The 57,671-nt window shown below is 35.0% G+C and carries 43 protein-coding genes and 3 pseudogenes (2 of these 46 running past the window's edge); 32 read left to right on the top strand and 14 right to left on the bottom strand.

The annotated features are described in order from the left end of the window. Together NST60_RS14935 and NST60_RS14940 are read right to left on the bottom strand one after the other, a co-directional pair. Positions 1 to 408, bottom strand: partial view of a CdaR family transcriptional regulator gene (locus tag NST60_RS14935; RefSeq protein ID WP_212118441.1) — the start only. It extends 618 nt beyond the left edge of the window; the window shows 408 of its 1,026 coding nt (coding positions 1-408); it begins with the start codon at positions 406 to 408; its stop codon lies off the left edge, out of view. Positions 409 to 546: 138 nt separating this feature from the next. Beyond that, the gene (locus NST60_RS14940; protein ID WP_016202062.1) at positions 547 to 843 is read right to left on the bottom strand and encodes a hypothetical protein; all 297 of its coding nucleotides are present in this window, start codon (positions 841 to 843) and stop codon (positions 547 to 549) included. Positions 844 to 1,699: 856 nt separating this feature from the next. On the opposite strand from NST60_RS14940, the gene NST60_RS14945 reads away from it, so the two are divergent. The 5 genes and pseudogenes from NST60_RS14945 to NST60_RS14965 all read left to right on the top strand — a co-directional run. Further along, positions 1,700 to 2,086 carry a DUF4309 domain-containing protein gene (locus NST60_RS14945; RefSeq protein ID WP_341099216.1) on the top strand — a complete coding sequence of 129 codons (387 nt, stop codon included), beginning with the start codon at positions 1,700 to 1,702 and terminating at the stop codon, positions 2,084 to 2,086. Positions 2,087 to 2,204: 118 nt separating this feature from the next. Further along, positions 2,205 to 3,020: pseudogene (locus NST60_RS14950) on the top strand (glycoside hydrolase family 3 protein). 122 nt (positions 3,021 to 3,142) lie between these two features. Then, a complete protein-coding gene (locus tag NST60_RS14955) occupies positions 3,143 to 5,173 on the top strand; it encodes a YhgE/Pip domain-containing protein (RefSeq protein WP_341099217.1) in 2,031 nt (676 codons plus the stop codon). Between the two features lie 119 nt (positions 5,174 to 5,292). Next, on the top strand, positions 5,293 to 6,408 hold the full coding sequence (locus NST60_RS14960; protein ID WP_100525938.1) for an IS4 family transposase: 1,116 nt from the start codon (positions 5,293 to 5,295) through the stop codon (positions 6,406 to 6,408). Positions 6,409 to 6,556: 148 nt separating this feature from the next. Continuing rightward, positions 6,557 to 7,216, top strand: a pseudogene (locus tag NST60_RS14965) (YhgE/Pip family protein); the annotation flags it as partial. A gap of 611 nt (positions 7,217 to 7,827) precedes the next feature. On the opposite strand, the gene NST60_RS14970 reads toward NST60_RS14965, so the two are convergent. Further along, positions 7,828 to 9,033 (bottom strand): IS256 family transposase, encoded by a 1,206-nt coding sequence (locus tag NST60_RS14970; protein ID WP_171509226.1) that lies wholly within the window; start codon positions 9,031 to 9,033, stop codon positions 7,828 to 7,830. A gap of 693 nt (positions 9,034 to 9,726) precedes the next feature. Between NST60_RS14970 and treP the strand changes: the two genes are divergently transcribed. The 7 genes from treP (at position 9,727) to NST60_RS15005 (ending at position 19,941) form a co-directional block, all read left to right on the top strand. Then, positions 9,727 to 11,127, top strand: a complete 1,401-nt coding sequence (gene treP / locus NST60_RS14975) for a PTS system trehalose-specific EIIBC component (RefSeq protein WP_341099221.1) — start codon at positions 9,727 to 9,729, stop codon at positions 11,125 to 11,127. A 330-nt stretch (positions 11,128 to 11,457) separates the two neighbouring features. Continuing rightward, positions 11,458 to 13,140 (top strand): glycoside hydrolase family 13 protein, encoded by a 1,683-nt coding sequence (locus NST60_RS14980; RefSeq protein ID WP_212118456.1) that lies wholly within the window; start codon positions 11,458 to 11,460, stop codon positions 13,138 to 13,140. 491 nt (positions 13,141 to 13,631) lie between these two features. Next, complete coding sequence (locus NST60_RS14985; protein ID WP_341099222.1) at positions 13,632 to 15,287, top strand: sensor histidine kinase; 1,656 nt, start codon at positions 13,632 to 13,634, stop codon at positions 15,285 to 15,287. Next, entirely contained in the window at positions 15,280 to 16,044 is a 765-nt protein-coding gene (locus NST60_RS14990) for a response regulator transcription factor (RefSeq protein WP_212118460.1), read from the top strand. Before NST60_RS14985 ends, NST60_RS14990 begins: the two co-directional genes overlap by 8 nt. A 96-nt stretch (positions 16,045 to 16,140) precedes the next feature. After that, on the top strand, positions 16,141 to 17,169 hold the full coding sequence (locus tag NST60_RS14995; protein ID WP_341099223.1) for an ABC transporter substrate-binding protein: 1,029 nt from the start codon (positions 16,141 to 16,143) through the stop codon (positions 17,167 to 17,169). A gap of 24 nt (positions 17,170 to 17,193) precedes the next feature. Beyond that, positions 17,194 to 18,276: an ABC transporter ATP-binding protein gene (locus NST60_RS15000; protein WP_341099225.1), complete on the top strand. Its 1,083-nt coding sequence runs from the start codon at positions 17,194 to 17,196 to the stop codon at positions 18,274 to 18,276. Beyond that, positions 18,277 to 19,941: an ABC transporter permease gene (locus tag NST60_RS15005; RefSeq protein ID WP_341099870.1), complete on the top strand. Its 1,665-nt coding sequence runs from the start codon at positions 18,277 to 18,279 to the stop codon at positions 19,939 to 19,941. Between the two features lie 117 nt (positions 19,942 to 20,058). Here the strand turns inward: NST60_RS15005 and NST60_RS15010 are convergent, their stop codons facing one another. The 6 genes from NST60_RS15010 to NST60_RS15035 are packed head-to-tail and all read right to left on the bottom strand — an operon-like array spanning position 20,059 to position 26,717. After that, positions 20,059 to 21,120, bottom strand: coding sequence for a BtaManbiosPhlase (locus tag NST60_RS15010; protein ID WP_212118479.1), 1,062 nt, complete (start codon positions 21,118 to 21,120; stop codon positions 20,059 to 20,061). A gap of 22 nt (positions 21,121 to 21,142) precedes the next feature. Then, positions 21,143 to 22,093, bottom strand: coding sequence for an MTP-1 family protein (locus NST60_RS15015; protein WP_413466084.1), 951 nt, complete (start codon positions 22,091 to 22,093; stop codon positions 21,143 to 21,145). After that, positions 22,084 to 23,688, bottom strand: coding sequence for an alpha-glucosidase (locus NST60_RS15020; RefSeq protein ID WP_341099226.1), 1,605 nt, complete (start codon positions 23,686 to 23,688; stop codon positions 22,084 to 22,086). The genes NST60_RS15015 and NST60_RS15020 overlap by 10 nt, the downstream gene beginning before the upstream one ends. Before the next feature lie 11 nt (positions 23,689 to 23,699). Beyond that, positions 23,700 to 24,530 carry a carbohydrate ABC transporter permease gene (locus NST60_RS15025; RefSeq protein WP_341099228.1) on the bottom strand — a complete coding sequence of 277 codons (831 nt, stop codon included), beginning with the start codon at positions 24,528 to 24,530 and terminating at the stop codon, positions 23,700 to 23,702. Then, positions 24,517 to 25,395 (bottom strand): carbohydrate ABC transporter permease, encoded by an 879-nt coding sequence (locus tag NST60_RS15030; RefSeq protein ID WP_341099230.1) that lies wholly within the window; start codon positions 25,393 to 25,395, stop codon positions 24,517 to 24,519. Before NST60_RS15030 ends, NST60_RS15025 begins: the two co-directional genes overlap by 14 nt. Then, positions 25,395 to 26,717 (bottom strand): extracellular solute-binding protein, encoded by a 1,323-nt coding sequence (locus NST60_RS15035; protein ID WP_341099231.1) that lies wholly within the window; start codon positions 26,715 to 26,717, stop codon positions 25,395 to 25,397. The genes NST60_RS15030 and NST60_RS15035 overlap by 1 nt, the downstream gene beginning before the upstream one ends. Before the next feature lie 360 nt (positions 26,718 to 27,077). Between NST60_RS15035 and NST60_RS15040 the strand changes: the two genes are divergently transcribed. Continuing rightward, positions 27,078 to 28,097 carry a LacI family DNA-binding transcriptional regulator gene (locus tag NST60_RS15040; protein WP_212118496.1) on the top strand — a complete coding sequence of 340 codons (1,020 nt, stop codon included), beginning with the start codon at positions 27,078 to 27,080 and terminating at the stop codon, positions 28,095 to 28,097. A 60-nt stretch (positions 28,098 to 28,157) separates the two neighbouring features. Here NST60_RS15040 and NST60_RS15045 read toward each other — a convergent pair whose 3' ends face one another. Further along, entirely contained in the window at positions 28,158 to 29,546 is a 1,389-nt protein-coding gene (locus NST60_RS15045) for a PTS transporter subunit EIIC (protein WP_224427423.1), read from the bottom strand. Positions 29,547 to 29,847: 301 nt separating this feature from the next. Here NST60_RS15045 and NST60_RS15050 point away from each other — a divergent pair, with 301 nt between their 5' ends. Both NST60_RS15050 and NST60_RS15055 read left to right on the top strand, forming a co-directional pair. Next, entirely contained in the window at positions 29,848 to 31,047 is a 1,200-nt protein-coding gene (locus NST60_RS15050) for an enolase C-terminal domain-like protein (RefSeq protein WP_212118500.1), read from the top strand. 129 nt (positions 31,048 to 31,176) lie between these two features. Further along, the gene (locus tag NST60_RS15055) at positions 31,177 to 31,890 is read left to right on the top strand and encodes a GntR family transcriptional regulator (RefSeq protein ID WP_169189214.1); all 714 of its coding nucleotides are present in this window, start codon (positions 31,177 to 31,179) and stop codon (positions 31,888 to 31,890) included. A gap of 331 nt (positions 31,891 to 32,221) precedes the next feature. Here the strand turns inward: NST60_RS15055 and NST60_RS26825 are convergent. Further along, positions 32,222 to 32,686: pseudogene (locus NST60_RS26825) on the bottom strand (nitroreductase family protein); the annotation flags it as partial. Between the two features lie 292 nt (positions 32,687 to 32,978). Here NST60_RS26825 and NST60_RS15070 point away from each other — a divergent pair. After that, positions 32,979 to 33,554 carry a TetR/AcrR family transcriptional regulator gene (locus NST60_RS15070; protein ID WP_016202079.1) on the top strand — a complete coding sequence of 192 codons (576 nt, stop codon included), beginning with the start codon at positions 32,979 to 32,981 and terminating at the stop codon, positions 33,552 to 33,554. Between the two features lie 31 nt (positions 33,555 to 33,585). Further along, entirely contained in the window at positions 33,586 to 35,043 is a 1,458-nt protein-coding gene (locus NST60_RS15075; protein ID WP_016202080.1) for a DHA2 family efflux MFS transporter permease subunit, read from the top strand. A gap of 87 nt (positions 35,044 to 35,130) precedes the next feature. On the opposite strand, the gene NST60_RS15080 is transcribed toward NST60_RS15075, so the two are convergent. Continuing rightward, positions 35,131 to 35,871 (bottom strand): SDR family oxidoreductase, encoded by a 741-nt coding sequence (locus tag NST60_RS15080; RefSeq protein ID WP_341099241.1) that lies wholly within the window; start codon positions 35,869 to 35,871, stop codon positions 35,131 to 35,133. Between the two features lie 158 nt (positions 35,872 to 36,029). Between NST60_RS15080 and NST60_RS15085 the strand changes: the two genes are divergently transcribed. Both NST60_RS15085 and NST60_RS15090 read left to right on the top strand, forming a co-directional pair. After that, positions 36,030 to 36,911 (top strand): AraC family transcriptional regulator, encoded by an 882-nt coding sequence (locus tag NST60_RS15085; RefSeq protein WP_169189213.1) that lies wholly within the window; start codon positions 36,030 to 36,032, stop codon positions 36,909 to 36,911. A gap of 196 nt (positions 36,912 to 37,107) precedes the next feature. Then, positions 37,108 to 38,223 carry an IS4 family transposase gene (locus tag NST60_RS15090; RefSeq protein WP_169187985.1) on the top strand — a complete coding sequence of 372 codons (1,116 nt, stop codon included), beginning with the start codon at positions 37,108 to 37,110 and terminating at the stop codon, positions 38,221 to 38,223. Positions 38,224 to 38,509: 286 nt separating this feature from the next. Here NST60_RS15090 and NST60_RS15095 read toward each other — a convergent pair whose 3' ends face one another. Next, positions 38,510 to 40,147: a M4 family metallopeptidase gene (locus NST60_RS15095; protein WP_169189212.1), complete on the bottom strand. Its 1,638-nt coding sequence runs from the start codon at positions 40,145 to 40,147 to the stop codon at positions 38,510 to 38,512. A 303-nt stretch (positions 40,148 to 40,450) separates the two neighbouring features. Here NST60_RS15095 and NST60_RS15100 point away from each other — a divergent pair, with 303 nt between their 5' ends. Next, on the top strand, positions 40,451 to 41,680 hold the full coding sequence (locus NST60_RS15100) for a tetratricopeptide repeat protein (protein ID WP_341099244.1): 1,230 nt from the start codon (positions 40,451 to 40,453) through the stop codon (positions 41,678 to 41,680). 215 nt (positions 41,681 to 41,895) lie between these two features. Here the strand turns inward: NST60_RS15100 and NST60_RS15105 are convergent, their stop codons facing one another. After that, positions 41,896 to 42,570 carry a YesL family protein gene (locus NST60_RS15105; protein ID WP_224427428.1) on the bottom strand — a complete coding sequence of 225 codons (675 nt, stop codon included), beginning with the start codon at positions 42,568 to 42,570 and terminating at the stop codon, positions 41,896 to 41,898. 390 nt (positions 42,571 to 42,960) lie between these two features. Between NST60_RS15105 and NST60_RS15110 the strand changes: the two genes are divergently transcribed. The 12 genes from NST60_RS15110 to NST60_RS15165 all read left to right on the top strand — a co-directional run. Further along, a complete protein-coding gene (locus tag NST60_RS15110) occupies positions 42,961 to 44,298 on the top strand; it encodes a glycoside hydrolase family 30 protein (RefSeq protein WP_169189209.1) in 1,338 nt (445 codons plus the stop codon). Between the two features lie 80 nt (positions 44,299 to 44,378). Next, complete coding sequence (locus tag NST60_RS15115; RefSeq protein ID WP_318010487.1) at positions 44,379 to 45,398, top strand: LacI family DNA-binding transcriptional regulator; 1,020 nt, start codon at positions 44,379 to 44,381, stop codon at positions 45,396 to 45,398. 99 nt (positions 45,399 to 45,497) lie between these two features. After that, positions 45,498 to 46,415, top strand: coding sequence for an ABC transporter permease (locus NST60_RS15120; protein ID WP_224427429.1), 918 nt, complete (start codon positions 45,498 to 45,500; stop codon positions 46,413 to 46,415). A gap of 9 nt (positions 46,416 to 46,424) precedes the next feature. Beyond that, the gene (locus tag NST60_RS15125; protein ID WP_212118510.1) at positions 46,425 to 47,351 is read left to right on the top strand and encodes a carbohydrate ABC transporter permease; all 927 of its coding nucleotides are present in this window, start codon (positions 46,425 to 46,427) and stop codon (positions 47,349 to 47,351) included. Between the two features lie 216 nt (positions 47,352 to 47,567). Next, positions 47,568 to 49,196 (top strand): sugar ABC transporter substrate-binding protein, encoded by a 1,629-nt coding sequence (locus tag NST60_RS15130; protein ID WP_224427430.1) that lies wholly within the window; start codon positions 47,568 to 47,570, stop codon positions 49,194 to 49,196. Positions 49,197 to 49,560: 364 nt separating this feature from the next. Beyond that, positions 49,561 to 51,894, top strand: a complete 2,334-nt coding sequence (locus tag NST60_RS15135) for a glycoside hydrolase family 2 TIM barrel-domain containing protein (RefSeq protein ID WP_341099248.1) — start codon at positions 49,561 to 49,563, stop codon at positions 51,892 to 51,894. Positions 51,895 to 52,160: 266 nt separating this feature from the next. Then, positions 52,161 to 53,087 carry an ABC transporter permease gene (locus NST60_RS15140; RefSeq protein ID WP_205835666.1) on the top strand — a complete coding sequence of 309 codons (927 nt, stop codon included), beginning with the start codon at positions 52,161 to 52,163 and terminating at the stop codon, positions 53,085 to 53,087. Next, on the top strand, positions 53,065 to 54,027 hold the full coding sequence (locus NST60_RS15145; protein WP_445304400.1) for a carbohydrate ABC transporter permease: 963 nt from the start codon (positions 53,065 to 53,067) through the stop codon (positions 54,025 to 54,027). The genes NST60_RS15140 and NST60_RS15145 overlap by 23 nt, the downstream gene beginning before the upstream one ends. Before the next feature lie 25 nt (positions 54,028 to 54,052). Further along, positions 54,053 to 55,519 carry an ABC transporter substrate-binding protein gene (locus tag NST60_RS15150; protein ID WP_169189204.1) on the top strand — a complete coding sequence of 489 codons (1,467 nt, stop codon included), beginning with the start codon at positions 54,053 to 54,055 and terminating at the stop codon, positions 55,517 to 55,519. Between the two features lie 71 nt (positions 55,520 to 55,590). Then, positions 55,591 to 56,205, top strand: coding sequence for a YesL family protein (locus NST60_RS15155; protein ID WP_169189203.1), 615 nt, complete (start codon positions 55,591 to 55,593; stop codon positions 56,203 to 56,205). A 12-nt stretch (positions 56,206 to 56,217) separates the two neighbouring features. Further along, entirely contained in the window at positions 56,218 to 56,550 is a 333-nt protein-coding gene (locus NST60_RS15160; RefSeq protein ID WP_341099250.1) for a hypothetical protein, read from the top strand. Between the two features lie 187 nt (positions 56,551 to 56,737). Then, positions 56,738 to 57,671, top strand: partial view of a sensor histidine kinase gene (locus tag NST60_RS15165; protein WP_169189201.1) — the 5' portion only. 236 nt of this gene lie beyond the right edge of the window; the window shows 934 of its 1,170 coding nt (coding positions 1-934); the start codon lies at positions 56,738 to 56,740; the stop codon falls past the right edge of the window.

The raw sequence follows: 57,671 nt of genomic DNA on the forward strand, positions 1-57,671 counted from the left end.
AGGATCTATTAATAAGTTGAAAAAATCATGCTTTACATTCTTTCTCCTATTTTCTTTTTCTGATGCGATGCTTTGTTCGATTAATAACAGAACGGTTGATTTAACTAGTTTTCCGAAGGGACTAGTTTCCTTGATCTCACCGCTAATACCAACTACACCTAAAATATCATCATTCCATTCAATAGGCAGATTAATTCCTTTCTTAACGAATTCTTCATCCTTTTCGATAGGAACGATTTTTTTTTGTTTGATGGCAGCAACTGCACCGTGATGGAGCGTGCCAATCCTCTTTTTATTTCCACTTCCAATGATAATGCCTGTTTTATCCATAATATTAATATTATAAGGAATATCCTTCATCATTTTATTTACAATTTTTTGCGCCTGTTTTGGTGTTAATTCATACATATTAATTGGTTCACCTACCTTTTAAAAAAAGAATAACTATACTTGTTATTATATAGTGTAATCGAGGAAGTATAAAACACAATTAGGACGATTCTTCTGTTTCGTTTGTGGGAAGCAGAAGAATCGTATCATGCACCATTAAAAAGCATCTGAATATTCTTCTTGGAAAAACTGTAAAAGTGCTGGCAAGTTTTTCTGAAATTCTAAGCAAAGTTGTTGTCCTAAAGGAACAGCGTAAATGAGTTTATGGCAAAATGGGCAGATATCCTTTTCTTTAAAAAAATGTTTAACACCTAAAGGAAACGGGTGGGTAGAATTTCCAATAAGAAATTGATAATCATGATGGTGGACACGAAATAAAATTTCTCGTCCCTCAAAACTACTTGAGGGATAGATTTGTATCGCTTCAAAAGGTAATTCTCTAATCGTAAGCATAAAAAAACCAATCCTTTTGTTTTTATTATATAGTCTTTTTTATAAATTAAACTATATCACTGATTGGGAATGTACTCAAATAGAAGATTTATCCCACTCTTAACGGACAGTAAGATTCCCCCCTCAAGCTTAGGAGAATACGAGGAAGCTAGGTGGGAGATCAACTGTCCGTAAAGGTCCGATTGGTTCAACTAACCATCAGTGGGGAGGAAGGAACACCCCTACTGATAGAAGTTTCACTTTATCCCACTCTTAACGGACAGTAAGATTCCCCCCTCAAGCTTAGGAGAATACGAGGAAGCTAGGTGGGAGATCAACTGTCCGTAAAGGTCCGATTGGTTCAACTAACCATCAGTGGGGAGGAAGGAACACCCCTACTGATAGAAGTTTCACTTTATCCCACTCTTAACGGACAGTAAGATTCCCCCCTCAAGCTTAGGAGAATACGAGGAAGCTAGGTGGGAGATCAACTGTCCGTAAAGGTCCGATTGGTTCAACTAACCATCAGTGGGGAGGAAGGAACACCCCTACTGATAGAAGTTTCACTTTATCCCACTCTTAACGGACAGTAAGATTCCCCCCTCAAGCTTAGGAGAATACGAGGAAGCTAGGTGGGAGATCAACTGTCCGTAAAGGTCCGATTGGTTCAACTAACCATCAGAGGGGGAGGAAGGAACACCCCTACTGATAGAAGTTTCACTTTATCCCACTCTTAACGGACAGTAAGATTCCCCCTCAAGCTTAGGAGAATACGAGGAAGCTAGGTGGGAGATCAACTGTCCGTAAAGGTCCGATTGGTTCAACTAACCATCAGTGGGGAGGAAGGAACACCCCTACTGATGGAATAAATGGAAAGATGGGTATTGGGGATAATTTGCAAGAAGACACTCAATCTTCGAAACCGGCTTCTTCTGTAATGGAACCAGAAAATCCTTCTAACAAGGAGGAGATAAGTGATAGAATTGAAAGAATTTATTCCTTAGCAAAAGAAGGGAAAACGGATTATGGAACATTTGTTGTTGGCAAAACTAGTCATAGCGAAGTCACAGATATATTAGGAGAACCTTCAAGCAAAACAGATAGCAATCATTCTATTTATGAAGATTATCCTAAGCAATATATAACGATTGGATATCAAAATGATACAGTAACGGATTTTAGAACAAGGAATGAAGGGGTTAAAAAGGTTCATTATAATGTTATAATGACATTATCCAGACTCTGGGTAAAGCTGATCAGGTAAGTTATTATAAAGATGATAATTCTAATCAAATTATTCTTAGCTATGATGCAACTCCTTCTTATCGATTAAGATGGGTATTAGACAAGCCAGACGAAAGTAATAAAAATCCAAAAAAGAAATCAATAAATGGAATAAGCTTCCTCTATTTATAAGTGTCGATCAAGAGGAAGGACGGATTTCAAGGTTGCCAGAAGTAGAAAGTACCCCTTCAAGTCTGGTGATTGGGAATAAAAATGATAAAGAATATGCTTACAGGATTGGAAGGAAGATTGGAGAGAATGTAAAATCGTTTGGTTTTAATCTTGACTATGCTCCAGTACTTGATATCAATAGTAATTCAGAAAATCCCGTTATTGGTGATAGATCGTTTGGAAATAATGCTGATATAGTTCATGATACGGGGATACAAGTAATGAAAGGTATTTAAGCAGAAAAGGTCATTTCTGTTGTAAAGTATTTTCCGGGTCATGGAGATACCGTAGTGGATTCCCATATTCAACTACCAAAGGTGAACAAATCTTTAACTCAGTTGCAAAATCTAGAACTAATTCCTTTTGAATATGTGATTAATAATGGAGCCGATGTTGTGATGGTAGCGCATATTTTACTACCAAAGCTCGATAAAACCTATCCGGCATCTATGTCAAAAGCGGTAATTACAGATTTATTAAGAAATCAACTTCAGTTTGATGGAGTGGTAATAACAGACGATATGACTATGGGAGCAATTGTGGATAATTTTGAGATTGGAGAAGCTGCAGTGGATTCTATTTTAGCTGGTAGTGACATCATACTAGTAGCGCATGATAACACAAACATACACACAGTTATAAAATCAATTAAAACAGCTGTAGAAAACAATATAATAACAGAAGATAGAATTAATGAAAGTGTAGAGAGGGTTATGGAGTTAAAAAATAATTATTTAAAGTAAGTACACAGAGGGGGGGTTCTCCTGCTGGCGTTTTTGGGAAGCGGGAGAATCGTCCCTCTGAATGCTTTTCTATCTATCTCCATAAACTAACGAATGTTAAGTTTTAACAAAGGGTGATTTTTTTGAAGAATGTATTTGTTATTTACCGAAATGATTGGGTTCGAATTTTTAAGGCGCCTGTGGCTGCACTTTTAATTGTAGCCTTAATGGTGCTGCCATCTCTTTATGCATGGTTTAATTTGGCGGCTTCGTGGGATCCATATTCCAACACGAGTGGAATAAAAATTGCTGTAACAAGTGAAGATGATGGTGCAACTATTCGTGATTCCTCCGTCAATATTGGCGATGAAATTGTTGCAAGCTTAAAGGAAAATGATAAGCTTGGCTGGGAATTTGTAAGTAAAGAAAAAGCGAAGGCAGGTGTTACGAAAGGAGATTATTATGCAAGCCTGTACATACCGCATGATTTTTCTGCCAAAATTGCTACTATTTTAGAGGACAAACAAGTAAAGCCAGAGATTGACTATAGTGTGAACGAAAAGCTAAATGCAATAGCACCAAAGATGACTTCTACTGGCGCATCTACGATTGTGCAACAAGTGAAAGAAAACTTTATTCATACGGTAAGTGAATCTGTGTTGAGTGTATTTAATGACGCTGGGATTAAGCTGGAAGAAGAATTACCGACGATTAGAAATATAGAAGAGAAAATTTTCGCATTAGAAAAAGAAGTTCCTAAAATAAATGAATTAGGAGAAAAAGTAGTAACACTTGAAAGTAAATTGCCTGAAATCAATAAACAAGCGCAAAAAATCTTAACATTAGAAGAGGCTTTTCCTGACATTAATGAAGCCAGTAAAAATATCCTTTTATTAGAGGCGAAGCTTCCGGAACTGGAAAAGGTAGGTGAAGGCATTCTTCTCTTACAGGAAAAGGCGCCAGAGATTCAAAAGCTAGCGGATGGTGTTGAGGAGCTAGAAGCTCATTTTTCTGACATTAGTGAAATGGTAACAAGCGCTTTATCTAATGTAGAAAATATGCAATCATTTCTTGAAACAGCAAGTGGCTCATTAGGCAAAATAGAACAAGGAATAAATAACGGGAAGCAAATTGCAGATGTATTGCCAGGGTTTATCGATGCAAATGGGCAAGCGCTCGATGCTGTTGGTCCTGTATATAAGCAAAATTTGCTTCTATATCAAAAAACAGCTGATGCCGTTCATCAATTGGCTGCATTAGTTCAAACAGGAAATCTTACTGAAGAAGAAATAAAGACAAATACTGTGGCATTGCAAACACAAGTGCAAACAAGTATCGATAGTTTAACACGTTCGATTGCATTATTTTCTACTTTAAACAGTGCAACTCCAAATGGAGAAGAGGCTCTTTTAACTGAAATAAAAGATTTGCAGGAATTAAAAACGAATTTTCAGCAAGAAAAAGAGAGGCTTCAAACGATTCAGGCAGCGGATCAGGAAAAAGCAAACACTTTATCGGCATTGTCACAAGAAGCGATTGAACTTAGTACTACTCTAATAAATCGCTATGATAAGCAAACAAAACCAGCAATTAATCGTGCTTTAGAGGGGATAAAAGATTCTACTCAACATGCAATGAATGATTTAGAAAGTGCACAAGAAAATATACCAAAGCTAGAAGAAATAATAAAAAATACAGATGAGTCACTTACCTTTGCTCAGGAAGAATTAACAAAGCTTCACTCTGATTTACCTACAATAGAAAAAAAGATTCATGAAGCGACAAACCTTATACAGGAAAATTTAGATAAAGTTTTAGCAGGCATTAATGACGCCGCAGAATTTTATCGAACTTCTTTTCCGAGTATAAAAGAGAAGATTCATGCAGCAGCAGGCTTTGTTCGTAATGATCTTCCAGCAGCTGAACAAGATATTACTAAAGTAGCTGCATTTATTAAAAATGATTTACCTAGAGTGGAGGATGCTGTTCATAAAGCCGCAGATATGGTACAAAATGAATTACCAAAATTAGAAGAGACATTGACAAAAACAGCAGATTCTATTCGGACTTTTGAAGGCGAATATGATTTAGGCGAGATTATTTCTTTGTTGAAAAATGATATAGAGCAAGAAAGTGATTTTATATCAGATCCCACTAGTGTTGCATTAATTTAATTTCATTATTAAAAATACTCGAAATGTTCACTTTTATTATTTTATGCATAGAAAAAGTCCTTTATAATGGATAAGTCAGGTGGTAACCCGTCCAAATCCACTAAAAAAGGACCAATCTCATGGACAAGATTACACGAAAAACTTCATTTGGACAATGGTTTTCACCAATAAATCTTCAATTATTTGAAGAAAACGTGAAAACGTTGAAATTAGATTTCTATACGAAAAAACTAACGACAGAGTCATTTCTAAAATTATTACTTTTTGCGCAGCTAGAAGAAGTCGAAAGTCTGCATGCGCTGAGCGATTGTCTTTTCGATGATCAACTGCAAAAGGGCATTGATCTTGATTCTATCAGTATTTCCCAACTCTCACGCCGTTTAAATGGCATGAATCCAGACTTATTCCAAAAGCTTTTCCTTGATTTAGTTTCACAAATTCATGCCAAAACGCACAACACGAAACTTGTGATGCCATTAAAAATCATTGATTCAAGCACATTGCCTCTCAATTTGACTAATCATAAATGGGCAAAATTCCGCAAAACAAAAGCGGGTGTTAAATTGCACTTACGCCTTGTGTTTATGGAAAAAGGTATATCCTATCCCGAAAAGGCCATTATGACAACGGCCAAAGAACATGACCGCGGTCAGCTTGAAGTAATGGTTGATGACAAGGAATGTATGTATGTGTTTGACCGTGGTTACTTAGACTACGAACGCTTTGATCGGATGACAGATGACGGCTACTTTTTCCTTTCTAGGCTGCGAAAAAACGCAGTCATACGGGAGGTTTACGATTTTAAACTACCCGAGAATACATCTGTTTTGTCGGATCAAATGGTGTTGATTGGTACGACGCAAAACCGTGCCGAAAATTACTTTCGTCTTCTAAAAGTGATTGATTCAAAAGGAAATGAGCTTCATTTAATCACAAATCGTTTTGATTTAAGTGCTGAAGAAATCTCAAAGATGTATAAATCACGCTGGGCGATTGAGTTATTTTTCAAATGGATTAAACAACATCTCCATATCAAAAAGTTTTACGGCCAAAGCGAATGGGCAATTCAGAATCAAGTGTTTATCGCACTTATTGTTTTTTGCCTGCATGTTCTCGCACAAATCGAGACAAAAAGTAAACGAAAAACCCTACAAATTAGCCGATATTTACGGGCAGCTTTGTGGAAACCAGCACATATTTGGCTTCGAAAGATTGAAGGAAAAACCATTCCTTAATAAACAAATTGTCGTCGTCTCTTAAGTCTAATTGTAAAAAATTTCCAAATGGATGGATCCACCTTTAGTTGGGTATTTACTTTTTTGGCTCTTAACAGGGGACATATTTAAACTGAATATTCTAACAACATTTATGCAACACTAGTGATCAGATCCTATTGTATTAAATGAAAATTCCTTATTTCCCATTCCTAATTATGGGTCAGCAAATTCGCCTTTTTATACAACCTTAAGTTTATGGGTTGGTGCCTTACTGCTCATTTCCTTATTACGAGTGGATGTACGAGATCCAGAAGGAATCTATACACCTAACCAAATATACTTTGGCAGATGGCTTACCTTTATCACAATTGGATTATGTCAGAGTCTGATTGTTACACTAGGAGATATGTTTATCTTAAAAGCATATGTAGCAGATCCAGTTGCTTTTGTGTTATTTGGTATGTTTATCAGCTTAGTATTTATGACCATTGTTTATACATTGGTTTCTGTTTTTGGCAATCTTGGCAAGGGATTAGCGATTATTTTTCTTGTATTGCAGTTATCTGGTTCTGGTGGTACTTTTCCTATTCAAGTTGCACCACCTTTTTTTCAGTCTATTAATCCCTTCCTACCATTTACACATGCCATCAACCTGTTAAGAGAAACAGTAGGTGGGATGGTGAAGGAAACAGTAATATTTTCAATTAGTATGCTTCTTGTTTTTAGTGCGATTGCTTTCATCGTTGCCCTATTTTTAAAAAAGCCATTGGCCAATGGGACAAAAAAAATGACAGAAAAGGCAAAAGCAAGCGAGATTATTCATTAATAGTGACTACGTGGACAAGGAATCTCCCATAATGGAAAGCGAAGGACTGTTTCTCCTTGATAGAACAGTCTTTTTGCTTTTATTTTAAGAAGAATGTAGTGCCAAAAAGGGTAAAAAAAGGAAGGTATCAGCCTTATTAAGTGTTTACGTTAATTATGTAAGGCTTAGAGGGAAAACTGATTTTGGCTGATAAAAAGGAAGTTTGGCTGAAAAGTCGCCGGGTTTGGCTGATAAAACAGAAGTTTGGCTGAAAAGTCGTCGATTTTGGCTGATAAAACAGAAGTTTGGCTGAAAAGTCGTCGATTTTGGCTGATAAAAAGGAAGTTTGGCTGAAAAGTCGCCGGGTTTGCTGATAAAACAGAAGTTTGGCAGAAAAGTTGGGAATGTAAAATATTTTGTGTAAATGATTGAATTACAATAAATGGTTAATACTATAACTATAAGATTCTTACCTACTAGGGGGATAGGGCAATGCTGGGGAGCACCCCGAGCACCTAGTAGGGTTCTGTACAAAAGTGGAGAGGAGTTATCCTCTCTTTTTCTTTTGGGAGAACCAAAGCGATAAACCCTTAGGGCATAGCCCTAAAGCGTAAGAAAATAATAAAAAATGATTATTTCCCAAATCGCCCCTCAAACATTATTTCAAACTGTTGTTTACATTCTAACCATCCAGGCACAGGAATAGTCCATTTATCCGTTACACCTATAGTCGCTAGATAAACAATTTTTCTTAAAGCATTATCCGTAGGATAAGCCGTTTTCGTTTTGGTGACTTTTCTTAGTTGTCGGTGAAAGGCTTCAATAGTATTTGTTGTATAAATTAATTTTCTAATTTCCACTGGATAAGAGAAATAAGTGGTAAGTTCTAACCAATTATTTTCCCATGACTTAATAACAGATGGATGCTTCTTTTCCCATTTTGCTTTAAATTCTTCAAAGGCCATTTCCGCCTGTTCAATGGTAAAAGCCTTATAGACATTCTTTAAATCGTTCATAAATTCTTTACGATTTTTATTGGGAACAGTCTTGGAATTATTCCGTAGTTGATGAATAATACAAGATTGAACATCAGTCTTAGGAAAAGTAGCGTTAATGGCTTCAGTAAAACCAGAAAGCCCATCTTTACAGGCTATTAGGATGTCTTCGACCCCGCGACTTTTTAAATCTTGACATACATTTAACCAAAAACTAGCACTTTCTTCTTCGCCAATCCAAATACCTAAAATATCTTTTATCCCATCAGTATTAATACCAAGAACGGTATAAGCAGCTTTACTCACAATCCTATTTTCATGCTTTACCTTAAAATGAATAGCATCTAAAAATACAATGGGATAAACAGGTTCTAGTAGACGGGATTGCCATTCATAAACAAGCGGCAAAACCTTATCCGTTACCTTACTAACTAAAGTCGGAGAAACGCTAATTCCATATATGTCTCTCATATGACTTTCTATGTCTCTAGTAGACATTCCCTTGGAATAAAGGGCGATAATTTGATCCTCTAAGCCATTGATGGAGGTCTCATACTTTTTAATAATCTGAGGCTCATATTCTCCTTTACGATCCCTAGGGATATTTAATTTAGTTTCACCCAACTTAGATTTAATGGTTTTTTTACTATATCCGTTTCGACTATTTCCTGAGTTAATACCATTAACATTGTGTTTAGAGTAACCTAAGTGTTCCTCGATTTCAGCTTCAAATACTTGTTGAAGAGTTTCCTTAAAAAGTTCTTTTAACATCATGTGGATATCATCCACTGTTTCACATTGACTGGCCAACTCTCTAATTGTCATATTCCGTAGATCTTGCATAAATGATCATCTCCTTAATTGGTAAGTATAACCATTTACACAAAATTATAGACGCTCTCGAAAAGTTGGCGATTTTGGCTGATAAAACAGAAGTTTGGCAGAAAAGTTGGCGATTTTGGCTGATAAAACAGAAGTTTGGCTGAAAAGTTGGTGATTTTGGCTGATAAAAAGGAAGTTTGGCTGAAAACCCAACAGATTTGGCTGATAAAACCCGATTTTGGCTAGAATCCTCTCATCTTTGCTATAATGAAAAGCATCTTTTCATTAATTTCTCCTATAATTTACTACTCCTATGACGTAAACAGCTGATTGCTAATGGTCCATGTAAGTATCTGCTTTCTAAACTCAAACTATCAGAAACAGATTTGGATTAAATGTAATAGACAAGAATTTATATCTTCTCCTCCAGCTACGGAAGGTTGGCTGTATTTAATATTATTATTAAATACAATACTTATTCTCCTTACTTCATCTTTCTGCTTGTATTATGACTAGTAATAGGATTTATATTTCAAACGAAATGGGAAAAAATACAATTATAAACGTATTGCCTTTTTTATTGACAACTTGTATATACATCTATATCATTGGTTTTATGACATGTATATACAAGATTCAACAAATATTTGCAAACGTTTTTATTAGTTTTGGAATAGAATTCATCTTCATCCATAGAGTAGGAGGACGCAGGGAATGAGCATAGATAAACAGCAAGTTAGCGATATAATCGAAGCGATTGGCGGTAAAGAAAATATTTCTGCTGCAACACATTGTGTGACAAGATTACGATTTGCATTAGCAGATGAAGGAAAAGTAAATAAAGAGAAGCTAGAATCGATAGATTTAGTTAGAGGATCTTTTTCAACAAATGGACAGTTTCAAGTAGTAATTGGTCCAGGTACGGTAGAAAAAGTATATAAAGAATTAATCAATCAAACAGGTGCATCAGAAGGCACGAAAGATGATGTCAAAAAAGCCTCTGAACAAAATTTAAATCCATTACAGCGTGCTGTAAAAATGTTAGCTGATATTTTTATCCCGATTTTACCTGCGATTGTAACAGCTGGTTTACTAATGGGAATCAACAATGTATTAACTGGGGAAGGCATCTTTTTTGAGCAGTCGGTTGTCCAAGCGTATCCCCAATGGGCAGACTTTGCTAGTATTATCAATTTAATTGCCAATACAGCGTTTACGTTTTTACCAGGTTTAATCGGATGGTCTGCAATGAATCGCTTTGGCGGTAGCCCTTTATTAGGGATTGTTCTTGGGTTAATGCTTGTTCACCCAGATTTATTGAATGCATGGGGTTATGGAAGTGCAGAAGAGATTCCAACCTGGAATATTTTTGGTTTAGAAGTAGAGAAAGTTGGTTATCAAGGACAAGTTTTACCAGTCCTAATTGCTTCCTATGTATTAGCTAAATTAGAAATTTTCCTAAGAAAAAGAATTCCAGATTCCTTTCAAATGCTATTCGTGGCGCCAATTGCTTTACTTGTGACAGGCTTTGTATCGTTTATTGCAATCGGACCAATCACATTTTTTATTGGTAACCTGATTACAGATGGTGTTGTAGCTATTTTTGACTTTGCACCAATTTTAGGTGGATTAATTTATGGTGGTCTATATGCACCGCTTGTTATAACGGGAATGCATCATACATTCCTAGCTGTAGATTTGCAGTTAATCGGTAGCACTGGTGGAACATTCCTATGGCCGATGGTTGCTTTATCCAATATTGCTCAAGGTTCAGCAGCTCTTGCCATGTTGTTTGTATTAAAAGATGAAAAATTAAAGAGCTTGTCTATAACATCAGCGATTTCTGCATATCTTGGTGTCACAGAGCCAGCGTTATTTGGTGTTAATCTGCGTTTCCGATTTGCCTTTATTTCAGCTATTATTGGATCCGCAATTGCTGGTGCCTTTATTTCTATCCAAGCAGTTAAAGCACCTTCAATAGGAGTAGGCGGCTTGCCAGCATTTCTATCTATTTTCCCTGATAATTGGGGAGCATTCTTTATTGGAATGGCTATAGTCATCCTCGTACCTTTCCTTTTAACTTTATTAATTGGAAAAGTACGTAAGGTCCAATAAATAGGAAAGGAATTTATAACAGAAGATATCAAATGAAACAAATTGGTATCTTCTGTTTTTATTTTAGGTTGTTTTCGTAAAGTTTGTTGCGATACCCGCAGCCGGAATACACTTCGCTTTCCGTGGGGCTCGCGCTGAGCCGCGCTGAGCCTCCTCAGCTTCGCCTCCGGGGTCTCAGACTGTCTCGCTAATCCCACAGGAGTCTAGGTGTATTCCGACTGCTCCATTTTTCCAACTAATTGTTTTTTCCTATTGAAAAAACAACAATCCTTTAGAAAACAACCATATTTTAAAAACAAAGTAATCGACTGATAAAGGAGTTATTTAATCATGCAAAAAAAATGGTGGAAAGAAAGTGTTGTCTATCAAATTTATCCGCGTAGCTTTATGGACAGTAATGGAGATGGCATTGGCGACTTACAAGGAATTATTTCGAAACTTGATTATTTAAATGATCTTGGAGTAGATGTTATTTGGCTCTCTCCTGTTTATGAATCACCAAATGATGATAACGGCTATGATATCAGTGATTATCAAGCAATTATGCGTGAATTTGGAACAATGAAAGATTGGGATGAACTACTAGAAGAAATCCATCGACGTGATATGAAATTAATCATGGATTTAGTGGTTAATCATAGCTCAGATGAACATAATTGGTTTGTCGAGGCAAAAAAATCAACAGAAAATCCATATCGGGACTATTATATTTGGAGAAAAGGCAAAGAGGGAGAAGAACCGAATAACTGGTATTCTAATTTTGGTGGTTCTGCTTGGCAATATGATGAACAAACAGATGAATATTTCTTGCATCTCTTTTCTAAAAAGCAGCCTGATTTAAATTGGGAAAATTCGAAGCTGCGCAATGAAATTTATGAAATGATGCGATGGTGGCTGGACAAAGGTATCGATGGTTTTCGAATGGATGTTATTAACTTCATTTCTAAGCCAGATGAAATGCTAGATGGAGAACCAAAACTAGGAAAAAAATATGCATCTGGGAGTAAATATTACCGAAATGGACCAAGAATTCATGACTATTTACAAGAAATGAACGAAAAGGTTCTAGCGCATTATGATGTAATGACAGTAGGGGAGATGCCTGGTGTTACCCCTGAATTAGCGGAAGATTATACGAAAGAGGAAAATAAAGAACTGAACATGGTCTTCCAATTTGAGCATATGGGATTAGATAATGGGCCAAATGGAAAATGGGATTTAAAGCCCCTTGATTTGTTGGATTTAAAGAAAAATCTGACGAAATGGCAAAAAGCATTAGAGGATAAAGGCTGGAACAGTCTGTACTTCAATAACCATGATCAGCCTAGAATCGTTTCTCGTTTTGGAAATGACAGTACTTACCGAGTAGAATCAGCAAAAATGTTGGCAACCTTGCTTCATATGATGAAAGGTACTCCTTATGTTTATCAAGGCGAAGAAATAGGGATGACGAATGTCCAATTTGCTTCCATAGAGGATTATCGGGATATTGAAATTTTGCAATTTTATCAGGAACAATTAGCTGAAGGAATTCCTGTGGAAAAAATGATGGAAAGCATATATGCAAAAGGCCGAGACAATTCCCGCACTCCGATGCAATGGGATAATACAGAAAATGCAGGTTTTACAACAGGGACACCTTGGATTAAAGTAAATCCTAATTATAAAAACATAAATGTCCAAGACGCCATTTCTGATCCTGATTCTGTTTATCATTATTATCGTAAACTTATAAGCCTAAGAAAAAAACATGAGGTCATCGTTTATGGAAGGTATGATTTATTGTTAGAAAACCACTCAGAGATTTTTGCATATAAACGTTCTTTGAATGAGGAGACACTTCTTGTTTTATGTAATTTTAGCGAGAAAGAATTAGAGATTAACTTGTTGAGAGAGCTTGCTAATCATTCTAGCGAAATATTAATAAGCAACTATGAAGATGACGAAAAGGAATTAAACGGAGCAAAAATGCTGCGACCATATGAGGCGAGGGTATATTTACTAAAGCCGTAATCATATTTACGTGTAACAACATAATGGAGATATATGAAGGAACTCCATAATATAATTTGAAAGACTATATAAATCAAAGAGGAGGCTGAGATAAAAGATTCCAGCCAAGGATAAAACCAAACAATTATACGAACATGCTAGTGAATGTTCCGTATAATTGTTTGGTTATTTATTTGTTTTTAAAAGGATGTTTCCATGAAGTTTGGTGCGATTCCCCGCAGCACAGGAGTCTTCGTGTATTCCAGCTGCTCTGTTTAACCAACTAATTATATTTCCTATTGTAAAAAGTAGCAGCCGCTATATATTAGCTAAATAGAGATTGTTCGTCTTTACAGAGTATCTATTTAGTTATGTCCTAACCTCTTTTGGTATTCGTGCATTTAATAGTTTGTAAGACTGGTGTTCTCAAATTATCTTCCCATTTTTAAATTATCTTGGTAAAGTAGTCGTAATAATGAGGATGTAATAATGAAAGGTGGGTGAATAAATTTATGAAAACGTTTAAATTTAAAGATAGATTGAGAAAGGAGATTATGGTTAGCTCACTTATTACGATCTCGCTGGCTTCCTTGGTGATTTTTGGAGGGCTTATTGTTTACTATTACTATTCGATTAACCGAGAAATATCAGAAGAAAGTGAAAGGATTACTAATCAATATATAAGTATAACCAAATACTTGGATGAAAATCTAGAAATGTATAGTGAAACTATCTTCGCAAGATATGTAGATGGAAAATTAACAGATAGAGATTTATATGAAGAGTACTATCACTTTTTAAGTAGGAAGGAACGGAATATAAGAATTAGGTTGTTATTATTAGATAAAAATAAAAATTTACTATTTGATAGTGAAAAGAAAGAAGACATAAGATTAATATATTTTTTACATACAATAATAGAAAACAATTCATTAGAGAAAGGAGTAATCCGACGAACCTTCTTTACTCCGCAAAGAGAGCATACATTATTATCGTTAAAAGAAATAAAACAAGATTCTCATACTATAGGGTATGCTGCTTTTCTAATGAATGGAAATGATTTTCTTCAAAATTCTTCAGGAAATGGTACCCAATACATTATATATGACAATTATAATAATGTTTTTTCAAGTAGCTCTTTACAGTTCTTAAAAGGAACTTTAGAAAAAATAAGTTCAGAAGTAACTAAAAGGAATTTTAAAGATGAAGAAGGAAATTATTACTCAAAACAGAGTATATTAGAATCTAATATGAATTTGATTGTTTATAAAAAACTAGAGTCACTAAACATCCTATGGCGTTTTTCGTTTTTTATTATCGCGATTTTGGTCTTCTTTTTACTTCTCTTTTCACGTTATTCATCTAAAAAGATAGCTCACAATAATTCGCAATATGTAGAATTTATATCTAACGAAATGAAAAAGGTCATAAATAATAAAAACTATCGCTTTAAAGTAGAATCAAATGATGAATTTCAATTTTTAAGCGAAAACATTAATCAAATGCTCGATGAATTAGAGGAATTAAATCAAAATAATCTTTCTTTGATTAAGGAAAATGTAATTTCTGAGAGGAAGATGTTGGAGGCACAGTTTAATCCCCATTTTCTATACAATACATTGGAAACAATTCGAGTAGCATCTTATTATGATACGGAATTAGCTAATAAGTTAATCTTAAATCTAAATACAATTTTGAGATATAGTATATCAAAATTGAATGAAGTAGCAACTATAAAAACAGATATGATATATATTGAAAATTATTTAGAAATTTGTAAAGAACGTTTTGAAAGATTCGCCTATGAAATTATAGTAGATGAACAAACAGAGGAATTCTTAATTCCAAAACTATTAATTTTACCAATCGTAGAAAATAGTATGAAATATGGATTTAGAGAAAGAAAAGATTTACAGTTGCTTATTAAAGTCGTAAGAGATGAGGAAAGTGTAATTATAAAGGTAATAGATAATGGGGGAGGTATAGATGATAGTACATTAGTAAAAGTAAATTCAAATGCATTCAAGAAAAATGGGAATCATCATGGCTTATATAACGCAAAGAGAAGGCTCTTGTTAATGTATCCTAATTCTTACTTTGTAGTAGAAAGTGCTGGTAAGCATACGACTGTCATGATGAAAATAAGGGAGTGTGAGAAAAGTGTATAGGGTTCTTATAATTGAAGATGAAAAATTAATTCGGAAGTGGTTACGTTTTGGCTTTGATTATGAATCTATAAATTGTGTAGTAATTGGAGAAGCGAGTGATGGCGAAGAAGGGATTGAACTGATAAATTCGTTAAAGCCAGATATTGTTATTACAGATATAAATATGCCTAGAAAAGATGCCTTTCAAATGCTCGAAGAAACAAAATATCATATTTTTTCAAAAATCATTGTCTCCGGGTATAATGATTTTCCTAATGCTAAAAAAGCAATTTCTTATGATGCTGTTGAATTTATTGTAAAACCAATAAATGAATCAGAATTAAAAGATGCGATCCTAAAGGCAAGGACAATGGTAGATATTTTGAAACTTGAGCAAAAGGAAAAACAAAAAATAAACGAAATGATTAAGGGGTTAGCTAATATATCCTTTGAAGTTCACTATGATCATTTAGTTAAGCAAATGATTCAATATATCGAGAAAAATTATGCTAAAAAGTTTACCTTCAATGAAGTTTCTAATGAACTTGGATATAGTTCATCGCTTCTTTATAAAAAATTTAAAGAAGAAACTAAACAGACCTTTAATGAATACTTAAACCAATATCGAATTAAAAAATCAATCGAAGAGGTTCAACGGGGAGAATATAAAATTTATCAAATTGCAGAAAAGGTCGGATTTACTGATTATAAGTATTTTAATCAAGTATTTAAGAAATACACGGGGTATACTTGTACTGAATTTTTGGAGAGAAAGTAGTGTAGAATTTTCTCTGAATTTATAGAATAATACCATTTGAAAGCGTTTGCTTATGTATTATCCTAAACGTATCCATTGATAAGGAGAGGATAATAAATGAAAAGATATTGGAAAATGTTCATTTTAGTAGTTGTTGGCTTATTAGCTCTTACAGCTTGTTCATCTGGAAATAAAGAAGGAGACGAAGCTTCTGATAAATTAGTTATCTATACACCAAATTCAGAAGGATTGATTAATGCTACTATCCCTGCATTTGAAGAGAAATATGGAATTAAAGTTGAATTAATTCAAGCTGGTACAGGGGAGTTATTTAAAAAGTTGGAAAGTGAAAAGGATTCTCCAGTGGCTGATGTAATGTTTGGCGGAACATATACTACATATGCTCTTCATGGAGACTTGTTTGAGGAATATGTTTCTTCTGAAAATGAGAATGTGATAGAAGCTTATCGTAATACAAATGGTTACTCGACTCCATTTACATTAGATGGAAGTGTACTTGTGATTAATAAAGACTTAACAAAAGGGATGGATATAAAGGGATATGCTGATTTGATAAATCCTGAGTTAAAAGGAAGAATCTCAACTGCTGATCCAGTTAATTCATCAAGTGCCTTTTCTCAATTAACTAATATTTTACTTGCTAAGGGAGGATATGATTCCGAAGAAGCTTGGAATTATGTTGAAGAGTTATTTACAAATATAGATGGAAAAATCAGTTCTAGTTCTAGTAATGTATATAAAACAGTTGCTGATGGAGAAATGGCAGTAGGTTTATCTTACGAGGATCCAACAGTCAAGTTATTAAATGATGGGGCAAATGTTGAAATTATCTATCCAGAAGAGGGGACAGTTTTCTTACCTGCAAACTCTGCTGTAGTGAAACATGCAAAAAATATGGATAATGCGAAAAAATTCATTGATTTTATTATTTCTAAAGACGTTCAAGAGGTTCTTGCAAAATCAACTACTAATAGACCTGTAAGAGATGATGTAGAAATTGGAGAAAATATGAAGCCGCTTGCTGAAATAAAAACATTAACAGAAGACTATGAATATGTTATTCAGCACAAGGATGAAATTGTCCAACATTACAATGAAATATTTGTTGAGATTCAATCAAAGTAACTGGAAGCTAGGAGGTGAAAGGAAATGAGTTTTATTAAAATTGAGCATGCAAAAAAGGAGTACGGTGGAGCTGCTGTTATTCCAGATTTGACATTAAACATTAGAGATGGTTCTTTATTTACTCTTTTAGGACCATCAGGATGTGGAAAAACAACTTTATTAAGAATGATAGCTGGGTTTAATTCAATTGAAGGCGGAGACTTTTACTTTAACCAAAACAGAATAAACGATAAAGAACCGAGTAAAAGAAACATTGGCATGGTATTCCAAAACTATGCGATCTTTCCACATTTAACGGTTAGAGAAAATGTTGAGTTTGGTTTAAAACAAAGAAAACTAACAAAAGAGGAAATTCAACAGAGGACTACTAAATACTTGAAATTAATGCAAATAGAGCAATATAGTGATCGGAAACCTGAAAAGTTAAGTGGTGGGCAACAGCAACGTGTTGCATTAGCACGAGCGTTGGCAATAAATCCGGATGTATTACTTATGGATGAACCGCTTAGCAATTTAGATGCAAAATTAAGACTCGATATGCGTCAAGCTATTAGGGACATTCAAAGAGAAGTGGGGATAACAACTGTATATGTGACGCACGATCAAGAAGAAGCGATGGCAATTTCAGATCAGATAGCTGTTATGAACCATGGAGTAATTCAACAAATTGGAAGTCCGAAAGAATTATATCATCGCCCTGCTAATGAATTTGTTGCTACATTTATTGGGAGAACAAATATTCAAGAGGCAAAACTCGTTACTACAGGAGACAGTGCCACAATTGCATTTGAAAATGGTTTTACTCTTTCCTTTGACGAACTAGCTAACGAACTTAGTCAAGGAGTTAGAGTAAGTATTAGGCCAGAGGAATATGTGAGAACTAAGCAAGGAAAGGATACTATTAGTGGAGTTATTACGGATAGTGTTTACTTAGGAATGAATACAGAATATTTTATTCATCTTGATACAGGGGAAAATATTCAAGTAAGTGAAGAGTCGACAATTGAAGAAGATTTGAAACCCGGAGATGAAGTGTGGCTTTCGATTAATAAACAAAAAATCAATATATTTACAGAAGATGGTTCACGTAATTTATTGGAGGTGTAAATAGTGAGAAACAAGTTTAAATTTAACATTTGGAGCGGTTCCTCTTTATTTATCCTTCTAACTTATACAGTTTTTCTTGTTTATCCGGTATTAATGATTTTAATCCAAGCATTATTTATAAATGGTTCCTTTTCTTTAAAATACTTTATTGAGTTTTTCTCTAAGAGCTACTACTCCGAGACATTGATTAATAGCTTTAAAGTTTCTATCTGTGCAACGTTCTTTGCATTAGTTATCGGAATAACTTTAGCTTATTTATTTTCCATGTTTCAGTTTAAAGGGAAAAAAGTGTTACAAATATTAATCATAATAGCTTCCATGTCAGCACCTTTTATTGGTGCTTACTCTTGGATACTTTTATTAGGAAGAAATGGAGTAATTACAAAGTTTTTGGTAGAATATTTTCATTTTCCTCCGTTTGATATTTATGGATTTTCTGGAATTACATTAGTATTTACTTTGCAGTTATTTCCACTAATTTTCTTGTATGTCACGGGTGCCTTTAAAAGCATTGATAATTCTATTTTAGAGGCTGCAGAGAGTATGGGATGTACAGGGTTAGTTCGGTTTTTTAAAGTGTTATTACCACTATTAATTCCGACTATTTTAGCAGGAGCTTTATTAGTATTTATGCGTGCTTTTTCTGATTTTGGAACCCCGATGTTAATTGGGGAAGGATATCGTACTTTCCCAGTACTCATTTATACCCAGTTCATTAGTGAGGTAGGAGGAAATGCCGCGTTCGCAGCCTCTTTGGCTATAATTGCTATTGTTATTGCATTAGTTATTTTCTTGATTCAGAAATATGTATCAAATAAAAATTCCTTCAGCATGAGTTCACTTCATCCTGTTCAGCCAAAAAGTATTAAAGGATTAAAGAAATTTTTGGTTTATCTAGTGGTTTATGGCATTGTGTTTATTGCCATGTTGCCGCAGTTTTACCTTATATATACTTCATTCTTAAATACAAAAGGAATGGTTTTTCAAGAAGGGTATTCTTTTAATAGTTATATAGAGGCATGGGATAGAATGGGGTCGGCAATCATTAACACAATAAGAATTCCTTTCTTTGCCCTTGTAATAGTAGTTATTTTTGCTATCTTTATTTCTTATTTAGCAGTGAGGAAACGTAATTTATTTACATCATTAATAGATAGTTTAAGTATGATTCCTTATATCGTCCCAGGTACAGTTTTAGGGATAGCTTTATTAGCTTCATTTAATACAGGTATTGGAGGAAGTGGAATAATAGCAATTACTGGAACTGCATTTATTATGGTTATTTCCTTATCGATTAGAAGATTGCCATATACGATAAGATCATCTGTTGCTTCTTTACAACAGATTCCAACTTCTATTGAGGAAGCAGCTGAAAGTTTGGGCAGTAGTCGGTTTAATACGTTTATCAAAATAACTGTTCCAATGATGTTACCAGGAATAATCTCTGGAGCAATCTTAAGCTGGATAACAATGCTTTCAGAACTTTCTACATCCATATTGTTATATACAGTTAATACTAAAACAATGACAGTAGCCATTTATACAGAAGTAATTCGAGGGAATTATGGTGTTGCGGCTGCATTGTCTACTATATTAACGATAATAACAGTTATCTCACTCTTAATATTTATGAAAGTATCGAAAAACGATAGTATTACTCTATAGCTCTTTGTATCTTTTGTTTAACCGGCAGCTTTATTGAAGATAAAGATGTTTAAAGTTTAAGGTATAATGCTATAAAACAACTGCCCAAATGAGATTTTGGGCAGTTGTTTTGAGTTTTTATATATAAACCAATGAATTTAGAACTTCTTCTAAACTTAATTCTGCACATGCCATAGATGTATCCGCGACACCGTAATACATTTTTATAATATTGCCTTCAACGATTGCGCCACATGAGAAGACAACATTACCGAAGAAGCCTTCTGTTTCATATGGTGCTTCTGGTTCAAGAATTGGTTGGCTAGAGCGTGCAATTACTCTTGTTGGATCCTCTAAGTCTAGTAAAACGGCTCCCATACAATAGCGGTGATCTAAAGTTGCACCGTGATATAGCTCTAGCCAACCTTTTTCTGTTTTAAATGGAACTGCTCCGCCTCCCATGCGCCCGCTATCCCACATTCCATCACGTAGACCTAATAAAGGCTTATGATTACCCCAGTGTAGTAGATTGGTAGATTCAGCAATCCAAATTTCAGGATGACCTACACTTTTTGGAACAGGACGATGAAGTGCATAATATTTTCCATTAATTTTTTCCGGAAAGATTAATACATCTTTATTTTCAGGAGCAAAAATCATTCCGTGGTGTTCTACTGTAACAAAATCTTTAGTAGATACCATTGATTCGCCAACACCATGTGGGGAAACCGCACTAAAATAAATATAATAAGTATCATCTATTTGAGTAATTCTCGGATCTTCAATTCCGTATACTTCTAAATTATTTGATGGATAAATAAATGGTCTTTCATCAATAGTGAAATGGTGACCATCTTTACTACGCGCAATGCGTAAATAAGATAAAGAGGTCAGATACACAAATGATTGAGGTTCTCCACTTTTTTTAATTGTTCTGGGGTCTGAAAAATCATAAGTTGAATTATCAAGATTTAATTCTATTATTTCTAATTTATTATTTTCAGGGTTAAAGATCGGTGATTTTATAATCTTTGGATCCTTACTAATTGGTCGTTCTGCTATACGAAGTAGCATAATTGTTTCATCTCCATATTTAGCAACACCAGCATTAAAAGCACCAATGACTTCAAAATCTTCGCGATGTGGCTTTATATCTGCGGGGGTTACTAATGGATTTTGTTCATATCGATATACATTCATATTATTATCTCCTTTTATTGACTTATTGTTCATAGCTTAAAAATGGATCCATAATTGTTATTTTCTGCGCTTCTGCATCACTGATCCCAGCATATAAATCAGCTGAACCATCTGATTTTCTAATTAATCCTCCGCTGAAAACCACATCGACTAAATCAGGTCGTTTAGAGGGACCAGGAAGAAACTGATTTCTTGTTGCAATTAATTTCATTTTGGAAAATGCGCTAGTCTCTGGATTAAGGGCAAATACCATCGGGTAATAATGGCGATTTCCTTTGTCATCAAATGAAGCAATATGTCCTAATATCCCAACGAGTCCATTGGTTAAAAGATGTGGTTCGTTAGCGCCGCCCCATTCTTCGTCGATAAATTGGTTTTCAAGTAACGGGGCATTATTAATAATGTCAACACTTAGTTCATCTAATGAGGAAATAGTTATCCATCCAATTTTTCCTTTTCCGCCTTTTTGTCCCTGTGGTCTTGTTAATATTCCCACTGTTCCATCTTTAAGCTCAATAAGGCGTAAATCTTTCATTCCCTCTGGACCTTTGGCGAATTTTTGAAGTTTAGAAAGTGTTTTTCCTTTATAGAAGACAGTTCGCCAGCTGAGTTGTCCTACAATAGTAGGGTGTGGAAAAATTTGGACACCTCCTACTATTAGTTCTCCGCCAATTCGAGAGAAAAAAGGATCTTGTAAATCAAGGACAGGGGCTGTTTCTCTTGGAACCCATTCACCATCTTGCTCAACAAAAAAGTAGACTTTCGAATGTTCGCTTTCTCGGGCTTCTACTCTGCCAGCTATCACAAGCTCGTTTTCATCCTCAAATGGTGCGCTAATATTATAAACATCGTGATTGCCAACCTTTGAAAAGATAATTTTTTCAGGGTTAAATGGTTTCTGAGCATTATTATTGTTGAATTCAGCTAAAAGCTGTTCACATGTTTGTGAATTTCCTTTTGTCTTCATTCGCATATTCTGATCTTCTCCTTATAGATAATCGCTTCATTCGATAAAAGGGTGATTACATTTTCTTCTTTGGATATATTTTTATTTGTTAAAAGAAGAATATGTATTTGAGATTTGAGTTCAATCGACTTTTTTTCATCTGAGAAATTTAACACGACCACAATCTTTTCCGATTGTTTAGTTTTTGCGAAAGTAATTATGTCATCTTTATAATGTAAATATTCATAATTACCAGCATGTAAAGCGACATGCTTTTTCCGTAATCTTAACAATTTTTTATAGAAGGATAGCAGGGAATTAGGATCATCCTGTTGATCTTCCATAATTGCTAAATGTAATTCAGCAGGAACATTTATCCAAGGCTCATTTGTTGAAAAACCTGCATAAGTATTGCCATTCCACTGCATCGGTGTTCTGGATTTATCCCTAGATTTCTCATTAGCAATTATCAAAGCTTCGTCGTGTGATTTACCTTCTTTTAATGCGAGTTTATAGGCAGTAATGCCTTGTATATCTTTCATTTTATTAATGTCATCTGTAATCCAGTCTCTCATGCCGATTTCATCGCCATTATAGATAAACGGAATTCCTTTTGCTGTAAGCATCAGAGTTGCTACTAATTTGGCTCGATCTTCTCTATTTCCAAACCTAGATATATGCCTGGACATATCATGACTGGAAAAGAATAGGGTTGGAATCTGGCACTCTTTATAAGTTTCTTCCATAGCCACTAATTGTTGATAAAGCTGACTTGCATCAAACTCTTCTATACTTCCAATGTTAAAATTAAAGACAACATCCAATTTGTTATTCCCGGAATATTGCTTTAAGATATTGAGATTCTCGGACCCAACTTCACCGACAAGGAATTTATCTGGATATTGATGAACAAATTTAGCGATTTCCTCTATCAAAAGTAAAATCCCTTCTTGGTCTTTATCATGTAAATGAATTTGTTCTTGTTTTTTCTCATCAAATGGATTATTCAAAAAAGAGTCATTTACCTTGAGAAAATTTATGACATCGAGCCGAAACCCGTCTATGCCTTTATCCAACCAGAATTTTATGACATCAAACATTGCTTTTTTTACTTCGGGATTATGCCAATTTAAATCTGCTTGTTCTCGTGCAAACGCATGATAATAATACTGTTCTGTTGTTTTATCATATTCCCAAGCTGAACCTCCAAAGAAAGATTCCCAATTATTGGGTTCGTCTCTCCATATATACCAATCTCGTTTTGGATGATTCCTAGAAGACTTAGATTCTTGAAACCATTGATGTTCGGAAGAAGTGTGATTAAGAACTAAGTCAGCAATTACTCTTATTCCACGGTGATGCGCTTCTTGGATGAAGGTTTCAAAATCTCCCATTGTTCCATAATCTGGATCAATTTTGTAATAATCGGAAATATCATATCCATTATCCACTTTAGGAGATTCATAGAAGGGAGTAAGCCAGATTCCGTCTATTCCTAATTCCTTTAGATAGTCGAGTTTTGAAGTAATCCCTTGAAAATCTCCAATACCATCCCCATTACCATCCATAAAGCTGGGCATATAAATTTCATAGAAAGTCGATTGTTTCCACCATTTATCCATCGTCTAACTCCTTATTTAAGCGTGAACTGCATTCCTTCTTGGAATTTCTTTGCAAATATCAAGAAAATGATAATGATTGGCATTGTTAGTAACACAGACGCTGCATACATTGGGCCAGGATATCCACCGTATGGGCCGAACATTTGTGATAGTAGGACGTTCAGTGTAAGCATATTGTCGCTTTTTACAACCAGCATATCCCAGAGGAGCTCTGTCCATCTTTCCATAAATAAAAATAAGAAGATAACTGTTGTAATAGATTTCGACATGGGCATAACGATTTTAAACATGATTTGCAAATCGCTTGCACCATCTAATTTAGCAGCTTCAATAAAGGTTTCTGGAATGGCTCTAAAAAAGTTTGTATACATAAAGACAGCCCATAAACTCATAGCTTTTGGTAGAATCATTCCCCAATAGGAGTCGTACATCCCGATTCGCTGAATTACAAGGAATGTTGGGATTAATAGAATGATTGCCGGAAAAAACATTTGAAATAAAATAAAGTTATTAATGGTGTTTCTTCCTTTAAAAGGAATCTTTGCTAATGCGTAAGCAACCATAATAGCTGTCACCATCATTAAGAAAGTTGAACCAGCTGAAACAATAAAGCTGTTAAAAAAGGCTGATAGCCAAGGTCTTGGAATAACAGCTTCTCCACCGCCTAAAAGCCATTCATAGGATTTTAAGGTAAAATGAGATGGAATAAGCTTTTTATCTACTTGATCCCAATCCGCAAAAGAGTTTAACACCATATAAATATATGGAAAAACCATTATTAATAAGAGTGCTATAGCAATGAGATATCGAATCCATAAGGTACCTTTCTTAGTCCCAACCATTTCGTTTCCCCCACGTTTCTAAAATTTTTCGAATGAGAAAGATGGCGATAAATGTTACAACAGACGCAATGATGGCAATTGCTGATGCATATCCTGCTTGTAAATTGGAGAAAGCTCTTGTGAAGATCTCCATTTGCCATGTGTTTGTCGCGAAATTTGGCCCCCCACCTGTTAATTGATACACTTCGGTAAAGATACCAAAAGTAACGCCGATCGATAAAATCAATACGGTATATAAAGCTGGGTAAAGAAGTGGGAATGTAATTTTCCAAAAACGTTGCCATTTAGTAACACCATCAATAGTTGCAGCTTCATAAACTTCCTTGTTAATACTTTCAAAACCAGAAGTTAAAATCAGTGCATAATATCCGGTGAATTTCCAGGCGATTATCATGGCAACAACAAAGAGAGCACCAAATGGCGTTCCAAGCCAGTCGATATCCAAGCCGAGTGAATTTCGTAAAAATTCATTAACAGGACTGTTATAAGACAAAAGTCCTTTTACAATCAGGGAAGAAACAACACCTGACGCAAGATAAGGAAGGAAAAATCCAATTAAGAATATTCCTTTAAATCTAGGTAATCCCTGTACTATTAAAGCGATGATTATAGATGAGGCAACTACTAAAGGTACAAACACCGCCATAAACTTAAAGGTAACGAAAAATGCACTTTGAACTCCCGGGCTCTTAACAGCCTCTACATAGTTTTCAATTCCAACAAAACTAAAGGTAGGTGCGATTAAGTTCCAATCGGTTACGGATAAAAACAAGGACCAAACCAATGGGATTAGGAAAAAAACAATACCGTATAAAAGATAGGGACTGGCAAAAAGCCAGCCCATTCTCCCCTGTTTTGTGCTCATTATTTAAGAGCCCCCTCAATAGCCTCTTGCATATCCTTCCAAGCAGTTTTTGGATCTTTTTCACCTTTTACAACTGGATTGAAAGCATATTGGCCAATAGATGTTTGAATATCGTTATATTTTGAGTTATCCATTGGTGGAATAGCATTTGGAACGGAAGCAGCATAAGGCTGTAAAGCTGGATTGTTGTCAAAGAACGTTTTAAATGTATCGTTTGTTGCTAAATCATCACGAGCAGGAGGTAAGTTTGTCTCCTCAAGCCATTTCAAATCATTTTCAGGGTTAGAGTAAATCCATTTAATGAATTTTGCTGCTGCGGCTTTTTGTTCTTCTGTAGCTGAAGCATATACAACTAAACCTTTTGTGTCAGCAAATGTTTTTACATTCTCAGTTTCTGTTCCATCTGGGACTGGAGGTAAAGCTAAAGTATAATTTTCATTAAACTTAAGGTCTGGGAATTTTTCTTCCCAATAAGGTATTGTCCAAGGACCAACGTCAACGAAGATACCTAAACCGCTTTCAAAAGGATCTTTAGATTGTCTTGTTAATAATGCATTTTCTTTACGTAAATCATCCATAAATCCGAGAACTTTTTCACCAGCTTGGGCATCACCTGTAAATGTTGTTCCTTCAACGAATTTATTACCGTCTGATGCCGCGTTATAAAGCATAAAGAAGTCAAACCATCGTTTCCAAGCAGTAGGATCAGCAAGATCTGCTTTAGCCCAGACATATTTATCAGGAAATTTAACTTTTAATTTCTTTGCAATATCTAATACTTCACTGTATGTTTTTGGCGCTTGGTTGTAGCCAAGCTCTTTTAAAATATCCAATCTCCACCCGAATAACATGGCATTAGAGTATATGGGAAGTACATATTGATTACCATCTGCAAATTCCCAGCCATTCATTGTGTTAGCCATATTTCGAGTCTCGATAATATCATTCCAACCTTCTAACTCATTCAAAGGGACTAATGCTTTACTTTCAGAAAGCTGGGCAGCAAATCCACGGTTAATATTTTCTGACATTGTAGGTGCACTACCACCAGCGATGGCTGATTGAATGCTAGCTTCAGATGTTGGACTTTCTTTCATCGGGCTCACATTCACCTTAATATCAGGATTTTCTTTTGTGAATTCTTCAGCAATTTCTTTCCAATACACTTGTTGTGTAGGGTTTGGTGCAGCCCAGAATTCGATAGTTGTTATCCCGTTTGAAGTGCTATCATTTGTTCCAGTATTACCTGTAGAGCAGGCGGATAGACCGGAAACTAACAGGGAAGCTGTGAATAAAACGGACACTAGTTTTTTCTTTTTCATCTTAATTCCTCCCAAAAAATTGAATGGCTTTTCTTATTTTTTGACAGCGCTATCATTATGTGGTTAAAAAATATATACTTTTAGATAGCTATGGTGAAAATAATTTAGCAAGCCTCCTATTCTAATTACAAAACGTTTTGTAATTAGATAATAATGTGTTAATAACGTTACAAGGTAATTATTACATCTTGTTCTTTCGATGTCAAACATATTTTTCAATATCCTATTATAGATAATAAATTATTTATTTCTTTATATTTAAAGGGGTTATTGAGTTTTTGTTGTTGTAACGTTACAATTGAATTACTGTAATGTTTCTGTTTGTAAAAGAATTTAAATTTAAAGGAGTCTTATTTTATTATGGATAAAAAAATAACAATGCAGGATATTGCTGATCGATTAAACATATCGAAAAATTCTGTTTCGCAAGCCCTGTCTGGAAAGCCAGGAGTTAGTGAAGAAACTAGAAGACTTGTGAAAGATGTAGCTGATCAGTTAGGATATTCTTATTTTAACAATCGAAAACAACAACAAATAGCGAAAGAAATACCTAAGAATATTGCTCTAATTGCATCTGATTATGCTTTTTCTCTAAAAAGCTTTTTTGGAGAAATCTATTTAAGTATTGAAAAAGAACTAAGAACCCGTGAAATGAGTTTATTTATTGAATCTATAGATAGAGAATCCATTGATCAATTAATTCTACCATCGGTATTAAATAATCATGAAATTGATGGAATCTTAATTTTATCGCATCTTAGCACTGAATATATTTCAAAGGTCATTGACACTGGAATTCCAACTGTTTTAATTGATCATCATTCACCGCATTTACAAGCTGATTGTATCTTAACGAATAACCGCTTTGGAGCATTTATTGCTGTAGAACACTTGATACAACTAGGACATTCAAATATTGCCTTTGTTGGAGATATAGATATCTCTCCTAGTTATCAAGAGAGGATGGAGGGCTATTTATTAGCGTTGAAAAAGTATAATATCGTACCTAGCAAAGAGTGGATGTTTACTAGTGCTAAGGAAAATCAAGAGGAGTTAAGAGTTTTAATAGATTCTTTAGATGCTCAACCATCTGCATGGTTTTGTGTAAATGATGGACATGGCTTTCTTATAACCGCCTTGTTACAGCAAAAAGAAATAAGGGTCCCTGAACAAGCATCAGTTTGCAGCTTTGATAATGGACAGTTATCTCAAATGTCAACGCCGCAAATAACTACAATGGATATTGATTTAAACTATTTTGGGAAAAAGGCAGTAGAGCAATTATGCTGGAGAATTGAAAATAAAGAGGAGCCATTTCAAGAAATTTTATTGCCAACAAACTTACTTATTAGGGAATCTACAAGTAAGTTTATGGGATGACAGTATTTTTAATGAAAAAGCCGTCTCTCTTTTAGAGACAGCTTTTTCTAGTAGTTGAAATTAAATCTTCTCAGCATTAGAAACACGATCATTTAATTCACTAGAACCATTCTTTTTAATCGTAAAGTAAGCAATCAAGAAAGATGATCCAATGGCGATAATAATTCCAGCAATGGCATAAGGGAAGTAAGGTCCAACATAAGCAACTAAGCTTACGATACTGGAAAGGATATAGCCGTATATTCTTACACCAGTAGCAGCAAAGAAGGTTGCAGCAATGGCACTTCCGATTGTGCATGCAATAAATGCTTTTTTATTTTTAATTAGCACACCGAATAAAGCAGGTTCTGTAATACCAAGTAAGGCCGAAATAGTTGCAGATATAATAATTGATTTTTCCATCTTATTCTTTGCTTTAAAGAACATGGCAAAGGTTGCACCGGCGATTGCCATATTTGTCATAAACATCATTGGCATTAACATATCGTAGCCTTTATCTGCGAAATTCTGCAGTGCGATTGGTGTGATAGCATGATGCACTCCGAATACGATTTCAATTGGTCTTGCTCCACCCATAACGACACCAGCTACTATAGGTGAGATATCAAATAATAGTTCAATAATATAAGCTAATGCTTTTCCAACATAACCGCCTAATGGACCTGTGACAATTAAAGAAAAAGGAATAGCAATAAACAAAGCTAACGTTGGTGTAAATACCGTTCGTAAAACATTTGGCATAAATCGGTCTACCCACTTGTGAATATGGCTCAACGCCCAAACAGAAAGGATAACAGGAATAACGGTACCAGAATAATTAATAACAGGAATCGGTAGCCCGATCAAATGGAACTGACTAATTTCCCCTAATTTAGCTGCATCCAATAAGGTTGGGTACATCAGTCCTCCAGCTATCGCGATTGCAAGGTATTGATTTGTTTTAAATATTTTTGCTGCTGATGCTGCTAAAAAGAATGGGAGAAAGTAAAAGACACCGCTTGCAATTAAATCCAAAATAGTGACTGTTTCACTTTCCTTTGAAAGAATATTTAATGCAATTAGTCCAGCTAATATCCCTTTAATCATACCAGCGCCAGCAATGGCCGGAACGATTGGTCCAAAAACGCCTGAAACAACATCTAGTAATCTTCCGAAAACCCCTTTTTTCTTCTCGCTTTCTTGTGTTTCTTGCTTATCCTCATCTATTCCTAATTCATCAATGATTGCTGTATAAAATTTTTGGACATGGGTACCAATGATGATTTGGTACTGATCACTTTGTAATTGTTCTCCGATAACTCCATCAAGTTCTTTTATTTGCTCTCTTTTTATTAGAGATTGGTCATGTAAATCGAAGCGTAAACGAGTCATACAATGCCAAACTTTTTTGATATTATTTTTGCCGCCAACATATTCTATAATTTTTGAAATCGTTTCTTTTTCCCTCATAGTTTAATAGCATCCTTTCATTTTAAATAAATGCGGAAAACTTATAATTGCACTTTGATTTGACAAGGAAATAATAGCACAGCTTTTTATTTTTTGAAAACGGTTAAAAAAACCAAATTGATGAATGAATCCTTATAAAATAAGGGATTAATGCGGTTTAATTGTAAAATTGGTATGGTAAATTAACTCTATATTATATCTTGCCTAACCAAATTGACGGTGTATTTTTCCTATGTTTAAATTTAATTATTGATTCGCTTTGATTTGACAAGAAGAAGCAAAGAGAGAAGGAGATTCACCATTGGAACCGACAATAATAACAGATATCAAATCTTTTGTAACCAATCCACATAGGCATAATTTAGTTATAGTTAAAGTGGAAACGAATAAAGGAATTTTTGGATATGGATGTGCGACTTTTCAACAGCGACCTTTAGCTGTTCAATCCATTCTTGACGAATATTTAAAACCACTACTACTAAATAAGGATGCAAATCATATTGAAGATTTATGGCAAATGATGATGGTCAATTCATATTGGCGAAATGGTCCGGTAATGAATAACGCTATTGCTGGTATTGATATGGCCTTATGGGATATAAAGGCAAAGATTGCTAATATGCCACTTTACCAACTTCTAGGTGGGAAATCAAAAAATGCAATTGCGGCATATACACATGCAGACGGCTTAACACTAGATGAACTTTTTGCCAATGTAGATGCCTTAATAAAAAAAGGTTACCGTCATATTCGTTGTCAGTTGGGGAAATATGGTGGGAAAAACCAAAAAATGCATTTGACCAATCATTTAAGTGAAGGTGAGTATTTTGATCCAGATATCTATATGAAAGATGTTATTACGATGTTTAAAGCACTACGCGAAAAATATGGCTATTCTATTCACTTTTTGCATGATGTTCATGAGAGGCTATTTCCTAATCAGGCACTTCAACTTGCAAAAGAATTGGAACCGTACAAGCTTTATTTCTTAGAGGATATTTTGCCACCTGATCAAAATGAATGGCTTTCTCATTTAAGAGCACAATGTACTACTCCCATTGCCACTGGAGAACTTTTTAATAATCCAATGGAATGGAGAAATCTTATCATAAATAGGCAAATTGATTATATACGCTGTCATGTTTCGCAGATTGGTGGAATTACACCAGCACTTAAACTAGCGGCACTTTGCGAAAATTTTGGTGTACGGATTGCATGGCATGGACCTTCCGATATGACACCAATAGGGGTAGCCGTAAATACTCATCTAAATATTCATCTTCATAATGCAGCGATTCAAGAGATACAAGAACCAGATGAAACGACAAAGAAAATGTTCCCTCATTCAGTAGAAGTGCTGGAAGGTTATATCTATCCTATTGAAACAGTAGGTATTGGGGTGGAATTTGATGAGGATATGGCTGAAAGGTATCCTGTTATCTATCGTAAACACGAATGGACTCAAGCGCGAATACCAAATGGTTCAATTCATACACCATAGTAGTTATAAAGAGAGGGGTCTTCCTATTAGATCTGTCTCTTTCTTTTCTTTAGCAATGAAAAGAAAAAATTAAATGTATGCTAGAATGATGATGTGGATTTAAACCTATTCTGTTTGAGGGGTAATAATATGAAAAAGAGAGATTTTATAGCAGAAGATATTTTAAGTAAGATTTATCAAAATAAATATAAAGCAGGGGAAAAGATTCCAACGGAAAGAGAACTTGCCAAACATTATGATGTATCAAGATACACCATTCGCGAAGCATTAAAAAAGCTTGTGAACATAGGATGTGTAAAAATCATTCAAGGTTCAGGGATATTTGTAAATGAAACAAGATATAAAAGCCCCTTAATTTATAATTCACTCACAGAAAGAAAGTTTAAAGATATCCAATCAAAAATTATTTATTTTAAAAAAATAGAGGCAGATCATACATTAGAAAAAATATTTGATTTAAGCGGAAGAAAAACAAAAGTGTGGGAATACAAACGTGTTAGAATTGTCGATTATCAAAAAATGCAAATAGAAACAACAAGACTTCCGTGTGCGTATTTTCCAGATTTAGAAGAAGAAGAAGTGAAAAACTCCGTTCATGAATATGTACAGCAATGTGGCTATCAAATCTCTCATTTCATTACTACCTATAGTGCAATCAATGTAAGTAAAGAAGATGCTGAGCTGCTGAATTGCAAAAAAGGTGTCGCGGCTATGAAAATTTTTAATAGAGGAATCCTACAAAATGGCACAGTATTTGAATATAGTGAGATGATAAACTTGGATTATTCTGTTTCTTATTTCACTCCGTTTAATCCATATAGTCATCAGTATCGAAAGAATTAAAAGAGGCAGTAATTAGATTTCCCTAAAGAATAAATAAGAAGTGACGTATATAAAAACGTCACTTCAGACTGTAGACAATCCTCTGAATTTTAGATGTAAAGGTTTGTCTACAGTATATTTATTAGTCCCTTTGAATAGGGATGTTGCTTTCCGCTCCAGGGGTTCGCTTTCCGTGGGGCTCGCGCTTAGCCGCGGTCTGCTTACAGCCTGCAGGGTCTAAGCTGTCTCGCTAATCCCACAGGAGTCTCACCCCTTCCACTCCAAGCAACGCATGAAAATTCAATGTAAGCTTCTAAAAATCTTTTCATCGGTATTAATAAAACGAACAATCCTATACCCACTTTACCACATCATCAAATGCTCTACGTGTTTTCGGATAAGGTTCTTTGGCACGATAGCCGAATGCTACCATAACGGAAATGCCTAAATGCCCATCCTCTAAAAGTCCTTCTTCCTTTAGAAGCTGATTCATTTATCCTTCAATTGGACAAGAATCAATGCCGATTTGGGAAGCATCTGTCATCATATTACCAAGAGCAAGATAGGTTTGTTTGGAAGCCCAGTCGAATAATGCACGGTCGTTGTCCAATAAACGGAAGTCATCTTTTTGGAATGCTTCTATGCGTTCCATCATTTTGGGAATAACTTCAGCAGGAAGCTTTGATACATTTGTGAATTGATCTTTTAAATAGGCAGAATCATAGGCTGTATCCAATTTTGTTCCAGCCAATAAAATCACAAAATGGCTTGCCACAGGAATTTTTGTATGGGCTCCCCAAGATGAATGTTTTATTTTACCCCACTCTTAACGGAGTAAGACTCCCGCCTCAAACTTATGAGAATACGAGAAAGATAGGTGGGAGATAAAGGTCCGATTGGTCAACTAACCATCAGTGGGGATGAGGAAAAACCCCACTGATGGAGTTTCGCTTTATAAGAATTGTAAATGTAAATGCTTACTTTAAAAAATACGTAAATATTGTCTGTTTATAAGAAAAAATCACAATTAATTTCTTGACACTTCTCATTGATGTCATTAATATTATGTAGACCAGTTGTTATAATTTTATTAAGAAGAGATGATTCTAATGAAGAAATCCAACAATAAAAGAGAAGCAATTCTAACTACTGCAACTAAATTATTTCAGCTACAAGGATTTCACGCTACTGGACTTAATCAAATTATTGAAGAGAGTGGCGCTCCTAAAGGCTCCTTATATTATCATTTTCCGAATGGGAAAGAAGAAATTGCTTTAGAAGCAATTAAGCGAATGAGGGAACTAGTAGTGGAGAAAATGAGAGAAGACTTAAATGATGGCGATACCCCTGTGTCTGCTTTTCAGCAACATGTGAACTCTATCGCAAATGAATTTGATCAAATGGGCTGTAGTGCACTTGAAGGTTTGCAAATTAGTTTGATTGCTTCTGAAACAGCGTTAACACATGAAACGCTGCGAGTAGCATGTGATGCTACTTTTACAGACTGGCAAGCTCTTTATACGAATCGATTAGAAGAATTTGGCTTTAAAAAAGAGCTAGCACAAGAGTTAGGTATAACGTTAAATGCAATGATAGAAGGTGGATGTATGTTAGCTCTAACAAACAAGAGCAGTAACCCGCTTCGCTGCATTTCAAATCAAATAGCAGTGCTGTTAAAACAGTAATTTCTATGGATATTAAAGGAGGAAAATGAATATGACAATGGATATTTCCGCTAAAGGCGATGCAATCGGAAAAAGTGAGTTTAAGACACTTCCTATTATCGCATCTTTTTTAATAGCGGGTTTTGTTGGATTATTTAGTGAAACGGCACTGAATATGGCATTAAATACAATTATTACTGATTTTGCTATAAAGGAAACAACCGTACAATGGTTAACAACTGGGTTTCTATTAACACTTGGTATATTGGTTCCTGTTTCTGGACTTATTCTGCAATGGTTTACAACAAGGCAGTTATTTATTACTTCGTTAATCTTTTCGATTTCAGGAACACTAATAGGGGCAATTGCGCCAACCTTTACTATTTTAATGATTGCTCGTATTGTCCAGGCAGTCGGCACAGCACTCTTATTACCGCTGATGTTTAACACAATTCTTGTATTAATTCCGCCGCATAATCGTGGAAAAGTAATGGGAATGATGGGGCTAGTAATTAGTTTTGCGCCGGCAGTAGGGCCAACTATTTCTGGTTTAATTCTTCGCTCTCTTACATGGCATTGGATTTTCTGGGTATCACTCCCATTATTAGTTTTTGCGCTTGTTTTTGGAAGTGTATTTATGCAAAATGTAACGACACCAACGAAGCCTAAAATTGATATCTTATCGATAATTCTATCAACCATTGGATTTGGCGGAATTGTTTATGGGTTCAGTAATGCTGGAGAAGGTGGAGGTTGGGGAAACCCGGTTGTAATTATCTCAATCGCAATTGGTCTTGTGTCACTAATCATCTTCTCTATCCGTCAAGTAAAAATGGAACAGCCAATGATGAATTTAAGTGCGTTTAAATACCCGATGTTTGTGTTGGGATTAGTGCTCGTTATTATGATTATGATGGTAATGCTTTCGTCAATGATCCTATTGCCACTGTATTTACAAAACGTTCTCGCATTAAGTACATTTACAGCAGGATTATTGCTTCTGCCTGGTGGATTAATAAATGGATTTCTATCACCTATTATGGGAAGCCTTTTTGATAAATTTGGACCTAAATGGCTAGTTATTCCTGGTCTTGCGTTAGCAACTCTTGCATTATTCGGATTCTCCACCATTGATATTGATACATCATCAGGCTTTATTATTGGTCTTCTAATTGTTCTGATGATTGGTGTATCGATGGTAATGATGCCGGCACAAACAAATGGGTTAAACCAGCTGCCGCCAGAATTGTATCCACATGGAACTGCAATTATGAATACATTGCAACAGGTTGGTGGTGCAATCGGAACAGCAATTGCAATTTCTTTATTAGCTTCAGGTACTAGCAATTATTTGAGCAATGCGACAGATTTAACCAATCCGTTAAATCCATTGCTTGCCTTTACAGCGGGCGTACAAAAATCATTTAGCTTCGCAATTATTGTCGCAATAATTGGTTTTGTTCTATCTTTCTTTATTAAACGTGTGAAAGTGGATCATCCATCTCATTAATAAAGTAAATTTCAGAACGAAAAAACGATTGAAAGAGTGGATAACACTTCTTGATGTTATCCACTCTTTCAATCGTTTTTCTTTTGATTAAACCATTCCACCATTTACGCGAATCGTTTGTCCTGTAATCCAACGGGCGTCATCACTTGCTAGAAAGGCAACAACTTTCGATATATCATCGGTTTCTCCAAAGCGTCCAAAGGCATTAAGCCTTTTTAGATTTTCTAATTGTTCTGGACTTTTGCCATTCATAAATAATTCTGTGTTTGTAGGGCCAGGTGAGATTGTATTTATAGTAATGCCCTTTGGTCCAAATTCCTTTGCCAACTGTCTAGTAATCTGTTCCACAGCGCCTTTTGTGGCAGTGTATAGACTGTATCCAGGGAACATCATCCCTGCCACTGATGTAGAAAAATTAATGATTTTCCCATTCTGCTCCATATATTTGAGCGCCTGCTGACATGCAAAATACGTTCCTTTAACATTGATGGAGAAATGCAAATCAAATTCTTCTTCTGTTACATCATTTAACGGAATGGTGTGCATAATTCCTGCATTATTTACAAGAATGTCTATTTTTCCATAGTGTTGAAGTGTCTCTGCAAATAAACGTTCTAGCTCTTTAATTTTGCTCACATCTGCTTGGATGGCAATTGCTTTCCCACCATTATTTACAATGTTTGTAACAACTTCTTTTGCCTTATCTGAACTATTTGCGTAGTTAATGATCACTTTAGCACCTAATTGTGCAAGCTCTTCTGCAATCGTTGTGCCAATTCCTCTAGAAGCACCAGTAATAATAGCTACTTTGTCTTGTAAATTACTCATCATTACCCTCCAATATGTATAATTTTTCATCCTTTTAAGGATGATGTATGGTTATTATAAGGAAGCCAGAAGAAAGGGAGATAGAAGATTCATGTATAATCTTTGCCTAATTCTCCAAATAAGATGTAAAATGAATAAAAAAATAAAGGGGGGATATCTTGGACACTAAAAGGGAGTTAACGAGATTAATAGAAAAGCACATAAAAATAGATGGTACTCATGAAACCGAGATAAACCATTTAAACATTATTCGAGCATCTACCTTAACAGAACCACTGCATTCTATTATAGAGCCTTCTGTATGTTTCATTGTGCAAGGTTCCAAATTAGTGATGTTAGGCGAGGAACTATTTCATTATGACTCCAGTCAATATCTTGTCACCTCTGTCCATCTGCCGATTCGCGGGAAAATTACAGAAGCGGACGAAGAAAAACCGTACTTATGCATAAGACTTGGATTTACAACAGAGCAGATTTTAGAAGCTGTTGCCAATCAAAAGGAAGCAGATTCCTATCCTCCTAGAAGGGCGATGCTAGTAAATAAAACTACCTCAGATATGACAGATGCATTAGTAAGGCTATTAAAGCTGCTGGACTCACCAAAAGATATTCCTGTTCTTGCACCTTTATATCAAAAGGAAATTTTATATCGAATTTTACAAAATGAGGATGGAGATCAAATCAAGCAATTTGCTATTTTAGGGAGCCATGCACAAGCAATAAAAGAGGTTATTCAAATAATCAATCATGCATATGCTAAACCACTTCGCGTAGAGGAATTAGCTAAATCTGTGAATATGAGCCTTTCATCTTTTCATCATTATTTTAAGTCGATTACCGGTATGTCTCCCTTACAGTTTCAAAAAATGGTCCGTCTACAGGAAGCACGAAGGCAAATGTTATCAGAAGGATTAGAAGCTGCAGAAGCAGCTTTTCAGGTTGGCTATGAAAGTCCATCACAGTTTAGTAGAGAATACAGTAGAATGTTTGGATTGCCGCCTAAAAGTGATGTGAGAAAAATACAAGATAATTTGAAATAATGGGAGATCTGAATATTTGGATTGTAAATTGCAGGTTTTCTTTTGTTATATTATATCACTAGTGTTGCATTAATTTAAATTCACTATTAAAAATACTCAAAATGTTCAATATTATTATTTTGCGCAAAGAAAAAGTCCTTTATAATGGATTAGTCAGGTGGTAACCCGTCCAAATCCACTAAAAAAGGACCATCACATGGACAAGATTACACGAAAAACTTCATTTGGACAATGGTTTTCACCTATAAATCTTCAATTATTTGAAGAAAACGTGAAAACGATGAAATTAGATTACTATACGAAAAAATTAACGACAGAGTCATTTCTAAAATTACTACTTTTTGCGCAGCTACAAGAAATTGAAAGTCTGCATGCGCTGGGTGATTGTCTTTTCGATGACCAGCTTCAAAAAGGGATAGACCTTGATTCTATTAGTATTTCTCAGTTGTCACGGCGGTTAAACGGCATAAACCCTGATCTATTTCAAAGGCTTTTCCTTGATTTAGTGTCACAAATTCATGCCAAAACGCATTACACGAAACTCGTGATGCCGTTAAAAATCATTGATTCAAGCACATTGCCACTTAATTTGACCAATCATAAATGGGCTAAATTCCGCAAAACAAAAGCAGGTGTAAAGTTACATTTGCGCCTTGTGTTTATGGAAAAGGGTATATCCTATCCTGAAAAGGCCGTTATGACAACGGCAAAAGAACATGACCGTGGTCAGCTTGAAATCATGGTGGATGACAAGGAATGCATGTATGTGTTTGACCGTGGTTATCTAGACTACGAGCGCTTTGATCGCATGACTGATGATGGCTACTTCTTTCTTTCACGGCTACGCAAAAATGCAGTCATACGGAACGTTTACGATTTTAAGCTACCCAAGGATACAGCTGTTTTATCAGACCAAATGGTGTTGATAGGTACGACTCAAAACCGTGCTGAAAATTACTTTCGGCTTCTAAAAGTGATGGACTCAAAAGGAAATGAACTTCATTTAATTACAAATCGTTTTGATTTAAGCGCCGAAGAAATTTCAGAAATGTATAAATCACGGTGGGCAATTGAGCTGTTTTTTAAATGGATCAAACAACATCTCAGCATCAAAAAGTTCTACGGTCAAAGCGAATGGGCGATTCAAAATCAAGTATTTATCGCACTAATTGTTTTTTGCCTACATGTTCTCGTGCAAATCGAGACCAGAAGCAAGCGAAAAACCTTACAGATTAGCCGTTATCTAAGGGCTGCATTGTGGAAACCAGCGAATGTTTGGCTTCGAAAGATTGAAGGAAAAGCCATCCCTTAAATATGCAAATTGTCGTCGTTGCAAAAGTCTAATTGTAAATAAATTTCCAAATGGATGGGGCCACCTTTGATTGGGTATTTACTTTTTTGCCTCTAAACAGGGAAGGTGAGTAAACTGAAAATTATGACACTATTTATGCAACACTAGTGATATTATATAATTTTTTTGATTAAGGAGGGGGTTATTAGATATAGGGAGAGAGGTTGTTAATTGGTATTCGTTTTTTTTTTGCAGGATGAGCAGTTCCTTGTCAAGGTTACCCTTAAAAGGAAACTGCCCATCAAAATTAGTTTACACCTACACGATCCCAAGCACTTTTTACCGCATTATAAGTGCTGCTGTTGCTGCCATAAAGATCTGAAGCAGCTTGTAATAAAGCAGATTTTGCGTTACTAAAATTACTTGTAGGTGTTAAGTAGGTTGTTAATGCACGATAATAAATTTTTTCCGCTTGTGCTTTTCCGATAGAACTAATTGTATAATAAGCTGCTTTGTTAGGAATACCGCTGTTAATATGAACCCCGCCGTTATCACTTGTTGTATTGACATAATTGCTCATTGTAGAAGGTTGTCCATAGCTTTCAGGATTAGATAAACTACGCAGACCATCGCCAGAAACTTTTGGTGTATAGACATCTTCTCCTAATAACCAATCATTAGGATCAAGGAAATAGCCAAACACATCAGACATAGATTCATTTAGTGCACCAGATTGATTTTGGTATTGCAGGCCAGCTGTTCTTTCTGTTACTGCATGGGTAATTTCATGCGCCACTACATCAAGTGCGCCAGAAAGTGGTGCAAAAGTAGTTCCATCTCCATCCCCGTAAACCATTTGTGAACCATTCCAGAAGGCATTATTATAGTTTGTTTGATAATGAACGGTTGATGTAATAGATGCTCCTCTATTATCGTAGCTATTTCGGTTATGAGTATTGTAATAATAGTCATACACTACTCCAGCATAATAATGAGCGTCTACATCTGCACGTTGATTACTTGCAGTCCAAGCGTTATCAGCATCTGTTGAATACACCCCAGGAAGCGTCGAACGATTTTGTGCAGTAGCTGTTTGAATAACGCCGCCACTCATTGGCTTTGTTGTATCATACAAATAATACGTCCCGTTTGAAAAATATGTATTTAATGTTTTAGTGTCTCCGTTTACTCCAGTTCCACGACCTGTGGTTGCTGCATCAGTTACTGCGTTTAAGGAATCTATAATTGTTCCATCGTTGGCATCAACGAAAATTTGCCAGTTTGCTGGATATGGGTCGATAAATTGAAATTCTACTTTATATGCTAGATGGTAAATTCCATTTTTCTCAAACACAACTAATGAGTCTTTCTCAACAGTAGTTGATTCACTTGCTGCTTTGCTACTTAATCCTTTTAATTCAACTGTATCGCCATTGCTTGTCTCTTCTTTAGATAAATCTAAGTGCTTCCATGCTTTCTCGATTGCATCCTTGTCTGCTAGTTTCGCTTTTGTTGTTGTAACTTTCTTTGATGCTTCGGGATGTAATCCACCATTGACAGCTACGACTTCACCAGCTTTATTTGTGTGAACATAAAATGCCGCGCCTTCAATAGGAACACCATTTACTGATTGAACATATTGATAATGTTTCATTCCAAGCTCGTCTGTTGTTTCTTCTAATAGCGTAAGATCTTTACTTGGGTTAATTTTGTAGAGTGTCTCATTTTCTTTTAAATAAGCTCTAATCTCTTTTTCTACTTTATATTTTTTAGTAGATAGTTTTCCAGATAGGAAGGTGGGTAAATCTTTTTTATTATCCCAATTTTTCTGAGACAATTGGAACTTTTCTAACTTTTTTTGTTCATTGCTTGCTGCTAATCCACTTGGAATAGCAGCTCCGAATACTAGACCAGTTGCTAGTAATAGAGATAAACTTTTCTTCATTTGTTATCGCTCCTTTAATTTTGGAATGAGAAAAGAATATTAAAAAAATTCTTAGTGTGATAATATCATAGAAAAATAGTAGGGATAATTGGGAAAATATTAAGGAGCAAATGGACTAAAATTGCCATTTTAATAAGTTTATAGGTGGGAAATAGGGACTTTAGAATGAGAAATCTATCCTTTACAACCTTTTAAATTTGGGAAAAATGCGATTGGATAGCATTTACAGTTCAATATTAATTCTATTAATATACTAATTATATATCATAAGTGATTAACTATAAGAAAATAGGTGGTATGTCCATGAAAACTGGCTCATTACTGAAATACTATCGAACGAAAGCAAATTTGACACAAAGTGAGCTTGCAGAGGGTATATGTTCGATTCCACACTTAAGTAAAATTGAAAATAATCATAAAGAAGCAAATCAAGAAACAGTCAAACTATTATTTGAGCGTTTGCATATTGATCTTCAAGTAGTAGAAAACGATATGAAGCAAATTAAATCACTCATTACTAGATTTATTGAACATATGGAATACTTTGAAGAGGAGGAAGCTGGATTTGCCTTTGTAGAACTAGAGAAACGAAACGAACTAATCACTTTTACCCCTTATATCTATCTATACGAGCTTTATAAATATCGATATTTTTTATTTATTAAAAATCTAGAAAAAGCCGACAATCACCGTAAATGGCTATATAAGCAAAAAAAAAATTTTTCCCAACATGAATCCTATTTATTTTCTTATTATCATGGAATACACTTAATATTAAGAGGAGAGTTCAATGATGCAAGAGATCAATTATTGCAGCTTTTGCATGATGATGTAACAAACCCTCTTGCATCAGGAGAGTTATACTATCATATAGCATTAGTGAAGGGATCTCTAGAGAAATCGGGACAAGCCATTTTCTATGGAAAGAAAGCTTTGCAATTGTTTACCAATCAGTATAATTTTAAACGAATTATTCATACGCTTATGCTACTTGCGATTAATTATACACATGCTGGCATTTATCAAGAGGCATTAGATTGCTATAAACATATTATTCGAAATGTAAAGCTCTTGAAAGAGACATCATTACTGCCGCGAATTTATAATAATCTAGGATATTTAAAGCATAAGATGGGTCTTCATGAAGAATCGCTTTATTATTACAAACTAGGTTTAAATATGCAAACTCCCGGGACTGTTCACTATCTTATTAGTCTGTATACAGTGGCACAATGTTATCATGATCTTAATTCTGGTGAAGCAAAGGCTTTTTTTGAAGAGGTATATGCTTTATCAAAAGAGCTAAACAATTTGAAGTATCAGTATTTATCTATTTATTATCTACATATGATAAATGGCGATGAAGAAGTCGGATTCAAGTATTTAGAGAATAAAATCATTCCTTATTTAGAAAGTATTGGAGAACATAGAGAAGAGCTTCATTATTTTTCTAATCAACTAGCGAAATACTATAAACGATTAGGAAAATTTGAAATAGCTATTAAATACATAGAAATGGAGGGAAGAAAATAATGAAAAAATTCTTATTAGCTTCAGCAATCCTTTTAGTTGCCCTAGCACATCCAATTTGGCCTCCAGTATAAGGATAAAGCATGTCCTCAGGGGGATGGTTCTACTGATTTCTTATCAATATAAGTTTCTGAGAAGAGAAAAAATCTTCCTTATGCTGTCTTTCACTTGAAGCTAAAAATAGCATGTATGGAAGATTTTTTTCTTTTTCCGCTAAACTACGCAGCTGGAGTTACCCCACGATGAAAGATGAAAAAAGATCCATAGGCACAAAGGGATCCCAATCCTAAGAATAGTAAAAAAGGTAAAAGGTTAAAGCTTATATAAAAACAGGCGATACTAATAAATGCAATACCGAGTGTATGAACGGGACGTCCCAATGTTAGTAAGAAGGCATTTTTCATTGTCTGAAAAAGTGTGCCCTCGTAATGTACAGAGAGTGAGAAAAAGTTAATCGTAATAACTACCATAAATAGGGCTACAACTAAAAATAGATAATAAATAGGTGACTTTATAGTGGAGAAGTAGTAAAAGTCCAATATCAGAAATAGCCAAACAATAGTGAAAGCAATGCCGCCTAATAAACTACGTAAATAATTCTCTTTATAGAATTTCCAAAAAGAAGGAAGCAATTTTACTCCTAGTTCCCCTTGCACCCATTTTCGTGCTACACCAAAGAGGGCAGTGGTAGATGGAAAAAGGAGCAATGGTGATAAGACAGCTATAAGTGAGACAATAGCGAGCAATTGTTGTGGCAGAGTACTAACAAATAAATGAAAGGATAAATAAAAAATAGGAAGATTAAATAGCAGCCAAATAAGATTTAAAAAAGCAATTCTTGTAATCCATTCTGAAACAATAAACAGACGAGTAACTATACTTTTTGTCTCCATAATGAGTTCCTCCAATCTCTTTTATAAAAAATTAAAACGTTTTTATATTTAAGTGATAATTCTATTATTACATGCCACTTTTAATTGGTAAATAAAATAATAATAAAAGAAAAAAATTGTTCTGCTCTTAGGTTTTAAAAAGGAAAATCAAAATATTTATGAAAAAAAGTATTGTCACTAGTATAGGAAGGTGTTATTCTATAAACAAAGAAAACGTTTTTATAAGGATTGTAGTAAATTCTATCGTTTCAGCTCTTATTTCATTTATTAAGTTGCTTTTAAAATTCGAAAACGCTTTATATTGAATGTTAGATAATTACCTACCAGAAAATGTGGGTTTTTTTTATAAAAATAATAAAAACGTTTTTATAGGGAAAAGGAGTGCATCAGATGAAGATTAACTTATCTACAACTACTTATGAAGAAAACAAACCGGTAACAAATGATACCATAGCTGAATTTACAAAAGATAATAATGTAGAAATGAAAGTAGTGAATATATATCCAGAAATAGAGTACCAAACATTTGATGGATTTGGTGGTGCGATTACCGAGGCTGCTGGCTATACGTATTCGAAAATGAGTGAGAGTTCACAACAGAAGTTAGTAGATGCCTATTTTGGAGAAAACGGCAATCGCTACAATCTGATTCGAACACATATTGACAGCTGTGATTTTTCTGTCGGTCAATATGAAGCAATGAGTAATCCAGAGGATAAGGAATTCCAGTCTTTTTCCCTAGCTAGAGACGAAGAATATATTTTGCCTTTATTGAAAAAAGTGACGGAAGTTTCTGCTAAGCCGTTTGATTTAATGCTATCTCCCTGGTCTCCGCCATCTTTTATGAAAACGAACGAGGAAAGAGTAAAAGGTGGTAAATTGAAACCAGAGTTTCGCCAATTTTGGGCCGATTATATCTGCCACTACATAAAGGAATACCAATTGAAAGGTTTCCCTGTGAAAATGTTAACGATCCAAAATGAACCCAATGCTAGACAATCATGGGATTCTTGTTTATATACAGATATCGAAGAAAAAGAATTTCTTAGAGACTATCTATATCCTACTCTGCAAAAAAATAATTTAAGTGAGATAGAAGTGTTGATCTGGGACCATAATAAAGAAAGAATGTATGAAAGAGCTGCTGCGATAATTGATAATCAAACGGACAATATGATTGCTGGCGTAGCTTTCCATTGGTATACAGGTGACCACTTTGACGCCATTGGTCTAGTACGTGAGAAGTTCCCAAATAAAAAATTAATTTTTACAGAAGGCTGTGTCGAATACAGCAGATTTAACACTGCAGGCCAATTACAAAAAGCACAAATGTATGCACATGACATGATTGGTAATATAAATGCTGGGATGAATGCCTTTATTGACTGGAATATCATTCTAGATAGACAGGGCGGTCCAAATCATGTTGGGAATTATTGTGATGCTCCGATTATGTGTGACACAGAGAATGATCAAATGATGAAAAATCTTTCTTATACATATATAGGTCATTTCAGCCGATATATCGAACCTGGAGCAAAAAGAATAGCTGCTACTAAATATACAGATAAGTTAGAGCTTGTTGCGATGAAGAATCCTAATAATCAAATTGTTCTCGTACTGCTTAATCGATTCGAAGAAGATTTGCCGGTTGCTTTGCGAATGAATGGAGAAGTTAGTCAATTTTCTATAGCAGCCAATTCGATTGTTACCGCTATACTAGCTTAAATGCCGCGGTGACAGCACCAACTATATATGGTATAAAAGAATATAGATATAAAAAATAAAAACGTTTTAATCACGAGGAGGTGATTCCCATTTCTAAAGTTACCATTAAAGATGTTGCAAGAGAAGCGGGAGTATCGATTTCCACTGTTTCCAATGCTCTAAATGGCGTAGATGTTCTGCATCCAGATACAAGAGAGCATGTATTAAATGTCGCAAAACGATTGAATTATATTCCGAATTTAAATGGTAAGAACCTGAAATCAAATGCGACAAAAGTAATTGGCCTATTCATCACAAGCATGAGAGGACCTTATTATGATCAGTTGGTTGATTCTATCTCGAAAGAATGTGAAAAGTTAGGGTATGAACTAAATATTTTTATTACGAAAAATGACCGGACAGCGTTAAGCAATATTTTGGGGAAAAGAGTAGATGGAGCCATTATTTCCAATGAATTTATCGATGAAAAGGATGTTGCCGTTCTGGAAGAAGCAGGAATTCCTGTCATATTCATTGATCGAGAAAGAGTAAGCAAAACAAGTTCATCCGTTGTCTTTGATTCCTATAAAGGAGGGCAAGATGTAGCACGTTATCTTATCAATCTCGGGCATAAACGGATTGGCTATATTAGAGGGTATGATCATTTATATGATGATATAAAGCGATATGAGGGCTTTCGAGATACATTACTAGATGCCAATATTCCTTTTTATGAAGAAGATTTATTAATCGGATATTTTGAAGAAGAAGCAAGCTTTAGTGCGGTAAAAGCATTTGTGAGAAGTGGAAAAGATTTGCCTGATGCATTTGTGGCTGCTAATGATCTTAGTGCAATTGGCTGTATTAAAGCATTGAAATCGGAAGGGATCTTGGTTCCAAAAGATATTAGTATAATTAGTTTTGATGATATAGATTTAAGCGAATACTTCACTCCCCCGTTAACAACGGTAAATAACCCTATTATTATGCTCGGAAAGCATGCGATAGAAAGGCTGCTTGGTATTATTAGAGGAGAAGAAGTAGGGAAATTGGATAAATTGCAAGGAAGCTTAATTGTCAGAGATTCATGCACCATCAATAAAAACATATTAATAAGGTAATATTTTATGTATTACCTTATTATATAAAAATGAAAACGCTTTAATATATTGCGGTTTTTGATAAAAACGTTTTAATTCATTTTGTAAGGAGGTATTCAAATGAAAAAAAGCCATTTTGGGAAAGGATTTAGGGCGCAGCTGCCGTTACAAATGATGGTTTTGCCAGGCATTATTTTTATGATTGTCTTTTGTTATGTTCCTATTTACGGGATTGTTATTGCTTTTAAAAGTTATTCTGTAACGGACACGATTGCTTCTGCCTCATGGGTAGGCTTAGAAAATTTTAGAATTGCCTTTTCTGATAAATTCTTTTGGGAGTCTGTAGTCAATACACTAGCAATCAGTTTCCTTAAGTTATTGATTGGTTTTACGGCGCCTATTATTCTCTCGATTCTTATTTTTGAATTGAAAAATGGCTGGTTTAAAAAAATTGTGCAAACTGTCTCTTATTTACCGCATTTCTTGTCTTGGATTGTAGTGGGGGGAATGTTGCTAAGCTGGCTATCCACAACTGGAATTATCAATGAGCTGTTAGTTGGGTTTGGAATATTAGATCAACCGCGGAATTTCATGATTGAAGCGAATAGCTATTGGCTAATCGCTGTATTATCAGATGTATGGAAGGAAGCTGGCTGGGGAACGATTATCTACTTAGCAACTATGTCAGGAATTGATCCAACTTATTATGAAGCAGCAAAGATGGATGGAGCAACAAAACTACAGCAAATTTTCCATATTACACTGCCTTTGATGAAGTTTATTATTTCCTTAATGTTCATTTTAGCAGTAGGTGGTTTGTTGGGATCTAACTTGGATCAAACGTTAGTATTAATAAATCCGTTAAATGCATCTCATGCGGAAGTAATCAATTCTTATGTCTATAAAGTAGGATTGGCCCAAGGGGACTTCTCCTATGCAACAGCTGTTGGGTTAGCCGTCTCAGTTGTTTCCTTAATTCTTGTATTAGTGACCAATAAATTTACTAAAAAAATGAATGATAATAAGTCTGTTTTCTAGGAGGATGTCATGAAAACAAATCCGAATATAACGGAGTTAAATCCAAAAGTTTTTCGTCAAAAAAATCAAAAGCCAAAAGAAAACAGAGTCTTCAATATCGTGAATATCATCTTTTTATCGCTATTTACTATTGTTATCATCTATCCAATCTGGAATATTGTTGTTAAATCATTTAGTAGTCCAGATACCCTTTATCAAGTCGGATTAAAACTATGGCCAGAGGATTTCTCCATTATAAACTATAAACTCGTATTCAATGACCCTACTATTTGGAATGCGTTTATGATTTCCATTCTAAAGACAGTGATAGGAGTTTTTACACATGTGCTTTTAACAGCAATGGTTGCCTACGGTATGAGTAAACAAAATCTGATTGGGCGAAATTTTTACACCATTTTAGGTGTGGGAACAATGTTTTTTAGCGGTGGGATGATTCCAACCTATTTATTAATGAGATCCCTTGGATTGCTTGATAGCTTTTGGGTTTATATTATCCCATCACTATTTAGCTACTATGACATGCTGATTTTGATGAACTTTTTCCGTGAGATTCCTCATTCGCTAGAAGAATCAGCAAAAATGGACGGTGCTGGTGTATGGACCATCTTTATGCGAATAGTCCTACCGCTTTCCACGCCTGTGTTAGCAACAATTGCCTTATTTAATGGTGTGTTTCAATGGAACGATTATATGACAGCAAAATTATATATTAGCAATGAAGCCTTGTATCCAATTCAAATGAAACTATATGAGATTATCGTTCAAACTCAAGCTGCTGCCAATATGCAAACGGCAACTTCTGTGGTCATCCCCACAACCTCAGAGTCAATACAATTAGCTACGATTGTGATTGCGACGGTACCAATTGTCCTTGTTTATCCTTTTTTGCAGAAATATTTCTTGTCAGGAATGATGATTGGGGCAGTGAAAGAATAGGATAGGGAAGTTTTTCTCTAAAGTATGAAGGAGGTGGTTTTTTCAGAAAAAACGATCATATTTTATTTACAATAATTTAGGTAGAGGATTTTAAGGGAGAAATGATTTAGTCTAAATAAATAGAATGTTATTCACAATAGTGGGACAGATAAGAACTAGTATTTGTCACAGAGATAATCTACTTTTATAAATACCAATTATAGGGGAGGCTTTATCATGAATAAATCAATCTATCGGATAAGTTTGGTTTTCTTATTAGCTATTTCGTTAATATTCACGGGCTGTAGCAATACTTCGAAAAAGACAGAGGCAAATTTAGATGAAGAGGCAAGATATACAATCGATGAGAATACCCCAGCATGGAAATTAGATAAACAAGAAAATACCGAGTTAACTTGGTATGTGAATGCAGAATGGTGGAACAAAGATTACGGCAATGATACGATTACGAAAAAATTAAAAGAAGATCTTAACCTTGATATTAAGTTTTTAACCGGGGATGATACGAAACTAAATACATATTTCTCTGGTGGTGACTTACCAGATATCGTAACTATTTTTGGCGGGAATACAAAGGCTGCATTAGATGCAGAATCTTGGGCGCTCCCATTAAATAAATTAGCAGATAAATATGATCCCTATTTTTATAAAGTAGCACAACAGCAAACATTGGATTGGTATAAATTAGATGACGGAAACACATATGGCTATCCTAGTTATTCAAATACACAAGAGCATTATGAAAGCGGAGCAATCCCAGGTAATGATGCATTTATCATTAGACAGGATGTATATAAAGCAATTGGCAGCCCAGATATGTTCACACCAGATACGTTTTTAGCTGCTTTAGACAAAATAAAGAAACAATTCCCTGATTTAGTTCCTTTTGGCTTTAAAGGATTCTCTGCTGCTGGGGATGCTGGCTCTTTAGGTGCTTCATTCCAAAATCATATTGGCGTTCCAATTACGACAAGTGATGGAAAATGGAATGACAGAAATCTAGATGAAGACTATTTAACTTGGATTAAAGCATTTAATGAAGCGTATAAGCTTGGTTATTTAAATGATGATACTTTTTCAGATGATGGTCCATTATTCGAGGAAAAAGTTTCTAATGGAAAATACGCGACAATTATGGCAAGTGGGGTAGCGCAGCTTTACACTTTTCTACAAAAAAATCTAGCTGCACATCCTGATCAAAAATATATTGCTATCGACGGTCCAAAAAGTACAGTAGGAAACGAACCAACCTTGACTCAATCTGGAATCTCTGGTTGGTCCGTAACTTATATTTCGAAAAAAGTAAAAGACCCACAAAAGGCGATTCAGTTGTATACGTATTTATTAAGTGAAGAAGGGCAGTATTTAACAACATTTGGGGTGGAAGACGAGACATTTGAATTTAATGAAGATGGCAAAGCAACCTTATTACCAGAGGTAGCGAAATTGCAACAAGATAACCCAGATGAATATAAAACAAAGTATCGTTTAGGAGAGTTCTGGTTCTTCGGGCATGATACATTTAAAGTCCAGCATGGGGAAGTGGAGCCGCTAGAGTCTACGGAACAGATTCAAGCTTGGGGAACTCCATACTTAAAACCGCAGTTCGTTATTGAAAATATAGATCCAGATCAAGGAACAGCAGAAGCAAGATCTTTAACAAATATTAATTCCCAATGGGCAACTACATTAGCAACCTTATTAAGAGTAAAAAATGACGAACAATTTGATCAAGTTTTAAATGACTATAAGAAATTTTTGGACGGGAATAATTTTGATTCGATTGTAAAAGTCCGTAATGAAAAGATGGAAAAAAATATTGAAAAGCTTGGTTTAAATAAATAGATAAAAATTTGGAAGAATGAAAGGAGTATCTCTCCTTACAGACTGTAGACAAACCCCTGAATTTTAGATATAGAGGTTTGTCTATAGTATATTTATTAGTCCCTTTGAATAGGGATGTTGCTTTCCGCTCCAGGGGTTCGCTTTCCGTGGGGCTCGCGCTGAGCCTCCTCAGCTTTGCCTCCGGGGTCTCAGACTGTCTCGCTAATCCCACAGGAGTCTCACCCCTTCCACTCCAAGCAACGCATGAAAATTCAATGTAAGTTTCTAAAATCTTTTTGTCGACAAACTGAAAGGAGTATCTCTCCTTATTCTTCCTTTTTAATAGGCATATCAACTAAAAGAATAGAATGGCTGGTGATGAGGAGTGTCAAAGATAGCAATACAAGAAAAAGAAAAGAATATTGGTAGTTTAGCAGCTTCCATGCTATTAAAGGAGATAGATGGAAAAACCATTGCTTTTCAAAATAAAATTCCGTATCCATCCTTTGAACCACAAAATAGATTAGTATTGTCTCTTGCAGGCTTGTGGAAGAAAAAGCGCTTTGAAGCAGATCATGATTGGTCTTTATCCTATCGTGACGCTAAGTGGATCCAGAAGACGGAAGAGGAGGCACAAGGGATTACGAAGTCAGAGTTTGATGATCAAAAGTGGGAAAACCATCCTTTACCATTACCGGAGAACAAGTTAACGGGAAAAGAAGAAAAGGGAGGGGCAGAAACATACGAAAATGGTGTTTGGTATCGTAAAACCTTTGAAATAGATGCTGATTGGGAGGGCAAAAGTATTACACTAAAATGCTTAGCTGTTTCCTATGTTAGTGATTTCTGGATCAATGGAAAGTATGTTGGCAACCATGAGGGCGGCTATACTCCCTTTGCATTTGATGTTACTGCCTTTATTAAAAGTGGCGTTAATACGATTACTATCCGAGTAGATAATCCACCTTGGACAACAAGAGTAGATACTGTTCCTGCACAAAATAATGATTTTTTCAACTATACGGGTGTTATTCATGATTTATATCTAGAGGCAACAGAAGGAATCCATGTAGCAAGAGCAGACATTGTCCCGAAAAATTTGCAGGGCGACGTAGAAATTTCGGTAACATTAGAAAATCGTTTGAAACAGGAAGTAGAGGTAATTTTAAAGGGGGAGCTGTTTGATACAGATTATCGAACAGAAAGCTGGTTAACTAGTCCTTCTGCTGAAAGTATCTGTAATCAATCGGTTGTAGTGTCAGGGTTGGAAGAAACGAAAGTAGTACTGGAGGAAAAGGGAACAAAAATCATTACCTATCATGTCAACATAGAAAATCCGAAGCTTTGGAACATCAGAGAACCCAATTTATATGTTCTCACCGTAGAACTATCATCTAATCAGAAAAAAATAGACCGATTTGCGACTCAGTTCGGGATTCGTACACTGGAAGCAAAAAATGCTAACATCCTTTTAAATGATCATCCCGTGTTTTTAGCAGGTGTTGCTAGACATGAGGAATGGCCGGATTATGGTAGGACAGCATCTTGGAATCGCATCAAAGATGATTTATTAAAAATTGCCGATTTGCAAGTTAATCTAATCAGAACTGCCCATTATCCTAACCATATTTATACCTTTCTACTTCTTGATCGAATAGGCTTGCCTTCGATGAGTGAGATTCCACTCTGGCAGTTTGAAACAAGCCATTATCAAGCACAGGAAACGAGAAAAATATCTTATCAAATGTGGAGAGAAATGGTTTTTTCTAATTATAATAGACCTTCGATTATGCTGTGGAGTACACAGAATGAATCAAGTGATGTTCTTTATCGAAAAGCATATAATGAAAAATTAGTGAAGGAGTTAAAGGAAACATATAACGATGGGCGACTAATTACACAAAGTGCAGCGGCAGATCAACCTGGCTATGAAGATGCTTCAATGGAACCGCTCGATGTAGCAGGCTGGACGATGTATTTTGGCATTTTCCATGGCAGTACCCCATATGAAGGGACCCGTAACTTTATTGAGCAAGCACATGCCAAATGGCCAGATAAGCCCATCATAAACACGGAATATGGGATTTGGAGTAACGCGGATGATAGTTTCCTTGAGAAACAAGTAGAAATATATAAGGATGTCCAATATGCCTTGCTTGAAAAGGCAACTGTTTATCCACAAGGACTTCTAAATCAAGATGGCTATATGGCAGGTATTGATTATTGGACAGCATTTGACTGGTATGTCAATCATAATAATTTCTATCAAACGATGGGAATGTATCGAATGGACCGTAAAACAACGAAGCCATTGTATGAAGAATTCGTGAGGGATCATACAAGATTAACGGAAAAGACAAGCGGTATAGGGATAAAAGGTTCTTCTGTAAAGCCAACTGCTTTAAAAGGGATAAGTGATGAAGAAGAAAAGGGAAGTGTAATTTGGACTTTACAGCAGCCGGTTGACCTTTCAGAAAATCATTATTTAGTTATTAGAGTATTAGATAAAGAGAATGAAGATGGCTTTGATATTGAAATAAGAAATGAAGAAGGAAAAAGGTCTTCTTATCGCACATATGGAGTGAAAGTTAATCAAATGTTTGATGTCTATATTCCTCTTTGGATAATGGAGCAATCCGTCATTTCCCAGGCAACTTCCATAAAGTGCAGCTTTGAAAAAAATCGTAGTCTCGAGATTTTTGAAATGTATAAACTTTAGACCTACGAATAGGGCTTTAAGGTAATGTTGAAATGGAACGCTTAAGACTTTTTGTCTTAAGCGTTTTTGCGATGGTAAAGCGAAATACTAAACTCATTCAGATGTTAAAATAAAAGATACTTGAATCTAATGCATAGTACAACCACAAAAACATATAATTCGTTTATTTTTTCCTATAATTTGTTTATTGGTTATGATTCTCTCCCATATTATAATTTATCCATACTTGAGAAAGCGTTTTCTAAAGAGAGGGGGGAGATGGAAAAATGGCCATGTTAAGAAATTTGTGGAGAAATAAGGCGTTTTTATTCATGGCATTGCCAGGCACCATTTGGCTTATCTTATTTTTCTATATACCAGTATTCGGTAATATTGTAGCATTTAAAAATTTTCACTATTCCAGCGGCGGATTTTTTCAAAGTTTACGAGAAAGTCCTTGGGTTGGATTGGATAACTTTAAATTTTTATTTTCATCCAATAATGCTTATTTAATTACAAGAAATACAGTCTTATATAATGTGGCCTTTATTGTGTTAGGATTAATTTTTGCTGTTTTCTTGGCTATTGTGCTCAGTGAGTTACGTTCAAAAAGAATGATTAAAATCTATCAAACATCAATGCTATTTCCGTATTTTTTATCATGGGTTATTATCAGTTATTTTGTATTTGCCTTCTTGAGTCCAGATAAAGGGTTAATGAATAGCATCCTCACCCTTTTTGGCGGTGAAGAAATTAATTGGTACAACGAACAAAAATATTGGCCAGTTATCTTGATTATATTAGGAATATGGAAGGGTGTCGGCTATAATAGCGTCATTTATTTTGCAAGCATTATGGGAATCAACTCAGATTATTATGAAGCGGCGATGGTAGATGGAGCATCGAAATGGCAGCAGATTAAAAATATTACGATTCCACAATTAATCCCATTAATTTCAATTTTATCTATTTTGTCTGTCGGAAATATTTTTAGAGCTGATTTTGGATTATTCTATCAAATACCGAGAAACTCTGGTGCTTTATATGAGGTAACAAGTGTATTGGATACTTATATCTATAATGGATTAACGAGTACAGGAGATATCGGGATGACTGCAGCTGCCGGTCTTTATCAATCAGTTGTCGGCTGTATTTTAGTAGTACTAGCTAACTTTATTGTTCGCAAATTTGATGAAGAATCTGCGTTGTTTTGATGAAGGAGGTCCAAATCACACAGTGAAAAAGAAAAAAATAGAGCATGTTCAAGTTCGAACCTTTAATAAAAAAACAAATATCTTTTTTAATATCATGGTAGGGTTGTTTGCATTCTCTTGTATTTTTCCATTCTTATTTGTAATTATTATATCGTTTACTAGTGAAACTTCACTTATAACAAATGGTTATGCATTGTGGCCGAGCGAATGGAGTATTCAAGGATATACGTATTTGGCTGATTTGAAAGACCAAATCATTCAATCATTATTTATTACCGTATTTGTAACTGTTATTGGAACTTTTATTAATGTAGCTTTCACGTCAAGCTATGCCTATGCCATTTCCCGGCCAAATTTTCGATATAAGCGATTTTTTACAATCTTCGCCTTAATTACGATGTTATTTAGCCCTGGGATGGTACCGAGCTATATTGTCATGACCAATATGCTACAGTTAAAAGATACAGTATGGGCCCTCATCCTTCCGATGGCTTTAAGTCCTTTTAACATTATTGTGATGCGCACTTTCTTTAGAAGACAGGTTCCAGAATCGATTATTGAATCTTCCCGTATTGATGGAGCAAGTGAAATGAGGATATTTACACAGATTGTTTTACCATTAGCTGTTCCTGGAATTGCAACAATTAGCTTATTTGCTGCCTTAGGATACTGGAACGATTGGTTTAATGCATTGCTATATATCCAAAGCGATAATCTAGTACCACTTCAATACTTATTAATGAAGATCCAAAGCAATATTGATTTTATGACGCAAAATGCTGGTTTAAGTGGGAATTTATCGGGGGGGTTGGCTGCCATTCCAAAAGAAGCAACTCGAATGGCGATGGTTGTTATTTCTACCCTACCAATTGCGTGCAGCTATCCATTTTTCCAACGTTATTTTGTTAGTGGCTTAACTATTGGCGGTGTAAAAGAGTAGTGTAAATGATAAGGGGGATATGTAAATGAAGATGAAGAAAAAAGTTCCTTTTCTACTTGTGTTAATGTTACTGATTGGCGCTGTGTTAGCAGGTTGTAGTCTTAAAGGGAATTCTACGGTTGATAACAGTTCTAAAGATGGAGTAACAACATTATTAATGTATCAAATTGGAGATAAACCAGAAAATTTCGATGTGTTGATGGAAAATGTCAATAAGAAAACAGAAAAAGAACTTGGTGTTCGTGTTAATTTACAATATATCGGCTGGGGAGACTATGAAAAAAAGATGTCAGTTATCGTATCCTCCGGTGAGAATTATGATATTGCGTATGCAAATAATTATGTAACGAATGCACAAAAAGGTGCTTATGCAGATTTAACGGAGTTATTTCCGAAATATGCGAAAGAAGCATATGACATGCTAGATTCAGCTTACATTGAAGGAAATACAGTAAATGGGAAGCTTTATGCATTCCCGGTAAACGGCAATGTATATGCACAAACGATGTTCTCCTTTAATAAGCAGTATATCGATAAATATAACTTAGATATCTCTAATGTTAAAGCATACAAAGATCTCGGACCTCTATTAAAAGTAATCAAAGAAAACGAAACAGATGTGATGCCATTCTCTGTTGGGCAAGGGTTCCGTGTACTACCTAATATGGATTTTGTATTAGGAAATGGCATGCCTTTTGCAGTCGATTTAAATGGAGATACATCAAAAATTATTAATCAGTATGATAATGAACAAATGAAAGATAACTTAAGAATTATGCATCAATACTATAATGAAGGATATATTGCCAAGGATGCTGCAACAAGCAATACGGAATATCCATTAAATAGTGGTACATGGTTTATTCGTCAAGAAACACAAGGACCGTATGACTATGGTGATACACTATTATCAACAGTTGCGGAGCAGCCAATTGTATCAAAGGCTATTACTGATCCAATTAAGTCAACAGCACAAGCGCAAATGGCAAACTTTGTCGTTTCCAGTAACTCCAAGAATAAAGAAAAAGCAGTGGAGTTCTTAGGGCTTCTAAATTCAGATCCGGACTTATTAAATGGTCTCATTTATGGTGAAGAAGGCAATGCGTGGGAAAAGGTTGGAGAAAACAAAGTGAAATTATTAGATGGTTATAAATCCAATAACCATATGGCAGCTTGGAATACAGGAAATAATAAAATTGTTTATGTTCAAGATTCAATTACAGATGAACAGATTACTCAAAGAGATGAAAATATCGCGAATGCGACAAGCTCTCCAATTCTAGGTTTCACCTTTAATACGGATTCGGTGAAAACAGAAATTACGAATATTTCTAATGTGATGAGCCAATACCTTGATGGATTAAATACTGGAACATTAGATCCAGATAAAGCTATTCCAGAATTAAATGAGAAATTAAAAGGTGCTGGATATGAAAAAGTGCGTGAAGAAATGCAAAAGCAATTTGATGCATTTCAAGCATCTAAAAACTAATCTCGAAAAGGTGCGTTAGCTCTAGTTAACGTGCCTTTTTTCATCATATAATAATAGAAAGGAGAAAAGACATGATCGCATCCCTTTTGACTACTTTTTTTAATCGATTTTATGTGGTATTAAAACTAAATCTTTATTTTTGGCTGCTAACCATAATGGGAGGGATTATTTTTGGCATTGGACCTGCATTTTTGTCGATTGCAAAGCTGTTTTTAGAATTTCGCTGGAACCATCAGGAATTATCATGGAAGAATGTTTTTTCTACTTTTAAGGCTAGCTTTAAAAGAGGAAATTTCTTTTTTGGCGGATTCCTAATATTAGGTGTGATTTTAAGCTATAATCTTTATTTTTCTCTCCAAATCAATCATTTAATATTTCTTATCATTGACTTTTTGCTTATCTTTGCTCTATTTTTAATGGCTATCAGCTTCTTGTTTGCGCTCTTTATTGAGTCACAATATGAAGCGACGGTAAAAGATGTATGGAAACTGTCGTTACTCCTGTCTTTTATGGACTTTTGGACGCTCATTAAACTGGGAGGCTTACTCATCGGCGTTTCTGTTCTTACCTATTATAATCCAGCCTTGATTTTATTCGGAAGTATCTCGCTGTTTATCATACTAGCAAGCTTTATTTCCAACAAACTCTTTGCACGGTTAAGTCAAAAACTCGTATATGTTTCTTAAGGATGATGCTAATTGGGAAGTAAATATTTTATTAATTCGCTATTAAAAACGTACTCAATCATTTTGATTGCTGCTGTTACACTATTTGCATTATTAGTGAGCTATAATACAAGTCAGGATAAACAAAGAACCGCAATAGATTCCGTTGAAAGGGTGGCTAACCAATTAGAAAATATTGTGACATATAATGAGAAAAAATTAGATAAAGTAGTGGCCAATTTAATGGCTAACTCAGAAATGGTTACGAGTATTTATCAGTATTTTGAGTTGGAACCTGCAGCATATTTACAAAAATCGTTAAGTGAGCAAAAAATAATACTTTTCTTTATCTGCCGAGAATTGTAACGGAGATGTACTATATGGATGATGATATTGAATCGGTAAGCATCTCTTTAAATGATTATAAGGAAATCTATTACTCGACGAAGAAAAACAAGGGAGGCAAGAAATATTCCCATGTTCCTATCTAAAAAACCAAGTTGTCTATCAAAAAGCAATAAAGGACCCTAATACATTATCCCAAATCGGAATTGTGTCAATTGTCTTTAATGATAAGGAATTAGAACGGATTTTAAATAATGACAAAGAGAAAACTTCTCTTCAAGTAGCGATTATTTCCGATACGAAAAAACTAGTATACTATCAAGGAAGATACAGACAAGATGCGATGCTTCAAAAAAAAGATAGAAGCAATTTAGAGGAATCATCTATTATTAGTTTAAAGGAATTGGAGAAACAATATTATATTAAAAGCGTGCATACTAGTAACGATTTTGAGGTCCTAGCATTCATTAGTAAAAAGGAAGTATATAAACAATCGATGCAAAGCCTGTTTTTCTTTTTATTTTCTAGTGCCATTTTAGATGGCATTCTACTTTTTGGTCTTCGAAAAACGTTTAAACGATATGTGATTCAAGTAGAAGATATTCTAAAGGGTACCAATCAAGTTTCAACGGGGAATATGGAAGTTCGAATAAAAGAAAACACAAAACAAGGAGAGCTAAAGGATATTTCCCATAGTATTAATCAGATGCTAGATAGTATTAATCGAAATATTGAGGATATCTATAACTTGGAAATAAAACAAAAAGACGCCAATATGAGGGCATTGCAGTCTCAAATAGATCCGCATTTTCTCTATAATACGCTTGAATACATTCGCATGTATGCTGTTAGTGAAGGAGCAGATGAATTATCGAATGTTGTATATGTTTTTGGAAGCTTATTAAGAAATAGCATCACACATGAGAAAGTAGTAACAATCAGGCACGAGCTCGAATTTTGTGAGAAATACGCTTATTTGTATCAAATGAGGTATCGGGATCGAATCGCATACGGGTTTCAGATTGATAAAGAGCTTGGAGACATTAGCATTCCTAAATTTTCAATCCAACCGCTTGTTGAGAATTTTTTTATGCATGGTATTGATCATACAAGGAAAAACAATACAATTAGTGTAAAGGTTG

This window comes from Niallia sp. FSL W8-1348, from assembly GCF_038006745.1.
GTDB lineage: Bacteria > Bacillota > Bacilli > Bacillales > Cytobacillaceae > Niallia > Niallia alba.

Bases quoted from the DNA above. Each gene is read 5' to 3' on its own strand.
- NST60_RS14940 (WP_016202062.1), bottom strand. From the start codon at position 843: ATGCTTACGATTAGAGAATTACCTTTTGAAGCGATACAAATCTATCCC.
- NST60_RS14945 (WP_341099216.1), top strand. From the start codon at position 1,700: ATGGGTATTGGGGATAATTTGCAAGAAGACACTCAATCTTCGAAACCG.
- NST60_RS14960 (WP_100525938.1), top strand. From the start codon at position 5,293: ATGGACAAGATTACACGAAAAACTTCATTTGGACAATGGTTTTCACCA.
- NST60_RS14970 (WP_171509226.1), bottom strand. From the start codon at position 9,033: ATGCAAGATCTACGGAATATGACAATTAGAGAGTTGGCCAGTCAATGT.
- treP (WP_341099221.1), top strand. From the start codon at position 9,727: ATGAGCATAGATAAACAGCAAGTTAGCGATATAATCGAAGCGATTGGC.
- NST60_RS14980 (WP_212118456.1), top strand. From the start codon at position 11,458: ATGCAAAAAAAATGGTGGAAAGAAAGTGTTGTCTATCAAATTTATCCG.
- NST60_RS14985 (WP_341099222.1), top strand. From the start codon at position 13,632: ATGAAAACGTTTAAATTTAAAGATAGATTGAGAAAGGAGATTATGGTT.
- NST60_RS14995 (WP_341099223.1), top strand. From the start codon at position 16,141: ATGAAAAGATATTGGAAAATGTTCATTTTAGTAGTTGTTGGCTTATTA.
- NST60_RS15000 (WP_341099225.1), top strand. From the start codon at position 17,194: ATGAGTTTTATTAAAATTGAGCATGCAAAAAAGGAGTACGGTGGAGCT.
- NST60_RS15010 (WP_212118479.1), bottom strand. From the start codon at position 21,120: ATGAATGTATATCGATATGAACAAAATCCATTAGTAACCCCCGCAGAT.
- NST60_RS15015 (WP_413466084.1), bottom strand. From the start codon at position 22,093: ATGCGAATGAAGACAAAAGGAAATTCACAAACATGTGAACAGCTTTTA.
- NST60_RS15020 (WP_341099226.1), bottom strand. From the start codon at position 23,688: ATGGATAAATGGTGGAAACAATCGACTTTCTATGAAATTTATATGCCC.
- NST60_RS15025 (WP_341099228.1), bottom strand. From the start codon at position 24,530: ATGGTTGGGACTAAGAAAGGTACCTTATGGATTCGATATCTCATTGCT.
- NST60_RS15030 (WP_341099230.1), bottom strand. From the start codon at position 25,395: ATGAGCACAAAACAGGGGAGAATGGGCTGGCTTTTTGCCAGTCCCTAT.
- NST60_RS15035 (WP_341099231.1), bottom strand. From the start codon at position 26,717: ATGAAAAAGAAAAAACTAGTGTCCGTTTTATTCACAGCTTCCCTGTTA.
- NST60_RS15040 (WP_212118496.1), top strand. From the start codon at position 27,078: ATGGATAAAAAAATAACAATGCAGGATATTGCTGATCGATTAAACATA.
- NST60_RS15045 (WP_224427423.1), bottom strand. From the start codon at position 29,546: ATGAGGGAAAAAGAAACGATTTCAAAAATTATAGAATATGTTGGCGGC.
- NST60_RS15055 (WP_169189214.1), top strand. From the start codon at position 31,177: ATGAAAAAGAGAGATTTTATAGCAGAAGATATTTTAAGTAAGATTTAT.
- NST60_RS15070 (WP_016202079.1), top strand. From the start codon at position 32,979: ATGAAGAAATCCAACAATAAAAGAGAAGCAATTCTAACTACTGCAACT.
- NST60_RS15075 (WP_016202080.1), top strand. From the start codon at position 33,586: ATGACAATGGATATTTCCGCTAAAGGCGATGCAATCGGAAAAAGTGAG.
- NST60_RS15080 (WP_341099241.1), bottom strand. From the start codon at position 35,871: ATGAGTAATTTACAAGACAAAGTAGCTATTATTACTGGTGCTTCTAGA.
- NST60_RS15090 (WP_169187985.1), top strand. From the start codon at position 37,108: ATGGACAAGATTACACGAAAAACTTCATTTGGACAATGGTTTTCACCT.
- NST60_RS15095 (WP_169189212.1), bottom strand. From the start codon at position 40,147: ATGAAGAAAAGTTTATCTCTATTACTAGCAACTGGTCTAGTATTCGGA.
- NST60_RS15100 (WP_341099244.1), top strand. From the start codon at position 40,451: ATGAAAACTGGCTCATTACTGAAATACTATCGAACGAAAGCAAATTTG.
- NST60_RS15105 (WP_224427428.1), bottom strand. From the start codon at position 42,570: ATGGAGACAAAAAGTATAGTTACTCGTCTGTTTATTGTTTCAGAATGG.
- NST60_RS15110 (WP_169189209.1), top strand. From the start codon at position 42,961: ATGAAGATTAACTTATCTACAACTACTTATGAAGAAAACAAACCGGTA.
- NST60_RS15120 (WP_224427429.1), top strand. From the start codon at position 45,498: ATGAAAAAAAGCCATTTTGGGAAAGGATTTAGGGCGCAGCTGCCGTTA.
- NST60_RS15125 (WP_212118510.1), top strand. From the start codon at position 46,425: ATGAAAACAAATCCGAATATAACGGAGTTAAATCCAAAAGTTTTTCGT.
- NST60_RS15130 (WP_224427430.1), top strand. From the start codon at position 47,568: ATGAATAAATCAATCTATCGGATAAGTTTGGTTTTCTTATTAGCTATT.
- NST60_RS15140 (WP_205835666.1), top strand. From the start codon at position 52,161: ATGGCCATGTTAAGAAATTTGTGGAGAAATAAGGCGTTTTTATTCATG.
- NST60_RS15145 (WP_445304400.1), top strand. From the start codon at position 53,065: ATGAAGAATCTGCGTTGTTTTGATGAAGGAGGTCCAAATCACACAGTG.
- NST60_RS15150 (WP_169189204.1), top strand. From the start codon at position 54,053: ATGAAGATGAAGAAAAAAGTTCCTTTTCTACTTGTGTTAATGTTACTG.
- NST60_RS15155 (WP_169189203.1), top strand. From the start codon at position 55,591: ATGATCGCATCCCTTTTGACTACTTTTTTTAATCGATTTTATGTGGTA.